The organism is Paenibacillus phoenicis (genome assembly GCF_034718895.1).
Classification (GTDB): Bacteria; Bacillota; Bacilli; order Paenibacillales; family Paenibacillaceae; genus Fontibacillus; species Fontibacillus phoenicis.
The window spans coordinates 2532755-2577500 of the sequence record NZ_JAYERP010000001.1; the positions used below are offsets into that span (position 1 = coordinate 2532755).

At 43.4% G+C, this 44746-nt stretch carries 37 protein-coding genes, 10 tRNA genes, 2 rRNA genes, 1 pseudogene and 2 riboswitches (2 of these 52 cut by a window edge); of the genes and pseudogenes, 9 read left to right on the plus strand and 41 right to left on the minus strand.

Features of this window, described 5'->3' with window-relative positions; genetic code table 11:
* The 11 genes from U9M73_RS11900 to U9M73_RS11950 all read right to left on the minus strand — a co-directional run.
* Nucleotides 1-79, minus strand: the start of a protein-coding gene (locus tag U9M73_RS11900) for an FAD/FMN-containing dehydrogenase (RefSeq protein WP_323077425.1). 203 nt of this gene lie to the left of the window's left edge; 79 of the gene's 282 nt are visible here — the first part of the coding sequence; it begins with the start codon at nucleotides 77-79; the stop codon falls past the left edge of the window.
* A gap of 79 nt (nucleotides 80-158) precedes the next feature.
* Nucleotides 159-779 carry a class I SAM-dependent methyltransferase gene (locus U9M73_RS11905; protein ID WP_323077426.1) on the minus strand — a complete coding sequence of 207 codons (621 nt, stop codon included), beginning with the start codon at nucleotides 777-779 and terminating at the stop codon, nucleotides 159-161.
* Between the two features lie 31 nt (nucleotides 780-810).
* Nucleotides 811-1008, minus strand: a complete 198-nt coding sequence (locus U9M73_RS11910) for a hypothetical protein (protein WP_036644990.1) — start codon at nucleotides 1006-1008, stop codon at nucleotides 811-813.
* On the minus strand, nucleotides 1005-2414 hold the full coding sequence (locus tag U9M73_RS11915) for a sensor histidine kinase (RefSeq protein ID WP_009224861.1): 1410 nt from the start codon (nucleotides 2412-2414) through the stop codon (nucleotides 1005-1007). Before U9M73_RS11915 ends, U9M73_RS11910 begins: the two co-directional genes overlap by 4 nt.
* Nucleotides 2401-3147, minus strand: coding sequence for a response regulator transcription factor (locus U9M73_RS11920; RefSeq protein ID WP_009224860.1), 747 nt, complete (start codon nucleotides 3145-3147; stop codon nucleotides 2401-2403). The genes U9M73_RS11915 and U9M73_RS11920 overlap by 14 nt, the downstream gene beginning before the upstream one ends.
* Nucleotides 3148-3149: 2 nt before the next feature.
* Nucleotides 3150-3935 carry a prolipoprotein diacylglyceryl transferase gene (gene lgt / locus U9M73_RS11925; RefSeq protein WP_009224859.1) on the minus strand — a complete coding sequence of 262 codons (786 nt, stop codon included), beginning with the start codon at nucleotides 3933-3935 and terminating at the stop codon, nucleotides 3150-3152.
* A gap of 18 nt (nucleotides 3936-3953) precedes the next feature.
* The gene (locus tag U9M73_RS11930; RefSeq protein WP_009224858.1) at nucleotides 3954-5087 is read right to left on the minus strand and encodes a YVTN family beta-propeller repeat protein; all 1134 of its coding nucleotides are present in this window, start codon (nucleotides 5085-5087) and stop codon (nucleotides 3954-3956) included.
* Between the two features lie 105 nt (nucleotides 5088-5192).
* Nucleotides 5193-6614, minus strand: coding sequence for a YncE family protein (locus U9M73_RS11935; protein WP_323077428.1), 1422 nt, complete (start codon nucleotides 6612-6614; stop codon nucleotides 5193-5195).
* A gap of 323 nt (nucleotides 6615-6937) precedes the next feature.
* A complete protein-coding gene (locus tag U9M73_RS11940) occupies nucleotides 6938-7132 on the minus strand; it encodes a DUF2933 domain-containing protein (protein WP_009224856.1) in 195 nt (64 codons plus the stop codon).
* Nucleotides 7133-7338: 206 nt separating this feature from the next.
* On the minus strand, nucleotides 7339-7923 hold the full coding sequence (locus U9M73_RS11945) for a TVP38/TMEM64 family protein (protein WP_009224855.1): 585 nt from the start codon (nucleotides 7921-7923) through the stop codon (nucleotides 7339-7341).
* A gap of 100 nt (nucleotides 7924-8023) precedes the next feature.
* Entirely contained in the window at nucleotides 8024-9283 is a 1260-nt protein-coding gene (locus U9M73_RS11950) for a cell wall-binding repeat-containing protein (protein WP_127575667.1), read from the minus strand.
* A 212-nt stretch (nucleotides 9284-9495) separates the two neighbouring features.
* Between U9M73_RS11950 and U9M73_RS11955 the strand changes: the two genes are divergently transcribed.
* Nucleotides 9496-10053 carry a C40 family peptidase gene (locus tag U9M73_RS11955; protein ID WP_323077429.1) on the plus strand — a complete coding sequence of 186 codons (558 nt, stop codon included), beginning with the start codon at nucleotides 9496-9498 and terminating at the stop codon, nucleotides 10051-10053.
* Nucleotides 10054-10101: 48 nt separating this feature from the next.
* Here the strand turns inward: U9M73_RS11955 and U9M73_RS11960 are convergent, their stop codons facing one another.
* The 10 genes from U9M73_RS11960 to U9M73_RS12005 form a co-directional block, all read right to left on the minus strand.
* Nucleotides 10102-11697, minus strand: a complete 1596-nt coding sequence (locus U9M73_RS11960) for a methyl-accepting chemotaxis protein (RefSeq protein ID WP_323077430.1) — start codon at nucleotides 11695-11697, stop codon at nucleotides 10102-10104.
* A 121-nt stretch (nucleotides 11698-11818) separates the two neighbouring features.
* The gene (locus U9M73_RS11965) at nucleotides 11819-12493 is read right to left on the minus strand and encodes a methyltransferase family protein (RefSeq protein ID WP_323077432.1); all 675 of its coding nucleotides are present in this window, start codon (nucleotides 12491-12493) and stop codon (nucleotides 11819-11821) included.
* Between the two features lie 26 nt (nucleotides 12494-12519).
* Entirely contained in the window at nucleotides 12520-14820 is a 2301-nt protein-coding gene (locus tag U9M73_RS11970) for a spermine/spermidine synthase domain-containing protein (RefSeq protein ID WP_323077434.1), read from the minus strand.
* A 115-nt stretch (nucleotides 14821-14935) separates the two neighbouring features.
* Complete coding sequence (locus U9M73_RS11975; RefSeq protein WP_323077435.1) at nucleotides 14936-15403, minus strand: C40 family peptidase; 468 nt, start codon at nucleotides 15401-15403, stop codon at nucleotides 14936-14938.
* 36 nt (nucleotides 15404-15439) lie between these two features.
* Complete coding sequence (locus U9M73_RS11980) at nucleotides 15440-16594, minus strand: multicopper oxidase family protein (RefSeq protein WP_323077436.1); 1155 nt, start codon at nucleotides 16592-16594, stop codon at nucleotides 15440-15442.
* A 241-nt stretch (nucleotides 16595-16835) separates the two neighbouring features.
* Nucleotides 16836-18422: a multicopper oxidase family protein gene (locus U9M73_RS11985; RefSeq protein ID WP_127575672.1), complete on the minus strand. Its 1587-nt coding sequence runs from the start codon at nucleotides 18420-18422 to the stop codon at nucleotides 16836-16838.
* 124 nt (nucleotides 18423-18546) lie between these two features.
* On the minus strand, nucleotides 18547-19467 hold the full coding sequence (locus U9M73_RS11990) for a beta propeller repeat protein (RefSeq protein ID WP_127575673.1): 921 nt from the start codon (nucleotides 19465-19467) through the stop codon (nucleotides 18547-18549).
* A 202-nt stretch (nucleotides 19468-19669) separates the two neighbouring features.
* Complete coding sequence (locus U9M73_RS11995) at nucleotides 19670-20527, minus strand: M56 family metallopeptidase (RefSeq protein ID WP_164744113.1); 858 nt, start codon at nucleotides 20525-20527, stop codon at nucleotides 19670-19672.
* Entirely contained in the window at nucleotides 20514-20945 is a 432-nt protein-coding gene (locus U9M73_RS12000; protein WP_127575675.1) for a BlaI/MecI/CopY family transcriptional regulator, read from the minus strand. Before U9M73_RS12000 ends, U9M73_RS11995 begins: the two co-directional genes overlap by 14 nt.
* A gap of 146 nt (nucleotides 20946-21091) precedes the next feature.
* Complete coding sequence (locus tag U9M73_RS12005; protein WP_127575676.1) at nucleotides 21092-21562, minus strand: C40 family peptidase; 471 nt, start codon at nucleotides 21560-21562, stop codon at nucleotides 21092-21094.
* Nucleotides 21563-21566: 4 nt separating this feature from the next.
* Nucleotides 21567-21700, minus strand: a riboswitch (cyclic di-AMP (ydaO/yuaA leader).
* Nucleotides 21701-22106: 406 nt separating this feature from the next.
* Here U9M73_RS12005 and U9M73_RS12010 point away from each other — a divergent pair.
* Complete coding sequence (locus U9M73_RS12010; protein WP_323077439.1) at nucleotides 22107-24266, plus strand: copper-translocating P-type ATPase; 2160 nt, start codon at nucleotides 22107-22109, stop codon at nucleotides 24264-24266.
* Between the two features lie 145 nt (nucleotides 24267-24411).
* Here the strand turns inward: U9M73_RS12010 and spoIIP are convergent, their stop codons facing one another.
* The 4 genes from spoIIP to U9M73_RS12030 all read right to left on the minus strand — a co-directional run bounded on the left by spoIIP (nucleotide 24412) and on the right by U9M73_RS12030 (nucleotide 28841).
* The gene (gene spoIIP, locus U9M73_RS12015) at nucleotides 24412-25380 is read right to left on the minus strand and encodes a stage II sporulation protein P (RefSeq protein ID WP_178020446.1); all 969 of its coding nucleotides are present in this window, start codon (nucleotides 25378-25380) and stop codon (nucleotides 24412-24414) included.
* Nucleotides 25325-25942, minus strand: a complete 618-nt coding sequence (locus U9M73_RS12020; protein ID WP_127575679.1) for a class I SAM-dependent methyltransferase — start codon at nucleotides 25940-25942, stop codon at nucleotides 25325-25327. The genes spoIIP and U9M73_RS12020 overlap by 56 nt, the downstream gene beginning before the upstream one ends.
* 147 nt (nucleotides 25943-26089) lie before the next feature.
* A complete protein-coding gene (locus tag U9M73_RS12025; RefSeq protein ID WP_127575680.1) occupies nucleotides 26090-28480 on the minus strand; it encodes a heavy metal translocating P-type ATPase in 2391 nt (796 codons plus the stop codon).
* A complete protein-coding gene (locus U9M73_RS12030; RefSeq protein ID WP_127575681.1) occupies nucleotides 28473-28841 on the minus strand; it encodes an ArsR/SmtB family transcription factor in 369 nt (122 codons plus the stop codon). Before U9M73_RS12030 ends, U9M73_RS12025 begins: the two co-directional genes overlap by 8 nt.
* 243 nt (nucleotides 28842-29084) lie before the next feature.
* Between U9M73_RS12030 and U9M73_RS12040 the strand changes: the two are divergent.
* From U9M73_RS12040 to U9M73_RS12050, 3 genes and pseudogenes are all read left to right on the plus strand, one after another.
* Nucleotides 29085-32005 (plus strand): annotated as a pseudogene (locus tag U9M73_RS12040) (Tn3 family transposase).
* Entirely contained in the window at nucleotides 32002-32565 is a 564-nt protein-coding gene (locus U9M73_RS12045; protein WP_255315307.1) for a tyrosine-type recombinase/integrase, read from the plus strand. The pseudogene U9M73_RS12040 and the gene U9M73_RS12045 overlap by 4 nt, the downstream one beginning before the upstream one ends.
* Before the next feature lie 451 nt (nucleotides 32566-33016).
* Nucleotides 33017-33193, plus strand: a complete 177-nt coding sequence (locus U9M73_RS12050; protein ID WP_178020448.1) for a hypothetical protein — start codon at nucleotides 33017-33019, stop codon at nucleotides 33191-33193.
* Nucleotides 33194-33383: 190 nt separating this feature from the next.
* Here U9M73_RS12050 and U9M73_RS12055 read toward each other — a convergent pair whose 3' ends face one another.
* From U9M73_RS12055 to U9M73_RS12065, 4 genes are all read right to left on the minus strand, one after another.
* On the minus strand, nucleotides 33384-33980 hold the full coding sequence (locus U9M73_RS12055; protein WP_323079124.1) for a response regulator transcription factor: 597 nt from the start codon (nucleotides 33978-33980) through the stop codon (nucleotides 33384-33386).
* Nucleotides 33868-35397, minus strand: a complete 1530-nt coding sequence (locus U9M73_RS12060) for a sensor histidine kinase (RefSeq protein WP_323077443.1) — start codon at nucleotides 35395-35397, stop codon at nucleotides 33868-33870. Before U9M73_RS12060 ends, U9M73_RS12055 begins: the two co-directional genes overlap by 113 nt.
* Before the next feature lie 105 nt (nucleotides 35398-35502).
* A riboswitch (cyclic di-GMP riboswitch) is annotated at nucleotides 35503-35588 on the minus strand.
* Between the two features lie 813 nt (nucleotides 35589-36401).
* Nucleotides 36402-36614 carry a GNAT family N-acetyltransferase gene (locus U9M73_RS22200; RefSeq protein WP_371859506.1) on the minus strand — a complete coding sequence of 71 codons (213 nt, stop codon included), beginning with the start codon at nucleotides 36612-36614 and terminating at the stop codon, nucleotides 36402-36404.
* Nucleotides 36615-36668: 54 nt separating this feature from the next.
* On the minus strand, nucleotides 36669-36854 hold the full coding sequence (locus U9M73_RS12065) for a hypothetical protein (protein WP_127575685.1): 186 nt from the start codon (nucleotides 36852-36854) through the stop codon (nucleotides 36669-36671).
* 152 nt (nucleotides 36855-37006) lie between these two features.
* Between U9M73_RS12065 and U9M73_RS12070 the strand changes: the two genes are divergently transcribed.
* The 4 genes from U9M73_RS12070 (at nucleotide 37007) to U9M73_RS12085 (ending at nucleotide 41644) form a co-directional block, all read left to right on the plus strand.
* Complete coding sequence (locus tag U9M73_RS12070) at nucleotides 37007-38281, plus strand: hypothetical protein (protein WP_127575686.1); 1275 nt, start codon at nucleotides 37007-37009, stop codon at nucleotides 38279-38281.
* Between the two features lie 119 nt (nucleotides 38282-38400).
* Nucleotides 38401-39036 carry a hypothetical protein gene (locus U9M73_RS12075; RefSeq protein WP_127575687.1) on the plus strand — a complete coding sequence of 212 codons (636 nt, stop codon included), beginning with the start codon at nucleotides 38401-38403 and terminating at the stop codon, nucleotides 39034-39036.
* 419 nt (nucleotides 39037-39455) lie between these two features.
* Nucleotides 39456-39782, plus strand: a complete 327-nt coding sequence (locus U9M73_RS12080; protein WP_127575688.1) for a hypothetical protein — start codon at nucleotides 39456-39458, stop codon at nucleotides 39780-39782.
* Nucleotides 39783-39823: 41 nt separating this feature from the next.
* Nucleotides 39824-41644, plus strand: a complete 1821-nt coding sequence (locus tag U9M73_RS12085; RefSeq protein ID WP_127575689.1) for a hypothetical protein — start codon at nucleotides 39824-39826, stop codon at nucleotides 41642-41644.
* Nucleotides 41645-41868: 224 nt separating this feature from the next.
* On the opposite strand, the gene U9M73_RS12090 is transcribed toward U9M73_RS12085, so the two are convergent.
* From U9M73_RS12090 to U9M73_RS12145, 12 genes are all read right to left on the minus strand, one after another.
* Nucleotides 41869-41950: transfer RNA gene (locus U9M73_RS12090), tRNA-Leu, on the minus strand.
* A 287-nt stretch (nucleotides 41951-42237) separates the two neighbouring features.
* Nucleotides 42238-42311, minus strand: a tRNA-Arg gene (locus U9M73_RS12095).
* Between the two features lie 9 nt (nucleotides 42312-42320).
* Nucleotides 42321-42395 (minus strand) — tRNA-Gly (locus U9M73_RS12100).
* 16 nt (nucleotides 42396-42411) lie between these two features.
* Nucleotides 42412-42487 (minus strand) — tRNA-Lys (locus U9M73_RS12105).
* Nucleotides 42488-42513: 26 nt separating this feature from the next.
* Nucleotides 42514-42590, minus strand: a tRNA-Asp gene (locus tag U9M73_RS12110).
* A gap of 35 nt (nucleotides 42591-42625) precedes the next feature.
* Nucleotides 42626-42699 (minus strand) — tRNA-Met (locus tag U9M73_RS12115).
* A gap of 16 nt (nucleotides 42700-42715) precedes the next feature.
* A tRNA-Val gene (locus U9M73_RS12120) sits at nucleotides 42716-42791 on the minus strand.
* A gap of 27 nt (nucleotides 42792-42818) precedes the next feature.
* Nucleotides 42819-42893: transfer RNA gene (locus U9M73_RS12125), tRNA-Glu, on the minus strand.
* A gap of 16 nt (nucleotides 42894-42909) precedes the next feature.
* Nucleotides 42910-43001 (minus strand) — tRNA-Ser (locus U9M73_RS12130).
* Nucleotides 43002-43067: 66 nt separating this feature from the next.
* Nucleotides 43068-43140: transfer RNA gene (locus U9M73_RS12135), tRNA-Asn, on the minus strand.
* Nucleotides 43141-43145: 5 nt separating this feature from the next.
* Nucleotides 43146-43262 (minus strand): 5S ribosomal RNA (rrf, locus tag U9M73_RS12140).
* Between the two features lie 139 nt (nucleotides 43263-43401).
* Nucleotides 43402-44746 (minus strand): 23S ribosomal RNA (locus U9M73_RS12145); it runs 1714 nt beyond the window's last position.

The window sequence follows — 44746 nt, forward strand, 5'->3', positions numbered from 1 at the left end:
CTGTAGCCGCATAGACACCTGCCGTTCCAATTCCCATAACCAAAGCCATCGTTGCGATTCCAATCCATAGTTTTTTCATTAGTATCTCCTCCTTTTGAATATAATATAAACGATAAATATGAAGAACTAATTTATACATTGTGAAGAAGTTATAAAGATCAAACCATTGTATTTAAGGTTAGACTTCTGACGATTGTAGAAAACAACTGCTCGTTTTGTTCAATAGCGAGTCCCGCTTTTTCCACATTTTCCATCGTTCTTCGATTGATGTTCGCCCCAGACAACCTCACAGTGATTGGATTAAGCAGATCCATGATTTTTCCCACAACCGGGTTATCGCTACGCATATGCTCCAATAAACGAATTTGTCCTTCCGGCTTACATACACGAGCCATTTCTTTCATCCCTTGTATAGGGTCTGGAACAGAGCAAAACACGCAGGTAGCTATTACATAATCAAAGGTATGGTCCGCAAAATCCATGTGCTCTGCATCCATTTCAATCAAATCTACCTTCATGCCGAGTTCTTCAGCGCTTAGCTTGGCGTAATTCAGCATACTGGGACTAAAATCTATTCCCGTTAATGAAACGGAAGAAGGATAGTAGGGAAGATTAGCTCCCGTACCAATGCCAACCTCCAGAATATTGCCGCTTAATCCTGATAATAAGCTGCTTCTCCAAGTTTTCATCATTTTACTGTCCATTTTGTGGAACAGAGGGGCTACGCGATTGTATCGCCTTTTTATTTTTTCGGTTTGGACCTTATTCAATATTTTCACCTCGGATTTGAACTTAGGGAACCGATAGGAGTTAAGGTTTGTTTCTTTGCGTGAACCAATATACGATACCAAAGATCGTAGCTATCACAATCATCGATAAGCAAGCCTGCCCGATGGAAAGTCCCATCTGAGTAAATGACATGCCACGGAATGAGAAAGCCGATACGATTAAACATGCCAGCCCCATAGTTATGAGAACAATGACTATAACCCAATCCGCCTTCTTCATATTCGTTCCTCCTGGTGTTCAGGCACAAAGCGGATCTCAAACCTAGTTCCGTGGCCTAACTTACTAAAGACCTTGAGTTCCCCGCCTTGCAGCTCCACCAACTTTTTAGCGATTGGCAAACCGAGCCCTGTACCACCATATTGCCGTGAGCGGGACTTCTCCACACGATAAAAACGGTCAAAGATGTACGGAATCTCATCCTCAGGGATACCCATACCGGTATCTTCCACTGCTATATAAATAAAGGAGCGGTTTTGGTCCAGTTCAACGACGATGCTGCCCTTCTCCGTATAGCGTACAGCATTTTCCAACAAGTTAAGAAGAACCTGCTCCGTTCTCAAACCGTCACCGTAAATCAATGGAATGTTGCTGTTGATCTTCGTTTGGAGAGATAAGTTCTTCTCGCCGGCTTTAAGCTTAATTTTTTGAACCGCGTTATCCGTAATTTCCGCTAAGTCAATCCACTCCAGCGACAGGCTGACTTTTCCTTCTTCCATCTTAGCCAAATCGAATAGATCATCAACGAGGTGCTGTAAACGCATGGCCTCTTCATGAATAATATCTAAATATTTATCCTTCTCCTCCTCTGTTTCATATAGACGCTTCTTGAGGACTTGTGCATATCCTTCCAAGTACGTGATCGGAGTTCGCAGCTCATGAGATATATTCGCAAAAAATTCCTGCCGGGTATCCCTATATCGCTGTAGCTCGATGGCCAGATGATTGATGGAATCCGCCAAAACACCAATTTCATCATCTCGCTGAATCGTTAATCGAGTTTCCAGCTCACCCGCGGCAATTTTCCGGGTTGCCGCTTGCATTTGCAGCATGGGTCGGGATAGGATTTTGGCGATGATCCAGGTGATTCCCAGTGCCAGTAGAAATGCCCCTAGGCCTGACAGTACCAATACGCTACGAACGGCCGTGATGGATTCATCCATATGCCCGGTTGAAGAAAGGACATAAACCGCGGCTTTAATATTTACCCCCGTGGCATCCAATACGGGTCTGGCCGCCACGAAGTAACGTTCTCCATTAGCATCGGTATGTTCAAGCTTTACGGCTTTCCCGGTAAAAAGAAGCTTCAGGTCCTTGGGTTTAATGAATGTTCGGTCCGATATTTCATAGGTTCCGGAATTTGCCAATATGTCTCCTTGTTCAGAAACAAATAAAATACTGACGTTTGAAAAATCGGCAAACTTGAGCAGCGTCTCTTCGGACAACATCTCAGGCGATTGGCTCATCGCTGTGAAGTGAGTCGTGAGTTCATTTACCTCTGTTCTCATTTCCGAGTTATAGAAATTCGTGAACATTCGATCAATCGTCAATCCTAAAGAGAGAATCACGACAACAAAAGCGACGAGAATCATCAAACCAAGCCTGAAGCCAATTTTATTCCTTCTCATTGGAAGTACCCGCTCCGTTGAACTTATACCCTACTCCCCACACCGTTTGAATCGGATTATAGCCAAGCCCTGCCTTTTGAGTCTTTTCCCGAATATTTTTGATATGAGTATCTACGACGCGAACTTCTCCCTCGTATTCGTCTCCCCAGATTAGATTCACCAACTCTTCGCGGCTGAACGCACGTTGTTCGCTTTTCGCGAGCGAGATGAATAAATCAAACTCTTTCTGTGTGAATTCAACGGAATGGTCATGGATAATAACTTCTCTACCTTCCGGTAATATTCTCAGATGGGGAAACTCTAACGCAGCCTCTTGCCGCCTGATGGATTGTGTAATCGCCGAACGGCGGATTAAGGAATAGACCCGGGCAAGCAATTCCTCAGGTTCAAATGGCTTGGTCAAATAATCGTCCGCGCCGATGCCAAGCCCGTACACTTTATCTTTCGTCTCCGAACGCGCGGTGAGCATCAAAATAGCTACATGATCCTTCTCCCGGATCTTTTTGCATACTTGCCACCCGTCCATATCCGGCAGCATAAGGTCCAGCAGAATAATGTCGAAATGATGGTTAGCCGCCATTTCCAAGGCTTCATTGCCGTTTGTAGCTTCCTTGACCTCGAACCCTTCTCGCGTTAAATAAATCCGCAAGAGATTGCGCATATTCCATTCATCATCTACAACAAGAACCTGTAGTTTTGGCACGCCGCCACCCGCCTTTACCGATTGACTCATTTTTACATAGTGATTACCTTTGTCTCTTGGTTGCGCTTAAAGAAGAAATACACCATCAAGGCCATAGAGATCAGGAAGATACTCATACTGGTCCATTGTCCGGCAGTCCAATCCAAGGCGTACCGTGGTGAATCCCCACGAAGGAATTCCAAAGAAAACCGGACCAGTGCATACATCATATTATAACTTAAAAACAGCACCCCTACGGGAAGCTTGATATTCTTCATGGCTATGAGAACTCCAAATACGATCAAATCGAGCTGACCCTCCCAAACTTCGGCCGGCCATAGCGGAACGGAACCATACCGTTCAAAAGCGATGGTACCTTCAGGGTAAACAACCCCAAAGCCTGTCCCAGTCGGAGCTCCAAACGCATCACCATTTAGGAAGCAGGCAATCCGGCCTACGGCCTGACCTAATATGATGGCAGGAGCCACAATATCGGCGAGTTCCCAAAACGAAATTTTATTTTTCCAGGTATAAACAGCCGTTGTCAGGAATCCGCCAACCAATGCTCCCTGTATGGCGATTCCGCCATTCCAGATGGCAAAAATCTCAGATAAATGGTTCGAGTAGTATCCCCATTGAAAAAAGAACACATGCCATATTCTGGCTCCTAGAATGGCACCAAGAAGTACATAGAACACCAGATTAAAGATATGTTTTTGATATTGCGTCCCTCTAGCTAAATAATACGCCATGCCCACGGCAAGCAATACAGCCAAACCCACTACGACGCCATAGGATCTAAGGGAGAATCCCCCGATTTCAAATAAAATTACTCTCACGTCACTATCCCCTTATTATTATGGAGTAACACTAATTCCATTTGGCGTTGTGCCTACTTTAATCGTTGTAATCACTTTATTGGTTTCATTGTCGATCACGGTTACAGTGTTATCGAACATGTTTGTCACATATATTTTACTGTTATCCGGGCTCACTACCACGCCATGCGCCCCTTTGCCCGTCTCGATCGTGGCAATGACCTGATTTGTAGCCAGGTCAATTTTCGAGATACTATTTGATGGATTTTGTTCGGTACCTTGATTCGCAATAATCGCATACTTGTTGTCGGATGGAATATACACCTGCGCAGGACCGTTACCGACAGGTACTTTGATCATTTTCTCGGTAGCTAAGTCCACAATTACGGCTGCATTCTCTGCGTTTAAAGGAACGACCAGGGTTTTACCGTCACTCGTTACGCCAGTCGTTACAGGCGTGCTACCGACCTTGATCTTTTTCTCCTCAACCATGGTCTGCAAGTTCAACACACTAACGGTGTCTTCGCTCATATTTGCCACATAGGCAAATTTACTGTCCGCCGACACTCTAAAACCATGAGGGCCTTTTCCTGCTGGAATCGTTCCCACCGTTTGAAACGTCTTGGCATCCAGTACCGTTACATTATTTCCTTCATTATTGGTAACCAGAACATTTTTCCCATCCATCGTAAAAACGAGATGAGCCGGGTGGATACCTACTTCGACTTTCTTGACGAGTTCGTCTGAAACCGTGTCATAAAAATAGGCATAACCGCTCATTTCATGATCGCCATCTTCGCCATGTCCGCCCTCTTGATCTTCCGCCTCCGACATTCCTTCCATGTCCGACATTGATGGAACAACCGTAGCTCCTACCAATTTCCCGTCGGGAGAGACCTGGACATTATGAACGGCCCCTTCAACCTTAATGGTCTGCAGGACTTGATTTGAAGTTGCATCTATCTTAGTAACACTTCCCCCTTCATCGGCAGTGTAAAAAAACGCCGGCGCAACATTTTGTGAAATTGGGGCTTCAGCTTTGTTTTCAGAGTTATTCGTGGTTTGATTTGGTTGTGCAGCATTGTTATTCTGTTGTGCAGCATTGTTATTCTGTTGTGCAGTACCACAGGCAGTAATACCAATGGCTAAAACCGCTACAGAGAGCGTTATCATCCAGTTTCTTTTCATGTTATTTATCCCCCTAAATTTATTTATTCTCATTTTTATATTTATCCCCAAAAAATATAGTGAGCGTGCTCACTATATTTCTCGATTCAGTTACTCACTCCAGGATAAAGAAACCGTTTCTCCATTGGGTCCGTCAATTTTCATTTCGACCTGAGAGGCTTGCTCTGTTTTTGGAAACCAGGCCAAATAAAAAGGATGGTGTGAGTCGTTGCTTACGGAAACCAACCGAGAAGGAGACACATATTTACCATTTAAGCCTTGCAGGCTAATCCTCTGCTCATTTAACAAATCAGAAATATCGCCAGAATGAGCAGCTAATGAAATTCCATAGATATCATTTTGTTGAAAATCCTCCGCTTTGATATCCGTAAAATTCGGATCATTCCCAAGGTCAGTTGCCTTTAACCTTTGCACCGTGATTTGAGCCGAGCCAAGCGTTCCCTCCTGAACGGATGGATCCGGACTAATGTCAGGGGCGGTTACGTTCGAAGCTTGGACAGGAACAATGATATCTTCCAGCGATATTTCATGCGGTTCGGAACCTACCGGAATTATGGCTACGACCTTTCTGTCTTCTCGGTTGATCTTTACGATATCGTTCGATTGCCGATTTGAGACAAAAGCCCATACCCCATCAGGTGAAAAGCCTACGTGATTTGCATAGGAACCCGTTGAAATCGTCGCTAAAACACGAAAGTTGTCCGTATTGATCACTGTGACATCGTTCGATTTGTTATTGCTGACCCACAATTCTTTTCCGTCTGGGGAGACAGTTACCCCATGAGGAGCCTCTCCCGCTTCAATATCCTTGATCACTTGCATGGTTTTCATATCGATGACAGACACCGTATTCGACTCTACATTGGCAGCAAAAGCATATCGCGAATCCGGCATAACCGCCACCTCGTTAGGTACTTTCCCGACAGCGATGGTTTTGACGACTTTTGCCGTTGTTGCGTCTACGATGGAAATCGTATCATCATTCACATTAGCTGTCCAAACTTGGGAACCATCCGCAGTAACTGCCACATGCGCCGGGCCTTCTCCCGTCTCAACCATGGATTTTAGATTGAGATTCGCCGTATCCACAATGGCTAATTTCCCGCCCGTTTTACCAAGCCCCGGATTAAGGGATACGTATAAGTTTTGACCGTCCGGGCTTATATCGATGCCATGAACGCCTTCGTCAAAAGCAAGTTCCTTTATTTTCTTTTTGGTTTTCGTATCGATCGCTATCAGCGTTTTGCCGTCAAAGCCGGTGCCGGCGTAAAGTACTTTTTGGTCTAAGCTTAGTGCAATACCATGGGAAGCTTGGTCTGTTCCCAGTTTAATCGTGTCCACTGCTTTTCCTTGTTCATAATCAACAACGGAGATGGTTCCGTCTCCAGCGTTTGGTACATAAAAAACTGAAGCAGGAGCTGCTTTCCCTTCTGGCTGTTTTACGAAAAGCCAAGTACCGGCAACGAGCAAAAGGAAAAGCAAAACTCCCCCCCATCGATAGATATTTTTCATGAACTCATCCACTCCATGTTCTCGTCATTGGGTTTGTTAGTGTCGTTTCTTACTCATCATCGGCATCAAAACCAGGTGTGACAATGGGCAAATCAGCAGAAGCAGGAATGGAATAATGTTTCCCGTTGAGCCTGTTATTCCGTTAAAAAGTAGCATTGCAGCGAATAGAACGATCGGCAAAACACAGCACAAGATCATCATCCAATTATGTTTTTTGGAATGGCCGGAATGCTCCCCGCCAGCATGATTATTTCCGTCATGGTTGTGATTACCACAGCAACTCATGTTAGTTCCTCCTTTGTTAATTTGAATTTCGGATTGGTTTACCGGGATAATTTTTGAATTTCTTGCTTCATTTGCTCATTTTGCGCTTTTAGTTCGTCAAGCTGTACTTGCATCGCACGGTCATTTGAATGCTCCGAATGAGAGCCGTGTCCATGACCATGCCCCTTCATTCCAAACATCATAAACACCATCATTAACGGACAAGCCAACAATAGCAGCCAAGACCAATCCATTTGTATTCCTCCTTTATCATTTCAATAACTTGATATGTTCATTGTAAAGAGTGATTGTGTAGAAACCGTGTGGAAAGCGTGCAATTTCTATGGACTTATAAAAAAACACGACCCGATATTATGGTCGTGGTAAGGCGTGGACGGTACTGTATCCAAACTAGGCATGTCAATAATTCAGCCCCTTCGATCCTTTCTTTGGCGAATGTTTAAATATCCGACTTCCTAGATCTGAACTTTCCGGGTATAAAGAGAATGAAAAAGAATGAAAATAGTAGCAATATTGAAATACCCGTCTTGACGCGTTGGTCTTCAATCATCTTAAACCCATAGCCAGCCATAGACTCTAAAAGAATGGACGGGGCTTTTCCGATGCCTGTAGCGAGGAGATAGATCGGGATACGTACTTGTGCTATTACACTCATGACTGTAACCAGGGCGGACGGCATATATGGAATGATTCTGGCGATCAAAACCGTGAGAAACTGCCTAAGAGTACTCATCCGTTGTATACGATGGAACCACAATCTTCTGTTCTTTGAAAGATACTTCTCCTCTAGTTTGAGTGCCCCTTTTCGGTATAACATATAGGAAACAATCGCACCGGCCATTTCACCGAGCCAGGATACGAAAAAACCTGGGATTCCCCCAAACACTAACACATTGGCCATCGTGAGAAAAACGGAAGGAATTACCCCTAAGATGCTGATGACCACATTGAGGACGATGCTAAGGACGTACGATCCTATCCCCCAGCCTGCCAACCATTCTGCAACATCTTCTGCCTGTAACATTGCCGGATTCGCTCCCTAATACTAACATCATTTTTTTAATAAAAAGGCTGCATGGATCATATTAAACAATCCTATACAGCCTTTTTGCCTTTTCTTCGGGTTAGTCGTTCATCCCGGGCATATCCTCCGTATTGCCGTTCATTCCACCCATACTTCCATGATCCATCCCTGATGCCGATACAATCTCCAGCATGGTGTCGATTTGCCCCTGAGCTTCAGCAGAAATGGATGCCTGAGAGCCGGTTAGCCAGGCATGGTTATACGGTCCCTCTGTTGGAGATTTCTCATATTTGGGTTGGACAGACATCACGTAAGACATCACCGAATCCGGCATACTGTCCTTTGTTGTCCATAGAAGCGGTGCATGCTTGCCTAAGTGAGAAAAAGGCGCACCCGCAATAGCCAGTCCCGGATTTTCTGGATTTACAAACGAAAAGTTATGCCCAGGTGTTGTAATTCCCCAACCAAATCCGGTTGCTTTGTCCTTATATTGAGCAAAGGCAACAGCGTTAGCATATGGATCATCGCCAGCAATACGTACCACTTTGCCATATTGCTTTATTTGATTGGCTACATTCTGTGAAATGACAGATTCAGGCCCTAAAATATAAATATTGGCCTTTCCTCCCCGGGTTTGTAACGCTTCTTTGGTTTCCTGCGGTATCTCATCTTTCATGACATACAACAGGGGCTCAGGCATATGAGCGATCCAGTTGATGGCCGGCATTGTATACTCAAGACTTTCCATCGATCCAATGATGACGGAAGAAGGATTTTCACCCGCTACTTTAGCGTAATAAGCATCAATGGCTTTAGCCAAAGCTGCAGGATTATCGGCTGCAAGTTTGTCCGTTTTGAACCCGAGTTCCTTTGCCTGATCCTCAACTTTTTGATCAAGATCACCAACCAAGATCGCTTGAATTCCCTCGTTACTCTCCACGCCTTTCGGCTTTAATCTTTTCATCTCATTTGCAGTAGCTTCAGGAATACCATCCTGATTGACAAACAAAATCGGGCCATTGCTTGGATGATGGATCAAGTCGGCACTAACAACTGCATTCTGCCAATCATCAGCAGATGTAAGAATAATACTCCCTGGACGGTTATCATCACTGGTTGCCATCCATAACGTTCGCGATACCGACACCGCCGCTTCCACGGGATTATCCGTGTTTATCCGCGTCGTATTTTTTGAGGAAATCCATGGAGTCACGACTTTTACTTCGGAAACAGTTGTATTACTTGATGGTTGAACCGTATTCTCAGCTTTAGCAGCATTGTCGTTTCCCGAATTGGTGCAGGCCGATAAAATGAACACCGTAACTAATAAAGCTACTCCGAGTTGGACTGGTTTCTTCATAAGCGCCTCCTGTAAATTCTCATTATTTTCTAAATAGAGTTATTAGGTGATATCCATTTTAAACAAAAAGCTTGTGGAAAGTATGTGGTTTTCGTGGAGATCCCGTTTAATTATTACCTTTTCCGCTTCCAAATATTACGCCTAAACAAACCCTGAAATCCTGTGTTAGGATGACGTCAGTTTCACAAAAAAACATCAGGAGGAAATTCAGCATGAAGAAATCTTTAGCAATTTTAATGGTATCTGCTTCTCTCGTAATGAGTCCGTTTGGAGCTCCGACGACTCATGCATCAAGCGACATTCCTACACAAGCTAAAGCAACTGTAAGCAGTGTGCGGGAAAATGTTATCGCAAAAGGGATGAAATATTTAGGAACTCCTTACGAGTTCGGGTCCAGCAGAAGCAACACTAAAACGTTCGACTGTTCCGACTTTGTAAGACAAGCCTATTTGGAAGGAGCAGGAATCAAGTTGCCTTCTAACTCGAGGACTCAAGGAGCTTATATCAAGAAAAACGGTACCTATACAACAAACTGGAAAAACCTCAAGCGTGGAGACATTATGTTCTTCATGTCATACAAAGGCAGCAAAGCTTCTGACTACCGAGGAATTAATAAAAGCACTGCCCGTATCACCCATAACGGGATTTATCTTGGAAACGGGAAAATCCTACAAACTTATTCCAAAGAATCGGGCGGCGTTCGTATCGATAATATTGAGGGCACTCAATGGGAAAAACGCTTTCTTTTTGGGGGAAGTGTGTTGAAATAGCATAACGAGCCAGTGAAAAATAACTCACTGGCTCGTCCTTTCTCCAAATTATACCTGAAATTGATTAACCTCCTTTCTCATTTTTTCGATCGTTTCCAACATTTGGGCTGAAGTTTTGGATATATCCTCTGTTCTTTTCACTTGTGAATGGCTCGCTTCCATGATGTATTGTACATTTTTTACAGTGTCGTTGGCGATTGAAGATACCGTCTGAAATGAGGCGGCAATTTCTTCAGTTCCTGCAGATATTTCCTGAGTTGCCATAGATATTTCCTGATTTTGCTTAGCTACAACTTCAGCAGAGTTGACAATTTTGTTGAATGCTTGTCCTGCTTCTTGAAGGACTTTTATTCCACGATCAAGCTGCTCGAGTCCCAGCTTTACCCTTTCTGCAGCGTCACTTGTTTTCGTTTGAACAGCATCAATTAAAGATCGAATTTCATGTGAAGAACTTTCAGATTGTTCAGCCAACTTTTTTACTTCATCGGCGACCACCGTAAACCCTCGACCATTCTCCCCCGCTCGAGCTGCCTCAATGGCCGCATTCAATGCCAGTAGATGAGTTTGCGAGGAAATCTCTGTTATCATTCCTGCTATACTGCTTACATTGTCAGACATCTGATACAACTCATTAATACTTTCTGCCATTAAACGGGTCGTTTCATTAAGCTGATGGATCTCCTCAACCGCCGTTTGGATTGACTGATTTCCTCGATCAGCATGTTCCAACATTTCACTTGATGTTAGTGCGACAATGGATGTGGTTTTGGCGATATGCTGAATGTTTTCTGAAATATCTTCCATAGCATTAGCACTGGAAGTCATTCCCTGAGCTTGCTTAAGCGCCCCTGATTCAACTTGGATAACATTTGAGTTCACATCTAGAGCTATCTCTGCAATTTGCTTCGTCTTCTGGTCAACAGATAAAGAAGAATGGTGAACACCTATAGAAACTTCTTTGACGGAATGTACCATTTCTTGAAGCCCCCGTATCATTTGATTGACGCCACTAGCGAGCTTACCTAGCTCATCTCTAGACTTAGAAACCAAAAGATCTACTCTTAAGTCACCAACTGAAACCTTCTCCATAAGATGTGTCATCCAGAGAATAGGCCGTACAAATCTGACCGATAAATAAGCAGCAACTATTAAGGAAACTAAGAGACCGATTATGGCAAACCAAATCATACTTTTTCGAAAATTTTGGGAGGCATGCTCATACATTTCTTTCGGCATACTTACATGGAAAGCTCCAATAACATTGCCCTGCTTATTTCTTATCGGTTCATACAAAGAAAGTTCTTCTCCATTATGGGAAGAACCAAGATAGGCTTCCCCTTTCTCTAAAACCATTTTTTGAACCTCGGTTTCAAGGGAACTCATCGATTCATTATTTGCCATGGAATCATCTGCAGTTGCGATGCTGATTTTACCTTTAAAAATGACGATACTATCTCCAGTCAGTTTATTAATGGATTCTACCGCTTGACTATTATTTTCCATTAGTGTTTCGCCCTTGTACAACTTGGCATTTTTAATTTCCCACTCACCTGGATATTTTTCATTGAGTAATGCTTTGGCCATAGCTTCATTCGTTGCGAGTTTCTTCTCAGCAAGATGGGTCACCTCATTTTTCATCATCATTGCAGAGTATCCTCCCAATGAGGCGATGACAATTAATATGACACTGGAAAACATGATCATCAATTTTAGGAAGAGTTTCACGATAAATTACTCCTTATACAATATTCTACAAAATATTGGGTTATCTATTTCTAAATGTCCCTGCGATTTCTGAAATTTCATTTCTAGTTAATAATCTTCTCGGAACGAATGCCGGAACTGATTTTTTATACTCCAGATATTTCCCCCCAAATTCTTCTATCATTTGTTTTTCTTCTTTTTTGGAAAGTTTTGTATACATGAATAAAAGGATCGGTGCCATTAAAATCGTAATTATAGTTGGCCACTGTACCAAGAAGCCTATGATACTAAGTACAAAACCGCTGTACTGGGGGTGCCGTACTATTCTGTAAATCCCACTTTCGACCATTTCTCCCTTTCCGGCATGAATCCCTTTCCAACCCACCCCAATAATAAATATCCCCGCAAATATAAGTATGTTACTGAGAGGGTGGAGAATGGAGTATAGTGTTGTTGAACCGCCAGCCAAGGCTACCCATAAATGCCCATTAAGATGAGTAAACGGATCCAGTACCGGGTATTTACTCCCCAAAGTTGAAGTTAAAATATAGATTGTTAACGGGAATCCAAACATTTCACTGAAAAGTGCAACTATAAATGCCGCGAAGGCTCCTAATGTTCTCCATTCCCTTTTCGTTTGGGGCTTATATGCCGCAAATACAAACATACCAAAAAATAGGATATTAAATAGAACGGATCCCCAGAGGCCATACGCGTACTTATCCAAAAGATGCATAATAATCGTACCCCACTTATTCAAAATTAAGGTCTATTTATAACGCTTATCAGAGCATAAATGAATCCGCCAACGAGCAGTGCGCCATTGAACCCCAGGCTCATGGAGAGAATAACAGCTAGTACCGAGCCTATTACAGACATAACTCCGTTTATTCCGAACATCATCGGAATTGCATCCACTTTACCAGATTCCTCAAGTCGTTTTAGACCTCTCGGAAATGGAATCCCCATAAAGAACCCTTGAATCATCACTAATATGGAAGCAACAATGATTTTATTAACTAAGCTCCACTCCGACGTTATGAGAAACATTTTTTCTAAAAACAGTATTAATGCTATATTGACTACCACGACCAAAAGAGGGGGTATACGCTCATTTTTCAGAATTTTGTTGAGCGATTTATTCCTGCTCATATATCCTCCCACCCCGCTGCCAACCAGCAATGCCGCCAGAACAAAGCTAAAAGTAATGACAGGATGACCGAAGTAAAGAGAAAATTTCTGTATGAGCGGTGTTTCAATCAACATAAATCCGGCACCTAGAAGCCCAAAGTAAAGTGCTGGTCTCATCAAACTCCGATTTCTTATTAGAAACGGGGCAAAGAAAACCACACTCCCAATTCCGACTGCTGCAAGGAGAATAAGCAGCGATGTAGGTAAACCCTTCTCAAAATTGTAGAAATAGGGACTATCATCTGTAGACGGGACCACATTGTTGCTAAATTTAGCTGTGAATTGTTCGAAATTATCGTGCTCATCTTCTAGGTGCTTTAGCGGACCCTCCTCGTAAATATTAGGAAGGAATAACGGAATATTCCCATTTTCTAACGCCATGCCTATTAACTGATTACTTTCATTTTCCGTAAAAGGAGCATTTTTTATAATAACAACAGGGTAATGAATATGTGCAGCATCATCGCCGTGTTCGGATTGAGGCATAGCTTTGGTAAAAATAGCGATGTGTTTCGGTGCTTCTTTTAGAGGAATTCCCCTATTCATTAGCGCTGAAATTGAGGTCGATACTATTTTCTCAAGATCGTTTTGATCATGAACAAGAAAGGCGACTCTTCCGTTACTTTCCAGTTTTTTTAGATAATCTTTCACTGCCTCAACGGTATAAATATAGTTTTCCGAAAGAGCATACCCCACACTTTGAGAAGCATTCGTCATCACTAAAGATAAAAAGATCATATCGAATTTATCTTTCGTCTTTCTGACAAAATTCCGGCCGTCTTCTGGATAAACCTTCACTTCCGGCAAATTGTAAATGTTGCCGTTATAATCTGAATACTTTTTTACGGCGTTAATGCTCGAAGTATTAATTTCAACTGCAGTAATATCTTTACTCCCGGCCGCCAAAGCGTATAGTATATCTCTCCCCCCTCCAGGCCCAATGATCAAAGATTTATCATTCTTCCCCATCGAAAAAGGTAAAAACTCAGTTTCTTTTTTATATTTTTCCAGGCTGCTTAAATCGCCGTTATATTTCATCATTGGGGCATTAGCCGCTCCATCAATGGTAACTACCATATAGTCGGGTATTTCCGGTAGTCTTATAACATCAGTCCTAGAAAATGAATTCCATTCAGTAGATATAATTTCTGCATTCTCGCCTTCATTTTGATAAGACCCAAACGTTTTTCCTGAATTAGTCAATAATCCGTTGAAATTCTTCTCGATCGAATTTATATACTGAACTGGAATGAGCAAACCTAAAGATAATAGAATGAGAGAAACTATGGTTACAGCAATCAACCTCTTAAAGTTGGAAAACAACGAGATGCTCAGCGCGGCCAATAAGGCAACAATAGATATAACCAGAGAAGACCTAAACATTCCCGAATTGTTCAATAATAGAAGTACAGCAACGCTCCCAACCCCTGAGCCGAGTAAATCTGCAAAATATAGTTTATTGCTTATCCCCGCGGATAGTCTGAAAAGAAGGGATATATAATATCCCCCTATTACAAAAGGAAAGGTTCCCAGTACAGCATAGATTAAAACACTATTTATATAAGGCAGCTTATAGATTACCGATAATATGACAAGATAAATGAAGGCCAATAGCAAAGCAGCATATCCTAAACCTTGCGGCTTTATCCTCTTCCCCAGTGCTTTTGTCTTTTTCTGCTGCATATATACAAGTACGCTTCCGATACCAACGCCGCATATTGCAAAAGATGTGACAAGAAAAATATAGTGATAAGATAAAAGTGCCGAAAATATTCTTGTTAGTATTACTTGGTATACAAATAAGGAAACCGATACTAAGAAAATACTCGATAAAATTAATAAATTCCCCTTTATATTGATTGGCTTTATCAAGAATGCCTACGCCCCTCTAAGTGGTGGAATGAAAAAGAAGTGCGTTTTAAGCACTCCTTTTTTACTGATAAATTCTAGAATCAAGCCTGTCCAACTGATGTCCTGAGCCATTCTTTCATTCTTTCGTTATTTTATAATACTCATCATCAGATAATATACGGCGAGCGGTTACATAACGTTCGACATAATAATCTTCCGAAAGTTTGCTGATTTGAACTCCCTTACTTGCAGATGAATGGGAGAATAATCCATTCCCCATATAAATACCGGCGTGCGAGATGCCCGTTCCGTCCGTATTAAAAAATACAAGATCCCCTGAACGCAGGTTTTTCTTCTCCACCTTTACTCCTTCTTTGGCCTGCAATTTCGTTGTTCTAGGAAGATCAACATCCACTTGTTTAAACACATATTGAATAAAACCTGAACAATCAAATCCTTCGGTTGTCGTTCCTCCATAAAGATATGGGGTTCCCAAAACCTGATCGACTTCCGACTGTAATGCCGACTCGCTGGCAAACACGCTTCCGGCATTAAATACGGTAAGAAGGGTAAGGAATAAAATTGATCCAATAATCTTCTTCAAACTATTTCTCCTCTCTTACTGAACTCCTCCTGTGACTTATTCCATACCGCTCTGGGTTTGAACAGCCAGTTGACCTTCATATTTGATCACGCCGATTAATCCGCCTGGTTCCACTTCCCCGTTCATTGTGTGGTGCAGTTCATGGCAATGGAATACCCAGGTCCCCGGATTGTCGGCAATGAATTCAATATCGTAGGTTTTACCGGGAGCAACATCAATGGTATTCATGACCTGTGGATCGGAGATGGGATGGCCGTCTTCCGCAATGACCCGGAAATCGTGTCCATGCAAATGCATCGGGTGATTTAGGTTGCTGATATTGATGAGACGTAAGCGAACGGTTTCTCCCTTCTTGACAACAAGAGGTTTCGTATCCGGGAATGCTTTCCCGTTGATCGTCCAGTAATTGTAGTCCATGTTCATCTGAGCTGAGCCGGTTCCTTCTGCAGTATGCATCCCCATATCCATACCTGCCATATCCGTCATCTTGCCATGTGCATTCGGCATTTCCACATCCATACCAGCTTTATTTGACATCGTCCCATTAACACCCGTTACTTGCATATCGTCTACGTTCCAGCCGCCAAGCATCCAGGTGATATCCTGATCAAATTTCGGTTGTGCTTCGGGTTTTTGCGGATCTATAATAAACGCTCCGTAAAACCCTTTATCGATTTGCTCAACGCTATTTAAATGGGAGTGATACATAAAAGTTCCCGCATGATTTGCAATAAACTCGTAAGTATAAGATTTACCCGGTTTGATGCCATTCTGCGTGAAAGGAGGTACTCCGTCCATATTGTTTGGAATATGGAGCCCATGCCAGTGAATTGATGTGTCTTCCTTAAGGTTGTTTTTGACCGTGATACGAACCGTATCTCCTTCAGTCACCCGAATTTCCGGTCCAGGGACCGTGTCGTTGATTGTAATGGCATTTACGGTTGTCCCTTTCACCAACTCCCACTTTCCTTCTTTGACATCGAGCGTAAACTCCTTTACTTTACCTGTTGGCACAATAATGTCTGTTTCTTTTAACGGAGGCAGTTTTCGCAATTGAGTGGTGGTCAGGATATTTAAATCTTGTTTGGCCGGCTCCGCTTGTTCTGCATTAGCAGCTCCTACAGAACCAAAGACACTTGCCGCGAGTAAAAGGAACGCCAAGCTGCCGTGCTTCCAAAACTTCTTGATCAAAATCGTCTCCTCCATTTCTTGATTTACTCATTAATCGTGAATTGGAATTAAAAACACCGGATAATCTTCTTCGTTTTATCCTCCTCTCGTAATCTAAGTTGAGTTCATTGTACATGGAAAATGTTGAGAATCTGTGTAGAAAGTAAGAAGATGAAAAATAGAAGAGAGTTTTGTCGATAACCTTTAAGATAAACAAAAGTAAAACTCCTGCAACGACTGATCGCTGCAGGAGTCTTAAAAATTATTCAGGCTTATTTCCGACTGTAGGGTCCGGTGTGTAATTACTTTTGTAGCCCTCGTACATCACGTCGGTAACCATCCCTGCGGACGCATGGTGCAAATCATGGCAGTGGAACATCCAATCCCCTGGATTATCCGCTTCAAATGCAACCACGTATTCTTCGCCAGGCTTCACATTAAGCGTGTCTTTGATCACAGGTGTTCCTTCAAGAGGTTTACCGTTCTTACTTAATACTTGGAAGAAATGTCCGTGTAAGTGCATGGGATGGTCATCGGTTTTAGACAAATTTACTAAGGTAACCTTCACTTTGTCCCCTTTATCTACTTTGATCGAATCGGTATCAGGAAACATCTTTCCATTGATCGTGTAGACCATTTCCCCATCCTTCATTTCTGTGTTCAGATTTAATTTCACGTCTTGATCAAACTTTTGATCCAAAGAGAAATTAGACTTCGCTTGTTGACCGTATTTGGTTAAATCAAAGACAGGCAGCTCAACATCCGCATTCGAGGCATCGGTTTTGCCTGTTGCTCCCTCATACTCAATCACAGCACGCATGTTCTTCACACGCTCATCTTTTCCATGCTCTTCTAAGAGCCATGATCCGGGGTTATTGGCAGTAAATTCGAGATCATAGCGTTCACCAGGCGCGATCGCAATGCCTTGATCGGTGATCACAGCTGGACTATTTACAGGCTGCCCATCGGAGGCAATAACTTTAAATTCATGTCCGTGTAAATGCAGCAAATGCGTAATGTAGCCCGCATTGACCAAACGAATACGAACTTTATCCCCTTCCTTCACGATAAGCTTATCAATCGAATCCCCAGTTTTCCCATTTATGGTGTACAGGTCGTACATGCTCATATCATGCCCAGCCATCTCTGTCATGCTACTCATATCGCCCATGTTCATTTGGCTGTGATCCATCCCCTCCATGCCTTCCGCGTTGCTCATATCCATCTCACCTGAGCTCATCCACTCATCCAGCACAAGGGTATAATCACGGTCATAGCTTTCGTTGGGATCTTCTACGATTAACGTACCATACAAGCCCTTATCAAGCTGATTTACACTATCTTGGTGCGAATGATACCAATAAGTACCAGGAACAGTCGCTTTAAATTCATATGTGAATTCCTTACCTGCAGGCACTGCATCTTGAGTTACTCCCGGAATACCATCCATATTATTTGGAACGGGATAGCCATGCCAGTGTATGGAGACAGGCTCCTCCAACTCATTCTTCAATTTGATTTTCACGGTATCACCGACCTTCACACGAATCTGAGGACCAGGCACCGAGTTGTTAAACGTCCACACAGGCAACGTCAAATCATCCGATACTTTCAAGTTGCTCGTTTGCGCGGTGATCGTAAACTCTTTCCCATCCGCAACAGGAGTAACATTCGTCAATTTGATCTCCCCTGATTGGTTATTTTGATTCGTATTTTGTTGAGAATCACTCATGTTCATTTTTGAATGATCCATACCTTCCATTCCGTTTTGACTGTCTGAATTCGCGCAACCTGCCACGATGGCACTAAAAGCACCTACTGCAAGTAGAATTTTTAGTTTACCTTTCATAATGATCCTCCTCGTATTGATTTTATCTCCAACAGTATATCTAAAATTTGTGTAGAATTTATGAAGACATCTAAATTTTGAAATAATAGATAATGAAAACAAGGAGAGATCAGAAGATATATGTTTATTCAATACTTGCTCTCAGTGACCAGCTACTGCCGCCATTGTCGCTTTCAAAAACAGAATAGCGGTCAGTCACAATGAGCAGCCGGTTGGGATCACGTTTCGATGCTTTGATGCCGAGTGGCATTTCGCCCTTTAAGTCAACATGAAGGTCTGACCAGTTTTTCAAATCTTTTGTTTTTAGAAATCCGCTCTCCGCCATAAGGATGACCTCCCCATTTGCTAAATAAAGCACCCCATATGCCGGTTCATTGGTTAACTGCATGTTCTGAACCTTACCTTCATTAACAATGTATTGAATAAGTCCTGTTTCCGTGGCCGCCAAGAAGGAAGCAGGAACTCCCGGCAGCACCGTAATGGAGTAGGCACCTTCAGGCAGAGTGCCTATGTTTCGCCATGTCTCGCCCCCATCTTTTGTTTCATATAAGTTGTTCTCTGAACCTGCCAGCAAGGTAAATAAACGATTTGGATCGACAGGATCCATAACTAAATAATGCGCATCTGGTTCATTGGGTTTGGATTGATTAGGAAGTCCATTTTCAATCGTTTCCCACGTATCCCCGCCGTCAATAGATCGTTTCACAAATCCGTGACCTGCAGCATATATTTTTGAAGGATTCTCGAAATCCGTTTCGATTCCCATCACGTCGTTGGTTTTAATAGGCTCAAAAGTTTTCTGCCAATTTTGATCAATAAGTTCATATACACCTGTATGTGTACCTATCCAAACCGTTGTGTCATCGGGTGCATAACTAAAGACGTGTGGATGTGTGTCGGACTCAGGGATCAAAGAAGCCAAATTTGATTCTGATTCTTTGGCTTTTTTAATTCCACCCCATATTGCAAATATGATAATTGTGACCAAAGCTACTGCTAAGTAAAAACCAAATCCCCAGGACAATTTCTTTTTTACTCTATACATGATCATTCTCCTAATCATTTATGATAATCAACAAGACCGTATAAAGGATTTCTCATAACGTTAATCAATTCATCATGGCCATTTTCATATAATCTGGCTGAATTCCACACATGTATCTGTTCTCCTATCGCTTTTAATATGAACCATCGAGCCACTTTATATACTACAATACGTAGTTTTAAAACGAAAAAGAAAACGGCTTTTATGTGCAGCCGTTAAATAACATGATGACAGCAAACGTGATGAATACACTAAAAGATATAACCATAGGGGGGATATCCATCATTGGAATTTTGATATGAGAACTCGGTTCAATTAATTTTTGTATCCGATAATTGATGGGATCATCCGCAAATCCAACCCCGATGGGTAATCGTTGATGATTTGAACTCGCACATTTATATAACACACTACCCAAAGCATATGGGGACCCCATGTGCATCATGGCATATTGATCGGCATCGATCTCCATCCAAACATGAATGAAATAATGCATTTTTTTAAAAATCGGTACAAAAGGAAGACTGTCTTTTATGATATTTATGATTAACGAACGAAGAGGATCGAATTTTTTTAGATGAGCGTATTCATGCAGCAATACCGCTGTAATCTCTTCTTGATCGAAACATGCCAGCATCTTGGTAGAAATGACAATTCTCGGTCGAACAAATCCATAAGTTAAAGCGAATAGTGAATGGTCTTTAATAACAATAATTTTTCCATTAAATTGTTGAAATGTTCTATTTATCGCTTCCGTTAACAAAATATCCGATTTGAATCGAACCTCTTTATTCCACTGTTTTTTTAGATTTACTTGTTTGAACAAGATGTAAAAAAATGTTAGAAGGCTGTATATAATAACGATATTCAATCCTATTAATATGAACTGGTGTATCATTGTGCTCTCTCCTAGAGCAGAAAGGCAATACTCCAATATTCCCCATTGGATGGAATATCCCCAAATTTCATGCAACATATAAATTGCCATATTAATCCATAGGAGTAATCCAATAGCGATCATCAAGAAAAAAATGATGTCATGCTTTTTAATGGTTATCATGACGGTCTTTTTTCCATTCATTTAAACGTGATTCTAATAACTTCATCAACTGAGGATCGGCCTGCTGCATCGCGTCGACCATATGATTTACCATCAAGTCCCCGTAGTCGTGAATTAAACCTACCGTAACAGTTTTCGTTTGTTCGGTAATAAATTCCTCCTTGCTTTGTACAGGTTCAAAATAACTCTGCCTGGCTCTCCCCTTCCCTATTGTTGTTTTCTTCAGATGCCCTTTTTCAATCAAGCGATTCATCACCGTCATCACAGCATTGAAAGATAAATCATCCTCCAGAAGAGACTGAACTTCTTTAATTGTTATTCTATTATGTTCCCAAATAATCTCCATGATTTGAGCTTCTAGTGAGCCAAAAAAGCGATTTAGCCCCTCCTCGTTTAAATACATCCGTTTAACAGACATGCTTTCACCCTTTCATCCTATACTACATATTGTAGTTAATAAACTTTCATTGGTCAATTTACAAAAATAATCATCCTCCTTGGATGATTATTTTTGCAAAACATAAGGACAAGCCGATAATTTCTTACAGCTTGTCCTTTTTATAGTTATTCTTGACCAATCATTTTAAGATAACTCTGCTCACTCACAACACGCCTTGCAGTAACATACCGCTCTTTATAATAAGATTCTGACAAACTGCTTATTCTTACACCTTTACTACTTGAAGAGTGTGCAAACTTATTGTCGCCGATATAGATGCCTGCATGAGAAATACCCTTCCCATCCGTATTAAAAAATACCAAATCTCCAGTTCGAAGTTTGTCCTGATCCACCGGAGTTCCCTCTTTTGCCTGGCTTTTTGACGTACGAGGCAAATCCAAATTGAACTTATCAAAAACATATAAAATAAAACCCGAGCAATCAAAACCGGCTACTGTTGTACCTCCATACAAGTAAGGAGTCCCCACCACTTTATCTACTTCATTTTCAAGTTTGGCCGAACTAGCAAAGGAACTGGTAGCGCTCGCTGAAAAAATAAGTGCTGCACCTAATGTCGATAAGATCAATTTTCTCAAATATGTAGTCTCCCTTCGATGCCTACGGAGTTAGCTGAGGGTTCGGTAGAAGGTTCCCTATATTCTTTTTACGAAAAGAATAATTCACCCAAAATTGGTTCCCCCGTTTTCTGTTAAGAAATTCGGCAAAAATTAATTTTTTGTAACCCTACATAATGTAGTCTATTTTCTGTTATTTTGTCAATCCTTATTTTTATAGAAGTACAAAAAATGTAATATGAATGTTTAATCACTTACTGAGGGCTTTCGGAAGCTATTAGAAATGTCGAAACAGATGATTTTTATAAAAATAAGAACGTATCGAAAATTGACATTATCAATATACCATATTTATACTACTGCTTGTAGGGTTACAAGATTTTAATTATTTAGTTACCGTTCTTACATAGTGTATATGTCCTTTATAAGATGAAATTAAGAATGCCATAGCCTCTTCTACAATATGTCCATGTTGGAATAAGAACAGGGAAGGTGGTGATTAAAATATCACATAGAGGTTAAATTAAATACTTAAAAATAACAAATTATGCGAAGGAGCAAGATCATGAATAACAATCATAAACATGATCAAAGCGATCATTCCCGTCGTTCTTCTGAACATCAACATAAAGAACAGCACCACGAACCCAACGAACACCAACATCACCAACATGATGAGCATGAGCAACATCAGCATGTAAGACACGAGGATCATCATCAGCATGATGAGCACCAACATGGAAACCATGTTATGCACGCTGGCGGACATGATCATTCCGGCCATCATGGGCATATGGTTGAAGATTTTAAGAAACGTTTCTATATATCCTTAATTATCACGATTCCGATCCTAATCATTTCCCCAATGATTCAAATGTTCATGGGCGTAAGCTGGCGATTTCCGGGGGATACATACCTTCTGTTCCTCTTGTCCTCATTTGTCTTCTTCTATGGGGGCTGGCCTTTTATTAAAGGGGCTAAGGATGAACTTTCCGTAAAAAACCCGGGCATGATGACTCTCATCTGTCTCGCCATCGTTGTTGCGTATGTTTACAGTACAAGCTCTACTTTCGGACTCACCACGACAGACTTTTTCTGGGAGCTTGCCACGTTAATCGACATTATGCTACTCGGGCATTGGATTGAGATGAAGTCCATCATGGGGGCCACTAAAGCTTTAGAGGAGCTCGCAAAACTTATGCCTTCCGATGCACATTTGGTAAAAGAAAGCGGCGAGATTATCGAAATCGATGTCACTGAACTAAAAAAAGGCGATATCGTACTCGTGAAACCGGGTGAAAAAGTTCCGATCGACGGTCAGATTACTGAAGGCGAAACCTTGATTGATGAATCGATGCTGACCGGCGAATCCGTACCGAATGCAAAACAAGCTGGCGACCAAGTCATTGGTGGTTCCATTAACGGTCAGGGCTCTGTCAAGATTTCCGTTCAGAGCGTAGGCAAAGAAACGTACCTCTCGCAAGTGATTGCACTCGTTCAAGAAGCCCAGGCTTCCAAGTCCCGAGCACAGGATCTGGCGAACCGTGCCGCTAAGTGGCTCTTTTACGGTGCATTGGTGGTAGGGATTCTCACCTTTTCCGCATGGATTGCACTCGGGTATTCGCTCTCCTTTGCTTTGGAACGTATGGTTACCGTGTTGATAATCGCATGTCCACATGCGTTAGGGCTCGCCGCTCCGCTTGTTATTGCAACTTCGACATCGCTTGCCGCGAAGAACGGGCTCTTGATTCGCAACCGAACCGCATTTGAAGGTGCACGGAATATCCAAGCCATTGTGTTCGATAAAACAGGAACTTTAACCAAAGGGGAATTCGGGATTACGAATATCCATCTCGGAAACGTATCTTCCGAGACGGAACTTCTTACCAATGCAGCGAGCGTAGAGACACATTCCGAGCATCCAATCGCCCGAGGCATTACAAAAGCTGCAAAGGAAAAAGGGATTCAGCTTAAAGAAGTGACTGACTTCAAAGCACTCCCGGGTAGTGGCCTCCAAGGGGTTGTGGATGGTAAGGAAATTATGGGGGTAAGTCCTGTATACGTAAAGGAGAAGCACCTTCCGTTTGATGAGGTACGCTTTAATCAATGGTCGCAAGAGGGGAAAACCGTTGTCTTTATCCTCGTTGATGGTCAAGTGGCCGGGATGATCGCACTGGCAGATATGATCCGAGATACAGCCAAAGATGCCGTTCAGGAACTGAAAGATATGGAAGTTAAATCCATCATGTTAACGGGGGATAACCAAAAGGTAGCCCAATATGTCGGTAAGCAGCTAGGCTTGGATGAAATCTTCGCCGAAGTTCTCCCCCATCAAAAGTCGGATAAAATCGACCAGATTCAAACAAAAGAAGGTTTGCGTACAGCGATGACCGGAGATGGAGTTAACGATGCTCCAGCGCTTGCCAAGGCAGATTTAGGGATCGCGATCGGTGCGGGCACTGATGTGGCGATTGAGACAGCTGACGTCGTACTTATCAAGAGCAATCCGCAAGATGTCGTCAATATCATTAAGCTTTCCAGAGTGACCTATCGCAAAATGATGCAAAACTTATGGTGGGCGACAGGTTATAACATCGTTGCCATCCCGCTTGCTGCAGGCGTCCTAATGCCGTTTGGAATTATTCTGGACCCCGCGATCGGCGCCATCCTGATGTCTTTAAGCACCGTCATTGTAGCCATCAATGCCAAATTATTGAAACTATAAGCAAAAAACTCCTGCCATTTCGGCAGGAGTTTCTTGGCCTAAGAATGTATCAAACTTTGAACCAGAAAGTCCTCATATTCAAAATATTTACATAAAGCTTATCCTTTCGGCCCGCGGTTAATAGGGCATTATCAAATCATGTTTATTAAATGGCCGAATTATGATCTTCATGCCAAATTTCATGAATCACATCTGCCAAAATCGATATCGTCCGATAATTTTCTTCTAATACGTTTTCTACACCGCCGATTTCAATGAGTGCGCTAAACTCGGCAAGCGATTGATTATATTGACCATTCCCGCTGGAATGATCCTTTTGGTAAATGACCTTGGAGATTCCAGGTATTTTTTCGTTTAATTTATTCTGTAACCGAGTTGCAAAGTTTTTGGTTTGTTTCCAATTGGGATTATCCCGTCCGACAACAAAATATAACTTAGCGTAATTCACATTGTTGTACAGAATGGTTGTTTTATTTCTTGATTCCGAATCTCGATGTATATCAAATACATATTCTATGGATTTATGTTTAGAGAGCTCCTTGCTCAATGTAGCCTTGGAATAGGTGTACGATTTTACGTACTCGAAATTACTTATTTTACTAGGATAATCATCAGCAGATTGGACCACACTCACTCCTTTTGCCTTTAATTTTTTGGATAGATCCTTTCCCAATAAAGTAACGTTTATTTTGGATTCGAAGGCCTCATTGGGAGCGGTTTTGCCTTGAAGTTCCGGCAGCCAAGATTCACGATTATGGGTATGGTAAATCAGAACTCGAGGTTGTTCCGATTGTACTGCCTCTCTATTTTGAACCATCTTTTTTGCAACTGGGGATACCACTGGATTTTTCACGGAAGATATTAGTTTCGGCTTCTCTACTTTTGTTGTCTTGCTTGATCTATGTATGTTAGTCTTCTCTTCCATTACCATCTGAACCTGACCTTTTTCTGGTAAGGTAGGCGCCTTAGATCCGTTTAGTTCAATGTACGCGGGAATGGCTTTTAGGGGTGTACCAGCGTCGCTGACACCACCCGCAAACGTTTGGAAAAAATACGGATCAAATTTTGCGAAGTACTTTTTTTCGATACATGCCGTTAAACAGGGCTGAAGCATCTTCCTCCACTCGAAAATGGTTTTTGTACGGCATGATAATTGGTTCAAAATGACGGCCGATATCGGTACCCATAATTGCTATAACAGGACGTACGATTTTTTTTATTAAAGACAAATCCTCGGATGGTGGGGCAAATTTATCGAAGATAACTATACGTCCCCCTGTTCGCGTAACCCGAATCATTTCTTGAAAACATAGATCCGGATTGGGGACGACGGATAAGATCAGGTTTGCAATGACCATATCAAATGATTCAGGTGAAAAGGTCAAATCTTCCGCATCCATCTCCATGAACTTAATGTTTGGGGAGTCATATTTTTTCTTGGCTCGATCAAGCATTTCGGGTGAAAGGTCGATTGCTGTTACAGAAACATCCTTGCCCATAATGAATCTCAGGTCTGCTCCGGTACCGACACCCACAAAAAGAATTTTGCTTTTAGGCTTAATTTCGAGACTCTCAAAAATCTTTTTCCGAGCCTTTAGAAAAGGCCCCGAATTAAAGAGGTAATCATAGAAGGGTGCCCAAAATCGAAAGATCACTTTATTCCAATGATTATTCATATTCGACTACGTTCCTTTACCTTTAATAGACGAAGACTATTAACATAACAATATGTGAGAATGGCCAAACAAAACGCCAGCCATTCACAGTTACGTTTTAACAGAAAAATGGGGCTGCCCATTAGACTCGCAGCAGCCCTTTACTTTTTATTCTTTCGTGCGCATGAGTCGTAAACCGTTTAATGCAACCAGGAGCGTTGCCCCCATATCGGAAAGGATGGCAATCCACAGCGTGAGCCAGCCCGGAATAACGAGTAGCAAAGCAATCAACTTAATTGCAAGTGCAAAGGTGATATTTTGTTTGATGATGCGAAGTGCATTTCGGCTTAGTTTTATCGCGAAAGGCAGTTTTCTTAAATCGTCACCCATCAAAGCCACGTCTGCCGTTTCCAGCGCCGTGTCCGTACCGGCTCCGCCCATGGCGATGCCAACCGTGGAAGCTGCCAGCGCCGGGGCATCATTGACACCATCCCCAACCATTGCTACGTTCCCGTAATCGGATCTCAGTTGTTTAATAAAGTCTAATTTATCCTGCGGCAGCAGTTCTGCCTGAACATCCGATACGCCAACTTGTCCGCCGATGGCCTTGGCCGTACCTTTGTTGTCACCGGTAAGCATGATCGTTTTTTTGATGCCAAGCTGATGCAACTTTTGAATAACCTCTTTACTTGACTCGCGAACTTCATCCGCTACCGCGATTACTGCGAGAATGGCACGATCCGTTCCGACAACCATGGCCGTCTTGCCTTGGTTCTGTAGACTAGTGACCAACTGCTCCTGCTCGCTGCTGAAAAGAGCGGTTGGCATTTCCTTAAAGAGTTTCGGATTTCCAATGTAAAAGGTCGTTCCGTTGACAATACCTTTGATCCCTTTCCCTGTAATGGACGAAAAATCTTCAACCTTGATATCCGAATACGAAATGTCCTCTTCCTCCGCTTTTCTCATGATGGCTGAGGCAAGCGGATGTTGGGAACGATACTCTAATGCAGTAATGACGGACAACAATTCCGACGCATTGGTCTCCTTGCTAAATACGTTGTAATCCGTTACTACAGGGACGCCTTTTGTCAGGGTTCCGGTTTTATCAAACGCAATGGCCTTTAAGGCCCCCATTTCTTCGAGGTAAACGCCGCCTTTGATAAGGACGCCTTTTTTCGCCGCATTTCCGATAGCCGATACGATGGAAATTGGCGTCGAAATAACGAGTGCACACGGACAACCCACGACAAGTACAGATAACCCTTGATAAATCCAAGCAGCCCAGCTTCCATCAAATAAAAGCGGCGGAACGATTGCGACTAAAGCGGCCACGATCATGATGATGGGTGTGTAATACTTTGCAAATTTATCAACAAAGGCTTGCGAAGGTGCGCGTTCACCCTGTGCTTCCTCAACCAGGTGAATAATCTTTGCAATAGTGGTATCATCCACAAGCTTCGTTACCTTTACTTCAAGCAAACCTTCTTCATTTAACGTACCGGCAAAGACATCGTCATCAACCGATTTTTCAACTGGCACGGACTCACCGGTAATCGCTGCCTGATTAACGGCAGAGTAGCCACTGACAACCACACCGTCCATAGCGATCTTTTGACCGGGTTTCACGATCATGATGTCGCCTACCGCTATGTCATCCACATGAATCATTATTTCTTGCCCGTTGCGTCGGACCAGTGCTTCTTTTGGTGCGATGTCCATTAAGGAACGAATCGATTGTCTTGCCCGATCCATCGAGAATCGTTCCAGGGCCTCACTAATAGCGAACAAAATAACGACAATTGCGCCTTCCGCCCATTCCCCAATGATCGCCGCGCCGATAATGGCTACGGTCATCAGGGTTTTCATGTCAAATTCAAATCGCAATAAGTTCTGAAAGCCAACTTTAAAGAGTGAGAATCCACCGATGATGATCGAGGCTGCAAATAGCAAGGAAGTAACCAGGTTTTCTTCACCATTTACATACTGGGAAAGGTAACCGAACACCATCAGTAAAGCTGCATTCAATAACGTGCTGTGCTTTTTATAAAATGGCTCTTTGACTTCCTTTTTAACTTCTTGGGCAGCTCCCCGTTCGGCTTTTTCCGGGGTTACTTTCAGATTCTCAAAGGCGCCGGCTTTCTCCAGTTCTTCAATTGTTGCATTGCCATAAACGGCAATTTTCGAAGCTCCAAAATTCACTTTGGCATCTCGAACGCCAGGAATCTGTTTAACATTATTCTCAAACTTTCCGGCACAATTCGCGCATGTAAATCCCTGAACATTGAATACTTGTTTGCCCTCGGTCACAATCGGGTTTGCCGCACGTACAGGCTTTTCCGGGACGACTTTCAAATTCTCAAATGCCCCAGCTTTCTCCAGTTCTTCAACCGTTGCATCGCCGTAAACGGCGATTTTAGACGCACCAAAATTCACCTTCGCATCTTGAACCCCGGGTAGCTGCTTTACATTGTTCTCAAACTTTCCGGCACAATTCGCACATGTAAATCCTTCAACGCGGTATACGTGTTTACGATCTGAAGATTCCGATACTCTACTCAACGCCAACAACCTCCTTCTGATGCTTCATGGCGAGCCTGATCATTTGTTTGAGCTGCTCGTCTTCCAGTGAGTAGAAAACAAGCTTCCCTTCTTTGCGGTACTTGGCTATGCCCATATTTCGCAGCAGCCGTAAATGATGGGAAGCTGTTGCCATGGTGGAGCCGATAATATTGGCTACATCACAAACACAAAGTTCATCCTCATCGCAAAGCGCATAGGCCACTTTCAGCCGCGTATGATCAGCGAGAACCTTAAAGATTTGGGTCATATCTTTAAAATTATGTCTATTTAGCTTTTCTTTTACCCGATTGACCTTATGCTCGTCAAAACAAAAGATCTCGCAAGTATCTACATGTTCCACGGAACCACCTCAATCAAATATTTGTTTGATTATTATCATACAACACTTTTTCAATTATTCAAATACTGATTTGATTATTTCGCAGAAATGTCTAAAATATTCAAGTTCCGAAAATCTTTTTGGTATCGGAACTTCGTTGTGATCAATCGATGATTTGCCTAATTATAGAAGGCAAGATACACTAACTTCATTTTGATTGTTCCGATACTGACCATTATAGGAACTTTATCCGGAGGGGATATCATGAAACGAAATTGGGAACTGGATGAGTTGATTGAGCATTTCACCATACTCCCGAACGAAATGAAGTTGATAGAAAATAAAACGGGGGAAACCAGGATTGGATTTGCTGTGTTATTGAAGTTTTTTCAAAATGAAGCCCGTTTTCCGACGCACAAGTTCGAGGTCCCCAAAGCTGTGATTGCCTACATTGCCAAACAGATTTTTTCCGATTCGGAACTGTATGCCAGGTACGATTGGTCAGGGGCCTCTATCACGTATCATCGGACACAGATCCGCAAGTTCTTTGGCTTCCGTGAGGATACGATAGAGGACGTAGAGGAAATGACGACATGGTTAGGCCAACATGTCCTGCATCATGATCATGATATTGAACACCTAAAGGAACATGTCTACAGTCGATTTCGTGAGCTGAAAATCGCACCTCCTACCCCAGAGCGCATCGAACGGCTCATTCGATCCGCCACGAAGAAAGTTTCTTCCAAACGACCTATCAAAAACTGCATTCCTCACCCCTGACCAAGCTAGACTCTTTGATTGATCGCATCGCTTATTTGGGAACCGATGACGAAGAGGCTTCCGGAGAAGAGCATGGACAGTTATCGTTTCATGAATTGAAAGCTGATCTGGACGAGCAGGACTTGAGAGTGTGTTAAAAGAAATCAATAAGCTTCGCACGATTCGAAATTTAGAACTTCCGGTCGATTTGTTTAAGGATATTCCTCCTAAAGTGCTGAAGAAATATCGGCAGCGTGTGTCCACTGAGGATATTCGGGAGTTGCGCCGTCATCCTGCGCCGATTCGATACATGCTACTAGCGGCTTTCTTTTGGCTCCGCAGCATGGAAATATCGGACAACCTGGTCGATCTCCTTATTCAGATCATTCATCGTATCGGGGTTGGTGCAGAATGCAAGGTAGAAAAGGAAAGTCTGAAGGATTTACGAAGAGTCAGTAACAAATACGGGATCTTGTTTAATCTGGCGCAAACCGCGATCAGCCATCTTGATGGCATCATCAAAGACGTGTTGTACCCGGTCGTCTACGAGCAAACTTTAAAGGATCTGGTGAAAGAATTTAAACATACCGGTCCAGCTTACCGCGAAAAAATCCATACCGTCATCCGGGCCTCCTATGGCAGCCATTACCGTCGGATGGTTCCGGAAATTCTCTGCATTCTTAATTTTCGTTCCAATAATGAGGTTCACCAACCTGTTATACGTGCATTGGAGTTGATCAAAAAGTACGCAGACTCCGGTCTGCATTATTTCCCTTTATCTAATGACATTCCGATCGATGGTGTCATCCGTACCGCATACAAAGATATCCTTATCGAAAAAGACGACAAAGGACAGGAACTGATGAACCGAATCAATTACGAGATCAGCGCTTTATAGATGCTGCGGGATAAATTGCGTTGCAAAGAAATCTGGGTACCTGGAGCTAATCGGTACCGGAATCCGGATGAAGATCTTCCGTCCGATTTCGAAGAACGTCGCGAAGAAAACTACAAGGCACTGAATCAGCCCTTAGCTGCGGATTCGTTTATTGCTGCACTGAAACAAGTGATGATTCAAGGACTCGAAAAGCTGAATGATGGCATGCCCAAGAACCCCAAAGTGCGAATTACAGAAAAGGGAAACGGCTGGATCTCTGTCTTCCCTTTGGAGCCGCAGCCAGAACCGACCCATTTAGCACGAGTAAAAGTTGAAATTGCACGTCGCTGGCCGATGACCAGCCTGCTGGACATATTTAAGGAGACAGATTTGCGTGTTTCATTTACGGAATAATTCAAGACGGTGGCCAACCGCGAGATTTTGGATCGGGAGACGCTGCAGAAACGCTTGATTCTTTCTCTTTACGGTTTAGGAACCAATAATGGCTTAAAACGGGTCAGTACCGGTGATCATGGTGAGAGCTATAAGGATCTGCTTTATGTGCGGCGCAAGTTTATTCACAAAGACAACCTGCGCAATGTCATTGCTGAAGTGTTCAATGCGATCTTTCGGGTACGGATGCAGGATATATGGGGAGAAGGAACAACTTCTTGCGCCTCCGACTCCAAGAAGTTCGGGGCCTGGTATCAGAATCTGATGACAGAGTGGCATGTTCGGTATCGTGGCCGCGGCGTGATGATTTACTGGCATGTCGAGAAAAACTCTACTTACATCTACTCTCAGCTCAAATCATGTTCTTCTTCCGAGATTGCAGCTATGATCTAAGGGCTGCTTCGACACTGTACCGATATGGAACTAGAGAAAAACTATGAGGATTCTCACGGCCAAAGTGAAGTCGCTTTTGCTTTTTGCAATTTGTTGGGTTTTCAGCTCATGCCGCGATTAAAAGCGATCCACTCCCAAAAGCTGTATCGTGCGGAGGCAGGAATGACAGATGCTTACCCTCATCTACAAACGGTGCTGACACGTCCGATCAACTGGAAGCTGATCCGGCAGCAGTATGACCAAATGATGAAATATGCGACGACTTTACGCTTGGGTACTGCAGAGACTGAAGCCATCCTGAAACGATTCACCAGGAATAACCTGAAGCAACCTAAATAACCATCTTCCTCTGTAACTATTTAAACTCCGAGGAGTTGCGCCGCGAAATCAACGAGGGATTAAATGTCGTAGAGAATTGGAACTCGGCCAACAGCTTTATTTTCTATGGAAAAGGTGGAGAAATTGCCACGAATCGCATGGAAGATCAGGAAATGGCCGTATTATCCTTGCATCTGTTACAAAATTGTCTGATGTACATCAATACCATCATGTTTCAAAATGTGTTATCGGAGAATGGTTTGACCTGATGACTCCAGAAGATTCACGGGCTTTAACTCCGTTAATTAATACCCACGTGAATCCGTATGGCATATTCCGTCTGGACATGAAGGAACGAATTCCGTTAGAAGGTGAATTGGCATGATTGAAAAACGTGTATCTGCAAAAAAGAAAGCCCGCGAATTGGCAAAATACCTGCGGGCAGAACGGCCTGACTATGCTTACCTTAAAAGACTGTTTCATCACCTCAGAGATAGGCTTGAAATCGAAGTGCCGAAAGCTTCAAAAAAATTGCCCTATGTCCCGACCGAAGAAGATTTAAAACGATACTATGAGGTCGTCTGGAAGGCAAAGAATTTTCAGGATATGGTGATCGTGAAAACCTTGATGTATACCGGCATCCGCGTCAGTGAATTAATCCATATAAAACTGACGGATATCGATTTTAATTACTGCCAGATCCGGATTAACAAAGGGAAAGGGAGCAAAGATCGGATTGTTCCTTTCCCTCAGTCCTTCAAAGAACTGCTGGCCATGCATGTAGATTCGATGAGAAAGAAACAGGCTGTGTATTTATTTGAGTCCTTCTGGAAGAAAAAATACACGGATCGGGGAATCCGAAAGATTTTGGCCAAGTATTCCGAGGAAGCCGGACTGACTCAGAATTTATCACCACACAAGCTCCGCCACTTCTTGCTAACCTGACAGAAGAAGCAAGGAATCGACGATGCGTTGATTCAGCCATAATCCGGCCATGAAAGTCAAAAATCGCTGGAAGTCTATTCAAAGCTGGCGATCACTGATGCGCAGCTTGAATATAATCAGGTTATTAATAAATTCCCAGTTAACCCATACGTTTGCTGGTAGTATCAGCGACGCTGGTACTACCTCTTTTAATGAGACAAAGAAAGAAGCTAGAAATACGGACAAGCAGATCCCTTTCAATTTGGTTTGCATCATTGATCCCCTTCTCTTCGTTTTTGATGACTACTCTATTTTTATTCGTAACACTGATAGAATAGAACGAAATTAAAAGAGGGTTCAGTTGACGGCAATAAGAAGATAAATATGTTTCACTACATTAAATCCACATAGGAACGACACAAATAAGTGCTACGATAAACGAGTAGCAAAAATTGATTGAGGAGGAATATCTATGGCAGTAAACGGTGTGTCGAGTTCAGCAATGCCAAGGAATTGCGGGATGGAAAATATGCACGGAGGGACTAAGAAAATATCGTCAAATCACCAACATACTGAAACAGTACATCAGCAGCACAAGTCAGAGATACAGGATCAGTATCGCGGACAAAAGATAGATACTAAAGCATAAGTGTTCCGTCAGAAATCAACCGACGGTTGGCTACGCAGGCCCTGGCGGATTGGCACGCACGACAGCCTCAGTTCTTCGATGGTTTTCTACGAGAGTGCTGTACCTAAATAGATGCCAATTAAATAGAATAGCACCTAACCTGTAATGGTTAGGTGCTATTCGCGACTTTCAATATCAATACACATGGACGCTATAATATCCCTTTCATTTTTGCTTTCTTGGCAGCTTCCCTGCCGGTGTGCACCTTCAGTTTTCGAATCACTCGGTTCACATGTTTTTTGACAGTACTCTCTGTTATATGCAAATGTTCCCCAATTGCGGAACGGGTATGACCATTGTGAATAAAACGGAGGATTTCAACTTCGGTTCGCGTTAATTTTTGGCGCATTTCTTGTTGCTTCATTCGTACAAACTCGGATCGAAGCACGCCTGCGGCAGAAGCATGAATGGAGGATAGGCCCGCATATGCGGCTCGAATAGCCTCCGGAATATCTTCAAGCGCCGTCTTGAGAATATAATTGAAAGCACCGTTGCCGAACGCCTCAGAAACGATCCCTGCCTGATCTAATACTGTAAGCATGATGACTTTCGCATTACTCATGCTGCCAATCTCGAGCGCCGCGTCAAGCCCGTCTGCCTTTTTCCCATCCAGCACCACATCCAATAGCACCACATCAATGTCTAACATACTGACAATGCGAATTGCATTGACTTTCGTCTGAGCCGTTCCGACCAAAAACAAATCCTGTTCCCGATTCACCGTTTCGGATATATATTCGTTCCACACCGGATCGTCTTCCACCAATAGTACTTTGATCTTGCTCATGGTCTCCCTCCCATCGGTTCAATGACGGTGAATGACGAATGACTCTTTGGATGGGAAAATGAAGCGTAAATGACGTACCGATTCCGATTAGACTTTGTACCTCGATGGACCCCTGATGGTGTCGCATGACTTCATGACTGTAGAATAACCCCAATCCATCATTCCCTTCGTTCGATTTGGTTGTAAAGTGAGGTTCAAATATATATGGCATGGCTTCCGGAGCGATGCCGCAACCGGAATCACGAACGGTAATATCCATCGTTTCTTGCGAGAGATTAGACGTTATAGTCAGACACCCTCCTTCGGACATCGCTTCAATGGCATTATAGAAGAGGTTCTTCATGACTTGTTGCACGTGAACAGAATCACAATACAAAACAATCGATTCATCCAATTTTTTTCGGACTTTAAGATTCTTGCTGCAAAATTCTCCCGCCAAGCTATCCAATAGTTGCTCAACGAGTTCATTTATAATACATGACTGCTCGTATAATACCAACTGTTGTGATGAATGACGAAAACGGAAAGCTATTGCTATTATCCGCTCGGTTGCATCGATTAGATGAGATGTGTCCCGATACAATTCCTGTTGCTCGGTTTGTTGGGCAAGATTAAATATACGTCTGGCTGCGACCTGTATTTTTCCCAGTTCACTTTTTAAAGCATGATAGAATTGAAATATAAGCGGAGTGTTCCCATATGGTTCTTGGGGTGTAGATTCCAATCGGATTCGGACACCCAATACACCGTAACGAACAACAAATACATAAAAGCAAATGCATACTGCCGTTAAAACAGCACGTTTGGTATCAAAGGGCGGATAGAATCGGAGCAAAGGCAGAATATAATCGAAAAGCAGTACAAAACTGATCGACGGTACAACAATCCAACAGACCACACGGTGTTGCTGTCTGATCCTCTCATCAACTTCACGGTATGCCAACCTCAAGCATGGCACTGCTGCGGTAGCGTAATAAATCATCGCCCAGAGCGGTATCGGATGTGTATCACGTGAAGCCTCTGAAGGTAGAAGAAACATGATCAGAACCGGGATCAGTGCCCCAACGATTGTGGAGCGCTTCCAACCCTTTCGCCGTTGAAACCATCCCGCATAGCTCAAGCTGAACATCAACAACGAATAAGGAGGCATGTACAAGGCTAAGAAGTAAAAAAACTCTTTTACCCATTCCAGTCCGGCTATAATTGAATCGTTTGCCAAAGGGACAATTGCGGGAATTATCTTCTCATCTATGGCGATAGTCAACTCTCCAAGTACAGAGAAAAAAGCGACTGAACCGGCCCAACGATTTGGCTCGCTTCTCGGATTGGTGAATAGCAGAATGGCGGTCATCAACAATAATGACAATACAAGCACCACTTCAGTTCCCTCCCTCGATGAGGTTCCTCGGCTTATTCGGAATCGGACATAGACGACAAAAAAGACACGTACCCTAACGTGCCTTTTCTCCAGAAGCCTGCCTTTTAGGGTAACCCGGCGATCATAGCCTTACGGCCGCAGACCCGTGGCTTTGCGTCCCCGTCTTTCGAGCGGGTTTGCCATTTTTCCTTCAGCTCATATTTATTTGGACAACCAATCGGAGATTACTTCATAACCCATTCGTCCATGGCGATGATCGAATCCCTCACCTGACCACTATAATGTCATTTAACAGCCACCAGGTGCTACTACCTAACATAGATTCGACATCAAAATCCCTCCCTCTTTTCAAGTCCTTCATTAAGATAAGCAATAGAAGCACAGTTTCGACCGAAAAACGGACCTTTGTCCTAATAACAAGCGGGAAGATATAGTCCAAATTCCTGTCTAATCCTCGCTTTATAGACATATTATACTAGAAGATTCCAGCTTTTGCGAGAATGGAGTTACAAAACTTTCCTTATTTATTTTCATCTCGAAATCGTAATATCCGAATTGGAAATATGGATTTCGAACAGCAGCGACTTTTCGTTTTCTGTAACATGTGCAAGCATTTGTTCATAAATTAGAATCAAAGCAAATCACCTGCTTTATAACCCCTTGCCCTTTTCGCTTGGGGTTCTTCTTTGTTTTTCTGTAACAGGCCATCCGTGCGGAGTTTTCGAAGAACTCCAAAGTCCTGCGAATCTGGCTTTGTATCAAAAATGGTAAAAAGGGCGTTTGACTATAGGCATTCGCCGGATACGGTCTAGGTATCTAACCATAGAATGATGCTGTAAATCAATTCGAAATGGGAGTGATCAACCGAAACCAAGTTCTAGGTTAGCCAATAATTTGTTACGAGTATCGGAATATTACAGAAATGATCAATGTAAGCATTAACTCCCCCAACTCTCTCGAAGTTGGGGGTACTTTTTAGATCTAAAATATACTATAAAAAGTAATTATGATCTTACTAGCAGTAAATGATAATCAGGCGACGCCTCTATTTTGAGAACCTCTTGAATAATTGGACTACTAGGGACATTAATGAAACCCATTTTCCTTGCCAATCCAATACTCGCCTCCGTGTTAGCATTTTCGATACAAATTCGTTCAAAACCTTTGCTTCTGGCATAATTTTTTAACCATTCGATCACTATTGTCCCAATCCCCATCCGCTCAGGGGCCAATGCAATAACACCAATAATCAGGCTTTGATAATAGACACCTTAATGGAAATAAAGCTCTGAACGTAAGTCTAGTCTAACTTTTCCTTCGGCAGAATTGATTTCAACTTTTCTTAGCGACCTTCCACCTAAATAATTTTGTACTTCGACCTTATCAGAGGTCAACTGTTCTAACAAAAGACGTAAACCATCAAAATCAGTATCTGGTATATCAAATGATTTTAGCATTGTACCATCCTCTTTCTTAATATTTTTCTAAACTTCAATAGGTATATTTCTATGCATAACAAACCCTTCTCTCTTTCAGTTACTACACCAGAAAGGATTTTTACTAACCATGTCGAAATTGGTAATTTAATCATAAGATAAGGATGATGGACATGGGAGAGCGTATCTTACATTGTGGAACTTCTTTGGAAAATTATTATACATGCGTCAATCAACAAGTAGCCGGCTTTACGAAAAGAGTCGCTAACGTGAATGACCGGGTCTATATTGTAGTGAAAGTAGGAAATAAATCACTATGCGGAGCTCGCGGTAAACTAAAAGAACCTACCGATTTTCGGCCTTGGAAAGACAGCGATCAATATCCTCAATGTTTCACTCTTTGCGAAATCGAATACTGCCAACCGTTTGACATCAGCATTCTGGAGCAAGCCGGTGGAAAGTATTGGAGCCTCAAATATGTGCAATCCGCAAAAACCATAACCGATGAGACGGCTCTGCAGTTGCTTCAGACTGGCTTTGAACAAAATCGAACCAATGATCTGTTCAAATTCGAACAGCCTTTTACGATTAACTGCAACGGTAACCCTTCTGATGCTGAAGAGTGGTCCACGGATGAGGTGACTGAAGAAAATTACCAAGAAGTCTTGAACACTGTTCCCGATGTTAAAATCAACATCACGAGCACCTATGTCACGGTCAAATTTGAGAATGAAACAGACAAAATCAAAGGACTGGAGCCGCTGGTCAACGCTAACTTTTATCATTTATTCGATGATTTTTCCGAGCATCGGTCCGTGCTTATCCCACAAAACAGAATGTTTATGACTGCCCCTAAAAAAGATGCTAATAACAAAATGATCGCTGGGATCAGCGGTTACCCAGATGCAGTGCTCGTCCGCTTCATTCCCGATAATAAAACGATGCCCATTCAAGTTAACTTAATTGAATACGAATGTTATGGACGATACAAAAAAACACGTTTGGAAAAATTCGAGCATCTAAATGGACACATTATCCCGCAGCTAATGCGGTTTGCATCCACTTTTAGCATTGCTACAGACACGAAAATCAGAGAAGATACAATTCATAAGTGGTCCGGAAAAATCATCAAATACATCAACGAGGATGATTCGATCATGTCCAAAGCAGCGACGTGGATGCACGAACTGGACCCCGAAATCAAAGAACAGAACATTTCATACAATCTTCACAGCTTGCTGGACAAGGCATTCCGTTCTAATTTAAGGATCATTTTAATTATAGATGAATTAACCTCCGAGCAAAACGAAACCATCAAAAATATCATCAACTCATTCAAATTGGAAAATAAGAAAAGCACCGACTTCTTGAGCTTCGTAGTCAAACTGCAGCAAAAAATCGATTTGCTCAACAATACGGAGGAATACGCTCTTTCACTTCAAAAGTGACTGGAAGTAGCTGAGATCGTTTTTTTCTGTTGGAATATGAGAATTGACTTTACCGGTAGAAGATCATGCCCCAAAAAATGGCACGAGCCGTCAGGCAACGTGCCGAAGGAGTTAGAATGATGGAGAATAACAAAAAAGTATTTGTACCTGATGATAAAGGGAATAAGAAACAAGGGATTGACCTTGGACATTACACGCATATTCGTGCGTATCATGCCTGTCGTCCTATTGATATGGAAAGCTACTTTTCAGAGGGCATAAAGCCTTTTAATGTAGAGGAAATGCGTCAAATTGCCACTGCCACATTTGGAATATCAGTAAACACAGTTATGGATTACGACCCTACACTGCAACCTTCCGATTCCAAGCATGTCTATTTCAGCTTGTTTAAAAAAGAACTCCTGGGCGAAAGCGGACACTATTTATGTTGGGGGAGTGAATACCTTGCCGCAATTGCTGCACAATTAGATAAAGACATATATGGGAAATATCACGATATGCTATCCAGTACCGGAATCCCCACTATTTTTGTTTGTGATGTCCCGCTAGAATTATTGCCTCAATGGCAAATAGACGATATATCTGAACACTATGATCCTCATGACAGTAACTCTGCATGCTGGATTTCAGAAAGGTTAAAACCTGAATATATTGTTGCTCATGAACATCCTTCAAAAATATATAACCCTGTCCAAAGAAGCCAGTATATAAATAAACAAACCCACTGCAAATGGTGCGTCCCTGTGCAAAAGTAGCATCGGGCCAGATTGGCCCGATGTCTTGTGACTATACTTTAAAGATAACCTCTTTCTCGACTAGTGAATAGACAAAATCCTGAATATCTCGATAGATTATATTTTGAGGATTAAAGACTAAATTAAGAACATAATGCGCGGCTTTTCGCGACTCCCACTTATTTAGGTCATATATGGAGAACTTCATATCTTTTTCTCGATAGGAGAAGCTTCCAAGACGATTCTCAGCAAAGCCAAACTCATCTGGATACACAGACATGACCGATGCTAGGTATTCTTCTCGTGGTTGATGAATAAGAATTTTCGAATTTCGGAAATATTGTACGAGAAAGTTTATGGTATACCGAAGACCAATATCTTTCTATAGATTGTCGCCAGTCTGATTGTGACGTCGGAACCGGATCAAGGAGGTGAAACGTATGGTGAAGTATTCGGATGAAGAGATCAGAAATATCCCCAAAATCACAATAAAAATCGCTGCAGATTATTTGGGTATATCCCCGAACATGCTGACACTCGGCATGCGCAACGACTTGTTGCCCATCGGTTTTGCGGTCCGCAACGAAGACCGCTACAGAGAAAGTTGGTCCTATACCATCGTGCCGGAACGTCTCATTGCTTATAACCACGGAAAAATCAATGCTGTCCAGGTCGAGAATATCGAGAAAAATTTGAATACGATTATTAATCAATTCGAGGAAATGAAACGGGACCTGGTTTTTCTATTAAGCGAAAACGAGGGATAGGGGGAATCAAACAATTTGACGCTATTCTCGCACCACAGACAGTGAATGAACCGCTAAAAGAAAGTGCTGCGGCGGGTACTGCTGATGCGGAAGAAGAAAATCAACAAGCCATGCAAATAGAACAGGAGGTCATGTCTGAGCCAAAGGCTCGCATTTCTACTGTTGCAAAGAGCTTATCCAAGGAAGGGAAGGAGGTGAACGCTGTGCCAGAGCATTCGGAGATCGTAATAACACGTAAGCAATTATACGATGAAATCTGGGAAATGTCTGTCGCCGGAGTAGCCAAAAAATATAATCTTCCCTATGCTCATCTAATGAAACAGATTAAGGAAGCTGGCATTCCGATTCCTCCGTCCGGATACTGGACCAAGCTCAATTTCAACAAGCCTGTAACCAAACTGGAACTACCGGAACCGGCGGATGAGAGGATTTTCATTTACAGAACCGTACCGGCCGCTCGTAAAAAGAAACATCGAGCGATTTCTGAAAAGGATTCCGTTAGAGCGGAGATGGAAACAGCTGTCGGCGAATCTTCACCAACGCTTGAATCTTCTGTGTTACTAGTCGAGGAACAGACACCGTCCGTTTCAGTAGACGATACCAGCGAATCTACTCAAACGGTCGGACAACCTGAAACGTACGAGCAATCTGGACAAACCTACAATATTTATGACAGAGAAACCTTGTACAAAGAAGTATGGATGGTGCCGGTAACCGAAGTAGCGAAAAGATATGGTGTCTCGGATGTTGCGATCCGTAAAGTCTGCCAGTCCTTTGATATTCCCACACCTCCGGTCGGATACTGGGCCAAGCTTCGTGCGGGTAAACTGGTTAATCCAATACCACTCCCGATAAGCAGCAAGCCCGCTAAGAAATCAGGCGTAAGAACCGGAACTGAGTATACACCTCAGATTGAAAAAGAGACTCTCGCATTTCTGAATGAGAAAGAGAGAACAGTCGTGCTTTCCACTGCAACACAAATCAGGATACCTAACGAAAACGCGAAGATGCACCCAACAATTGTTGCTCATCGCAAAGAAGTCATGGAATGGAAAAAAAAACGCAAAGAACAAGAAGCAATAGGCTTCAATCGGCGTGCCAAGGATTCTCCTCTCTTTCTTGCCGACACGGTGTCCGAAGAAACATTACCTCGGGTGTTACATATAATTGATGCGCTAATCAAAGCCATGGAGCCGTTAGGATGTTCGCTTACCAGCGATCTTAAATTTATAGTCAACGGGGAAACTGTCTCTATATCGGTTTCAGAAGCGCAAGACGAGGTCAAGCATATTCCCACGAAAGAAGAAAATATGCAGCTTCTGAAATATGAGGAAGACAAGCGCCGCAGTTCATGGGCGTCAAAGCCAAAAATCAGAAAGTATGACTATGTTTACAATGGCCGAATCAGCTTTTCAATATATGCCGCAAAAAACTTTCGCGATTGCAAATCATACGTCATCGAAGATCGCCTTGGCGATATCATGATTGCGTTTTACGAAGCTTCCGATATTCGCCGACAAAAGCGCGAGGCCCGCGAGGAAGCTGAACGTAAACGCCAGGAAGAAGAGCGGCGAAAAGAGGAGCGAAGACAACGCTTTAATGCTGAAGTGGAGCAAACGCTCGCTTTGGAAAATCTTTCGGAGGACTACGATACCGCCTGCAAAATAAGGCGTTATATTGCCGCAGTGGAGGCATCCGGAAACCTCGATCCCAAGTCGATGAAGTGGGTGGAATGGGCGAAAGCCAAAGCGGACTGGTATGACCCAACGATCGCGAGAGAAGACGAATTTTTCGGAAAACGCGATCATGAAAAGAACTCGGATCAGAAGAAGCTGGAGCGCAACAGCTACAAATGGTGGTGAAGGGCAGGCAGATCAAAGCAAGCGGACTATCTCTAGGTTCGCTTGCTTTGTTTTTTATCGAGATCGTTTTCCAAAAATGTGTTCTTCACCGAACTATACTTTTAGGTTGATCCCGAATATCTCTTCTAAACAGCTCGATGTCGTACTGTTACTGCCAATCCATAATGTCCTGAACATTAAAAAAGCCCTTTGGATTCCTGATCCCAAGAGCTTGATTTCATTGTTGGTACCGGCGAGAGGACTCGAACCTCCACGGTTTCCCACTCGATTTTGAGTCGAGCGCGTCTGCCATTCCGCCACGCCGGCACAATAAAAATATATAATTTGTCATGCTTGACTTGCATGCTACATCGAGTTATCCTCGACACACCAGCCGCGTACAACCTGACCGCGTTACATCTAAACAAAAGCGCAGTCCTCCAAAATCGGCTGAATTTTGGGGAGTTTGGTGCGGGTCCACCGACTAAAGCGCGGTGCCCTTTTCGGAAAACCTTTATATATCAAGGAACGGAATGGTTCGGCGCGTAAAACATGAGGCGCGTACAATTTTGAGTCGCGCGCGTCTGCCAATTCCGCCACACCGGCAAAGGGAACGCGCCCTAAGAGATTCGAACTCCTGACCTTTTGATTCGTAGTCAAACGCTCTATCCAGCTGAGCTAAGGGCGCGTATTAAGATGGAGCGGACGACGGGAATCGAACCCGCGACCCTCGCCTTGGCAAGGCGATGCTCTACCGCTGAGCCACGTCCGCATAATAAATATGAAACTGGTGAGCCATGAAGGACTCGAACCTTCGACACCCTGATTAAAAGTCAGGTGCTCTACCAACTGAGCTAATGGCTCGTACAAGTCTTAACTAAGAAGATAAATGGCGGAGCCGACGGGATTCGAACCCGCGGTCTCCTGCGTGACAGGCAGGCATGTTAGGCCTCTACACCACGGCTCCACACGAGAATAATGCCATCCTCTTGAAGAGGATAATTGCGGGGGCAGGATTTGAACCTGCGGCCTTCGGGTTATGAGCCCGACGAGCTACCGGGCTGCTCCACCCCGCGTCAGTAATAAGAAGTATGGTGGAGGCTGAGGGGATCGAACCCCCGACCCTCTGCTTGTAAGGCAGATGCTCTCCCAGCTGAGCTAAGCCTCCAGATCTGGGATGACTAAAGAAAAGAGATGGTGACCCGTAGGGGATTCGAACCCCTGTTACCTCCGTGAAAGGGAGGTGTCTTAACCCCTTGACCAACGGGCCATATTCAAGTCCTTGCTGGCGGAGAGAGAGGGATTCGAACCCTCGAGACGCTTGTGACGCCTACACGATTTCCAATCGTGCTCCTTCGGCCAACTCGGACACCTCTCCATAAGAGTTGGTTTCCCCGGAAGAGAAGGAAATATGCAAAACATATATCCTTCCTTCCAGGATAGACTCCCCGAACAGGACTCGAACCTGTGACAACTCGATTAACAGTCGAGTGCTCTACCGACTGAGCTATCGGGGAACATTGCTTGGCAGCGTCCTACTCTCCCAGGACCCTTCGGTCCAAGTACCATCGGCGCTGGAGGGCTTAACGGTCGTGTTCGGGATGGGAACGAGTGGAACCCCTCCGCCATTGCCACCAAACAAGATTTTTGCGCTGCTTTTACTTCCGCGCTTTCCGCTTCAGCAAAAGATCAAACCTTATAAAAGGCTTGCAGCTAAAAATCGGTTCAAGGTTGAATCCTTGAAAACTGGATACGAAACTAGATTTGCATTTTATTTTTTGGATAAGCCCTCGACCGATTAGTACCTGTCAGCTCCATGCCTTACGGCACTTCCACCTCAGGCCTATCAACCTTGTCGTCTTCAAGGGGTCTTACATACGGGGAAATCTCATCTTGAGGGGGGCTTCACGCTTAGATGCTTTCAGCGCTTATCCCGTCCGCACTTAGCTACCCAGCTGTGCTCCTGGCGGAACAACTGGTACACCAGCGGTGCGTCCATCCCGGTCCTCTCGTACTAAGGACAGCTCCTCTCAAATTTCCTACGCCCACGACAGATAGGGACCGAACTGTCTCACGACGTTCTGAACCCAGCTCGCGTACCGCTTTAATGGGCGAACAGCCCAACCCTTGGGACCTACTTCAGCCCCAGGATGCGATGAGCCGACATCGAGGTGCCAAACCTCCCCGTCGATGTGGACTCTTGGGGGAGATAAGCCTGTTATCCCCAGGGTAGCTTTTATCCGTTGAGCGATGGCCCTTCCATGCGGTACCACCGGATCACTAAGCCCGACTTTCGTCCCTGCTCGACTTGTCAGTCTCGCAGTCAAGCTCCCTTCTGCCTTTGCACTCTTCGAATGATTTCCAACCATTCTGAGGGAACCTTGGGGCGCCTCCGTTACTCTTTAGGAGGCGACCGCCCCAGTCAAACTGCCCACCTGACACTGTCCCCGTACCGGATCACGGCACCAGGTTAGAACCTAGATACGATCAGGGTGGTATCCCAACGGCGCCTCCACCGAAGCTGGCGCTCCGGCTTCCTAGGCTCCCACCTATCCTGTACAAATCGTATCCAAGTCCAATATCAAGCTGCAGTAAAGCTCCATGGGGTCTTTCCGTCTTGTCGCGGGTAACCTGCATCTTCACAGGTATTAAAATTTCACCGGATCTCTCGTTGAGACAGCGCCCAAGTCGTTACGCCATTCGTGCGGGTCAGAATTTACCTGACAAGGAATTTCGCTACCTTAGGACCGTTATAGTTACGGCCGCCGTTTACTGGGGCTTCGGTTCACAGCTTCGGGCTAAACCCTAACCGCTCCCCTTAACCTTCCAGCACCGGGCAGGCGTCAGCCCGTATACTTCGCCTTGCGGCTTCGCACAGACCTGTGTTTTTGCTAAACAGTCGCTTGGGCCTTTTCACTGCGGCCCCCTCGGGCTATTCACCCTACCGAGGCACCCCTTCTCCCGAAGTTACGGGGTCATTTTGCCGAGTTCCTTAACGAGAGTTCTTCCGCGCGCCTTAGAATTCTCTTCTCGCCTACCTGTGTCGGTTTGCGGTACGGGCACCTTCTCCTGGCTAGAGGCTTTTCTTGGCAGTGTGAGATCATGACCTTCGGTACTGTCAAT

Bases quoted from the DNA above. Each gene is read 5' to 3' on its own strand.
- U9M73_RS11930 (WP_009224858.1), bottom strand. From the start codon at position 5,087: ATGATAACGCTCTCTGTAGCGGTTTTAGCCATTGGTATTACTGCCTGT.
- U9M73_RS11960 (WP_323077430.1), bottom strand. From the start codon at position 11,697: ATGATGATGAAAAATGAGGTGACCCATCTTGCTGAGAAGAAACTCGCA.
- U9M73_RS11990 (WP_127575673.1), bottom strand. From the start codon at position 19,467: ATGTATAGAGTAAAAAAGAAATTGTCCTGGGGATTTGGTTTTTACTTA.
- U9M73_RS11915 (WP_009224861.1), bottom strand. From the start codon at position 2,414: ATGAGAAGGAATAAAATTGGCTTCAGGCTTGGTTTGATGATTCTCGTC.
- spoIIP (WP_178020446.1), bottom strand. From the start codon at position 25,380: ATGCTTCAGCCCTGTTTAACGGCATGTATCGAAAAAAAGTACTTCGCA.
- U9M73_RS12075 (WP_127575687.1), top strand. From the start codon at position 38,401: ATGGAGAATAACAAAAAAGTATTTGTACCTGATGATAAAGGGAATAAG.
- U9M73_RS11985 (WP_127575672.1), bottom strand. From the start codon at position 18,422: ATGAAAGGTAAACTAAAAATTCTACTTGCAGTAGGTGCTTTTAGTGCC.
- U9M73_RS11940 (WP_009224856.1), bottom strand. From the start codon at position 7,132: ATGGATTGGTCTTGGCTGCTATTGTTGGCTTGTCCGTTAATGATGGTG.
- U9M73_RS12020 (WP_127575679.1), bottom strand. From the start codon at position 25,942: ATGAATAATCATTGGAATAAAGTGATCTTTCGATTTTGGGCACCCTTC.
- U9M73_RS11935 (WP_323077428.1), bottom strand. From the start codon at position 6,614: ATGAAAAATATCTATCGATGGGGGGGAGTTTTGCTTTTCCTTTTGCTC.
- U9M73_RS11955 (WP_323077429.1), top strand. From the start codon at position 9,496: ATGAAGAAATCTTTAGCAATTTTAATGGTATCTGCTTCTCTCGTAATG.
- U9M73_RS12080 (WP_127575688.1), top strand. From the start codon at position 39,456: ATGGTGAAGTATTCGGATGAAGAGATCAGAAATATCCCCAAAATCACA.
- U9M73_RS22200 (WP_371859506.1), bottom strand. From the start codon at position 36,614: ATGGGGATTGGGACAATAGTGATCGAATGGTTAAAAAATTATGCCAGA.
- U9M73_RS11945 (WP_009224855.1), bottom strand. From the start codon at position 7,923: ATGTTACAGGCAGAAGATGTTGCAGAATGGTTGGCAGGCTGGGGGATA.
- U9M73_RS12070 (WP_127575686.1), top strand. From the start codon at position 37,007: ATGGGAGAGCGTATCTTACATTGTGGAACTTCTTTGGAAAATTATTAT.
- U9M73_RS11965 (WP_323077432.1), bottom strand. From the start codon at position 12,493: ATGCATCTTTTGGATAAGTACGCGTATGGCCTCTGGGGATCCGTTCTA.
- U9M73_RS12065 (WP_127575685.1), bottom strand. From the start codon at position 36,854: ATGCTAAAATCATTTGATATACCAGATACTGATTTTGATGGTTTACGT.
- U9M73_RS12050 (WP_178020448.1), top strand. From the start codon at position 33,017: ATGGCAGTAAACGGTGTGTCGAGTTCAGCAATGCCAAGGAATTGCGGG.
- U9M73_RS11995 (WP_164744113.1), bottom strand. From the start codon at position 20,527: ATGATAACCATTAAAAAGCATGACATCATTTTTTTCTTGATGATCGCT.
- U9M73_RS11920 (WP_009224860.1), bottom strand. From the start codon at position 3,147: ATGAGTCAATCGGTAAAGGCGGGTGGCGGCGTGCCAAAACTACAGGTT.
- U9M73_RS11950 (WP_127575667.1), bottom strand. From the start codon at position 9,283: ATGAAGAAACCAGTCCAACTCGGAGTAGCTTTATTAGTTACGGTGTTC.
- U9M73_RS12000 (WP_127575675.1), bottom strand. From the start codon at position 20,945: ATGTCTGTTAAACGGATGTATTTAAACGAGGAGGGGCTAAATCGCTTT.
- U9M73_RS12010 (WP_323077439.1), top strand. From the start codon at position 22,107: ATGAATAACAATCATAAACATGATCAAAGCGATCATTCCCGTCGTTCT.
- U9M73_RS12045 (WP_255315307.1), top strand. From the start codon at position 32,002: ATGATTGAAAAACGTGTATCTGCAAAAAAGAAAGCCCGCGAATTGGCA.
- U9M73_RS11910 (WP_036644990.1), bottom strand. From the start codon at position 1,008: ATGAAGAAGGCGGATTGGGTTATAGTCATTGTTCTCATAACTATGGGG.